Annotated in this window: 51 protein-coding genes (1 of these 51 running past the window's edge); 32 read left to right on the top strand and 19 right to left on the bottom strand. The window is 41.2% G+C overall.

The features are described from left to right. On the top strand, positions 1–3,886 hold the 3' portion of the coding sequence (locus ACQ93I_RS14335; protein WP_431699094.1) for a LamG-like jellyroll fold domain-containing protein. 4,055 nt of this gene lie to the left of the window's left edge; 3,886 of the gene's 7,941 nt are visible here — the last part of the coding sequence; its start codon lies off the left edge, out of view; it ends in the stop codon at positions 3,884–3,886. Positions 3,887–3,988: 102 nt separating this feature from the next. Here ACQ93I_RS14335 and rsmG read toward each other — a convergent pair whose 3' ends face one another. Continuing rightward, entirely contained in the window at positions 3,989–4,618 is a 630-nt protein-coding gene (rsmG, locus tag ACQ93I_RS14330) for a 16S rRNA (guanine(527)-N(7))-methyltransferase RsmG (protein WP_431699093.1), read from the bottom strand. Positions 4,619–4,727: 109 nt separating this feature from the next. On the opposite strand from rsmG, the gene ACQ93I_RS14325 reads away from it, so the two are divergent. The 4 genes from ACQ93I_RS14325 to ACQ93I_RS14310 all read left to right on the top strand — a co-directional run bounded on the left by ACQ93I_RS14325 (position 4,728) and on the right by ACQ93I_RS14310 (position 8,722). After that, positions 4,728–5,828 carry a fatty acid desaturase family protein gene (locus ACQ93I_RS14325; protein WP_423819539.1) on the top strand — a complete coding sequence of 367 codons (1,101 nt, stop codon included), beginning with the start codon at positions 4,728–4,730 and terminating at the stop codon, positions 5,826–5,828. Between the two features lie 35 nt (positions 5,829–5,863). Then, the gene (locus ACQ93I_RS14320; protein ID WP_266070709.1) at positions 5,864–7,054 is read left to right on the top strand and encodes a pyridoxal phosphate-dependent aminotransferase; all 1,191 of its coding nucleotides are present in this window, start codon (positions 5,864–5,866) and stop codon (positions 7,052–7,054) included. A gap of 761 nt (positions 7,055–7,815) precedes the next feature. Then, positions 7,816–8,160 (top strand): type II toxin-antitoxin system HigB family toxin, encoded by a 345-nt coding sequence (locus ACQ93I_RS14315; RefSeq protein ID WP_431699092.1) that lies wholly within the window; start codon positions 7,816–7,818, stop codon positions 8,158–8,160. A gap of 1 nt (position 8,161) precedes the next feature. Further along, positions 8,162–8,722: a helix-turn-helix domain-containing protein gene (locus ACQ93I_RS14310; protein ID WP_431699091.1), complete on the top strand. Its 561-nt coding sequence runs from the start codon at positions 8,162–8,164 to the stop codon at positions 8,720–8,722. Positions 8,723–9,646: 924 nt separating this feature from the next. Here ACQ93I_RS14310 and ACQ93I_RS14305 read toward each other — a convergent pair. Together ACQ93I_RS14305 and trkA are read right to left on the bottom strand one after the other, a co-directional pair. Continuing rightward, complete coding sequence (locus tag ACQ93I_RS14305) at positions 9,647–11,143, bottom strand: TrkH family potassium uptake protein (protein ID WP_431699089.1); 1,497 nt, start codon at positions 11,141–11,143, stop codon at positions 9,647–9,649. Continuing rightward, positions 11,143–12,492, bottom strand: coding sequence for a Trk system potassium transporter TrkA (trkA, locus tag ACQ93I_RS14300; RefSeq protein WP_431699088.1), 1,350 nt, complete (start codon positions 12,490–12,492; stop codon positions 11,143–11,145). Before trkA ends, ACQ93I_RS14305 begins: the two co-directional genes overlap by 1 nt. Before the next feature lie 133 nt (positions 12,493–12,625). Here trkA and ubiE point away from each other — a divergent pair, with 133 nt between their 5' ends. Then, a complete protein-coding gene (gene ubiE, locus ACQ93I_RS14295; protein ID WP_431699087.1) occupies positions 12,626–13,354 on the top strand; it encodes a bifunctional demethylmenaquinone methyltransferase/2-methoxy-6-polyprenyl-1,4-benzoquinol methylase UbiE in 729 nt (242 codons plus the stop codon). Positions 13,355–13,358: 4 nt separating this feature from the next. Beyond that, positions 13,359–14,066, top strand: a complete 708-nt coding sequence (locus tag ACQ93I_RS14290; RefSeq protein ID WP_431699086.1) for a porin family protein — start codon at positions 13,359–13,361, stop codon at positions 14,064–14,066. Here the strand turns inward: ACQ93I_RS14290 and ACQ93I_RS14285 are convergent. After that, entirely contained in the window at positions 14,053–14,793 is a 741-nt protein-coding gene (locus ACQ93I_RS14285) for an RNA methyltransferase (protein WP_431699085.1), read from the bottom strand. The genes ACQ93I_RS14290 and ACQ93I_RS14285 overlap by 14 nt on opposite strands. A 37-nt stretch (positions 14,794–14,830) precedes the next feature. Between ACQ93I_RS14285 and ACQ93I_RS14280 the strand changes: the two genes are divergently transcribed. The 9 genes from ACQ93I_RS14280 (at position 14,831) to ACQ93I_RS14240 (ending at position 25,089) form a co-directional block, all read left to right on the top strand. Next, positions 14,831–17,395, top strand: a complete 2,565-nt coding sequence (locus tag ACQ93I_RS14280; protein WP_431699084.1) for a BamA/TamA family outer membrane protein — start codon at positions 14,831–14,833, stop codon at positions 17,393–17,395. A gap of 43 nt (positions 17,396–17,438) precedes the next feature. After that, positions 17,439–18,506, top strand: a complete 1,068-nt coding sequence (gene fbaA / locus ACQ93I_RS14275; protein WP_431699083.1) for a class II fructose-bisphosphate aldolase — start codon at positions 17,439–17,441, stop codon at positions 18,504–18,506. A gap of 63 nt (positions 18,507–18,569) precedes the next feature. Continuing rightward, complete coding sequence (gene accD / locus ACQ93I_RS14270; protein ID WP_431699082.1) at positions 18,570–19,427, top strand: acetyl-CoA carboxylase, carboxyltransferase subunit beta; 858 nt, start codon at positions 18,570–18,572, stop codon at positions 19,425–19,427. Between the two features lie 126 nt (positions 19,428–19,553). After that, positions 19,554–19,823, top strand: coding sequence for a 30S ribosomal protein S15 (rpsO, locus tag ACQ93I_RS14265; protein WP_431699081.1), 270 nt, complete (start codon positions 19,554–19,556; stop codon positions 19,821–19,823). 304 nt (positions 19,824–20,127) lie between these two features. Beyond that, a complete protein-coding gene (locus ACQ93I_RS14260; protein WP_431699080.1) occupies positions 20,128–22,359 on the top strand; it encodes a polyribonucleotide nucleotidyltransferase in 2,232 nt (743 codons plus the stop codon). Between the two features lie 46 nt (positions 22,360–22,405). After that, positions 22,406–22,702, top strand: coding sequence for a PepSY domain-containing protein (locus ACQ93I_RS14255; RefSeq protein WP_431699079.1), 297 nt, complete (start codon positions 22,406–22,408; stop codon positions 22,700–22,702). After that, complete coding sequence (locus ACQ93I_RS14250) at positions 22,641–23,540, top strand: PepSY-associated TM helix domain-containing protein (protein ID WP_431699078.1); 900 nt, start codon at positions 22,641–22,643, stop codon at positions 23,538–23,540. Before ACQ93I_RS14255 ends, ACQ93I_RS14250 begins: the two co-directional genes overlap by 62 nt. A 78-nt stretch (positions 23,541–23,618) precedes the next feature. After that, entirely contained in the window at positions 23,619–24,482 is an 864-nt protein-coding gene (locus tag ACQ93I_RS14245) for a sigma-70 family RNA polymerase sigma factor (protein WP_029035204.1), read from the top strand. 208 nt (positions 24,483–24,690) lie between these two features. Then, entirely contained in the window at positions 24,691–25,089 is a 399-nt protein-coding gene (locus tag ACQ93I_RS14240; protein ID WP_431699077.1) for a BLUF domain-containing protein, read from the top strand. A 6-nt stretch (positions 25,090–25,095) separates the two neighbouring features. Here the strand turns inward: ACQ93I_RS14240 and ACQ93I_RS14235 are convergent, their stop codons facing one another. Next, on the bottom strand, positions 25,096–25,224 hold the full coding sequence (locus ACQ93I_RS14235; RefSeq protein WP_431699076.1) for a hypothetical protein: 129 nt from the start codon (positions 25,222–25,224) through the stop codon (positions 25,096–25,098). A gap of 121 nt (positions 25,225–25,345) precedes the next feature. Here ACQ93I_RS14235 and rpe point away from each other — a divergent pair, with 121 nt between their 5' ends. The 3 genes from rpe (at position 25,346) to ACQ93I_RS14220 (ending at position 27,678) form a co-directional block, all read left to right on the top strand. Then, positions 25,346–26,008 carry a ribulose-phosphate 3-epimerase gene (rpe, locus tag ACQ93I_RS14230; RefSeq protein ID WP_431699075.1) on the top strand — a complete coding sequence of 221 codons (663 nt, stop codon included), beginning with the start codon at positions 25,346–25,348 and terminating at the stop codon, positions 26,006–26,008. Between the two features lie 10 nt (positions 26,009–26,018). Further along, complete coding sequence (locus ACQ93I_RS14225; RefSeq protein WP_431699097.1) at positions 26,019–26,975, top strand: YpdA family putative bacillithiol disulfide reductase; 957 nt, start codon at positions 26,019–26,021, stop codon at positions 26,973–26,975. 178 nt (positions 26,976–27,153) lie between these two features. Next, complete coding sequence (locus ACQ93I_RS14220; protein ID WP_431699074.1) at positions 27,154–27,678, top strand: DUF488 family protein; 525 nt, start codon at positions 27,154–27,156, stop codon at positions 27,676–27,678. Between the two features lie 241 nt (positions 27,679–27,919). On the opposite strand, the gene ACQ93I_RS14215 is transcribed toward ACQ93I_RS14220, so the two are convergent. Both ACQ93I_RS14215 and ACQ93I_RS14210 read right to left on the bottom strand, forming a co-directional pair. After that, positions 27,920–30,046: a Tex family protein gene (locus ACQ93I_RS14215; RefSeq protein ID WP_431699073.1), complete on the bottom strand. Its 2,127-nt coding sequence runs from the start codon at positions 30,044–30,046 to the stop codon at positions 27,920–27,922. Between the two features lie 111 nt (positions 30,047–30,157). Next, the gene (locus ACQ93I_RS14210; RefSeq protein ID WP_266070691.1) at positions 30,158–30,520 is read right to left on the bottom strand and encodes a hypothetical protein; all 363 of its coding nucleotides are present in this window, start codon (positions 30,518–30,520) and stop codon (positions 30,158–30,160) included. Positions 30,521–30,749: 229 nt separating this feature from the next. Here ACQ93I_RS14210 and ACQ93I_RS14205 point away from each other — a divergent pair, with 229 nt between their 5' ends. Next, complete coding sequence (locus tag ACQ93I_RS14205; protein ID WP_431699072.1) at positions 30,750–32,303, top strand: protein adenylyltransferase SelO; 1,554 nt, start codon at positions 30,750–30,752, stop codon at positions 32,301–32,303. A gap of 637 nt (positions 32,304–32,940) precedes the next feature. Here ACQ93I_RS14205 and ACQ93I_RS14200 read toward each other — a convergent pair. Continuing rightward, complete coding sequence (locus ACQ93I_RS14200; protein ID WP_423819553.1) at positions 32,941–34,251, bottom strand: NAD(P)/FAD-dependent oxidoreductase; 1,311 nt, start codon at positions 34,249–34,251, stop codon at positions 32,941–32,943. 122 nt (positions 34,252–34,373) lie between these two features. Between ACQ93I_RS14200 and ACQ93I_RS14195 the strand changes: the two genes are divergently transcribed. Beyond that, positions 34,374–34,868, top strand: a complete 495-nt coding sequence (locus tag ACQ93I_RS14195) for an RNA polymerase sigma factor (RefSeq protein WP_266070688.1) — start codon at positions 34,374–34,376, stop codon at positions 34,866–34,868. 10 nt (positions 34,869–34,878) lie between these two features. Beyond that, entirely contained in the window at positions 34,879–35,517 is a 639-nt protein-coding gene (locus ACQ93I_RS14190; RefSeq protein ID WP_431699071.1) for a hypothetical protein, read from the top strand. A gap of 254 nt (positions 35,518–35,771) precedes the next feature. Here ACQ93I_RS14190 and ACQ93I_RS14185 read toward each other — a convergent pair whose 3' ends face one another. Further along, positions 35,772–36,575 carry a lysophospholipid acyltransferase family protein gene (locus ACQ93I_RS14185; RefSeq protein WP_431699070.1) on the bottom strand — a complete coding sequence of 268 codons (804 nt, stop codon included), beginning with the start codon at positions 36,573–36,575 and terminating at the stop codon, positions 35,772–35,774. Between the two features lie 47 nt (positions 36,576–36,622). Continuing rightward, positions 36,623–37,264, bottom strand: a complete 642-nt coding sequence (locus ACQ93I_RS14180; RefSeq protein ID WP_431699069.1) for an NUDIX hydrolase — start codon at positions 37,262–37,264, stop codon at positions 36,623–36,625. On the opposite strand from ACQ93I_RS14180, the gene ACQ93I_RS14175 reads away from it, so the two are divergent. Then, positions 37,263–38,009 (top strand): peptidylprolyl isomerase, encoded by a 747-nt coding sequence (locus tag ACQ93I_RS14175; RefSeq protein ID WP_431699068.1) that lies wholly within the window; start codon positions 37,263–37,265, stop codon positions 38,007–38,009. The genes ACQ93I_RS14180 and ACQ93I_RS14175 overlap by 2 nt on opposite strands. Here ACQ93I_RS14175 and ACQ93I_RS14170 read toward each other — a convergent pair whose 3' ends face one another. Next, a complete protein-coding gene (locus ACQ93I_RS14170; RefSeq protein ID WP_431699067.1) occupies positions 38,010–38,723 on the bottom strand; it encodes an RDD family protein in 714 nt (237 codons plus the stop codon). Between the two features lie 33 nt (positions 38,724–38,756). Between ACQ93I_RS14170 and ACQ93I_RS14165 the strand changes: the two genes are divergently transcribed. The 6 genes from ACQ93I_RS14165 to ACQ93I_RS14140 are packed head-to-tail and all read left to right on the top strand — an operon-like array spanning position 38,757 to position 44,838. After that, entirely contained in the window at positions 38,757–39,737 is a 981-nt protein-coding gene (locus ACQ93I_RS14165; RefSeq protein WP_431699066.1) for a stage II sporulation protein M, read from the top strand. After that, on the top strand, positions 39,712–40,575 hold the full coding sequence (locus ACQ93I_RS14160) for a hypothetical protein (RefSeq protein ID WP_431699065.1): 864 nt from the start codon (positions 39,712–39,714) through the stop codon (positions 40,573–40,575). Before ACQ93I_RS14165 ends, ACQ93I_RS14160 begins: the two co-directional genes overlap by 26 nt. A gap of 2 nt (positions 40,576–40,577) precedes the next feature. After that, complete coding sequence (locus ACQ93I_RS14155; RefSeq protein ID WP_431699063.1) at positions 40,578–41,324, top strand: DUF4129 domain-containing protein; 747 nt, start codon at positions 40,578–40,580, stop codon at positions 41,322–41,324. Beyond that, on the top strand, positions 41,308–42,507 hold the full coding sequence (locus ACQ93I_RS14150; RefSeq protein WP_431699062.1) for a DUF4350 domain-containing protein: 1,200 nt from the start codon (positions 41,308–41,310) through the stop codon (positions 42,505–42,507). Before ACQ93I_RS14155 ends, ACQ93I_RS14150 begins: the two co-directional genes overlap by 17 nt. Next, positions 42,508–43,506 (top strand): AAA family ATPase, encoded by a 999-nt coding sequence (locus ACQ93I_RS14145; RefSeq protein WP_431699061.1) that lies wholly within the window; start codon positions 42,508–42,510, stop codon positions 43,504–43,506. It begins immediately after the preceding gene. Then, on the top strand, positions 43,507–44,838 hold the full coding sequence (locus tag ACQ93I_RS14140; protein WP_431699060.1) for a DUF58 domain-containing protein: 1,332 nt from the start codon (positions 43,507–43,509) through the stop codon (positions 44,836–44,838). It abuts the gene before it with no gap. A gap of 1,938 nt (positions 44,839–46,776) precedes the next feature. Here the strand turns inward: ACQ93I_RS14140 and ACQ93I_RS14135 are convergent. Genes ACQ93I_RS14135 through ACQ93I_RS14100 form a run of 8 tightly spaced genes read right to left on the bottom strand, consistent with a single transcriptional unit; the run spans position 46,777 to position 53,779 of the window. After that, complete coding sequence (locus ACQ93I_RS14135) at positions 46,777–48,090, bottom strand: cryptochrome/photolyase family protein (protein WP_431699059.1); 1,314 nt, start codon at positions 48,088–48,090, stop codon at positions 46,777–46,779. Next, positions 48,060–48,842, bottom strand: coding sequence for a tryptophan-rich sensory protein (locus tag ACQ93I_RS14130; RefSeq protein ID WP_431699058.1), 783 nt, complete (start codon positions 48,840–48,842; stop codon positions 48,060–48,062). Before ACQ93I_RS14130 ends, ACQ93I_RS14135 begins: the two co-directional genes overlap by 31 nt. After that, entirely contained in the window at positions 48,839–49,561 is a 723-nt protein-coding gene (locus ACQ93I_RS14125) for a lycopene cyclase domain-containing protein (RefSeq protein ID WP_431699057.1), read from the bottom strand. The genes ACQ93I_RS14130 and ACQ93I_RS14125 overlap by 4 nt, the downstream gene beginning before the upstream one ends. Continuing rightward, positions 49,561–50,028 (bottom strand): sterol desaturase family protein, encoded by a 468-nt coding sequence (locus tag ACQ93I_RS14120; RefSeq protein WP_266070715.1) that lies wholly within the window; start codon positions 50,026–50,028, stop codon positions 49,561–49,563. The genes ACQ93I_RS14125 and ACQ93I_RS14120 overlap by 1 nt, the downstream gene beginning before the upstream one ends. Positions 50,029–50,070: 42 nt before the next feature. Further along, positions 50,071–50,550, bottom strand: coding sequence for a hypothetical protein (locus ACQ93I_RS14115; protein ID WP_431699056.1), 480 nt, complete (start codon positions 50,548–50,550; stop codon positions 50,071–50,073). 11 nt (positions 50,551–50,561) lie between these two features. Further along, a complete protein-coding gene (locus tag ACQ93I_RS14110) occupies positions 50,562–51,398 on the bottom strand; it encodes a phytoene/squalene synthase family protein (RefSeq protein ID WP_431699055.1) in 837 nt (278 codons plus the stop codon). After that, positions 51,382–52,878 (bottom strand): phytoene desaturase family protein, encoded by a 1,497-nt coding sequence (locus tag ACQ93I_RS14105; protein ID WP_431699054.1) that lies wholly within the window; start codon positions 52,876–52,878, stop codon positions 51,382–51,384. Before ACQ93I_RS14105 ends, ACQ93I_RS14110 begins: the two co-directional genes overlap by 17 nt. Before the next feature lie 4 nt (positions 52,879–52,882). Beyond that, the gene (locus ACQ93I_RS14100; RefSeq protein ID WP_431699053.1) at positions 52,883–53,779 is read right to left on the bottom strand and encodes a MerR family transcriptional regulator; all 897 of its coding nucleotides are present in this window, start codon (positions 53,777–53,779) and stop codon (positions 52,883–52,885) included. A gap of 197 nt (positions 53,780–53,976) precedes the next feature. Here ACQ93I_RS14100 and ACQ93I_RS14095 point away from each other — a divergent pair, with 197 nt between their 5' ends. The 3 genes from ACQ93I_RS14095 to ACQ93I_RS14085 all read left to right on the top strand — a co-directional run bounded on the left by ACQ93I_RS14095 (position 53,977) and on the right by ACQ93I_RS14085 (position 57,396). Then, positions 53,977–54,198, top strand: a complete 222-nt coding sequence (locus ACQ93I_RS14095; protein ID WP_431699052.1) for a DUF6095 family protein — start codon at positions 53,977–53,979, stop codon at positions 54,196–54,198. 73 nt (positions 54,199–54,271) lie between these two features. Further along, entirely contained in the window at positions 54,272–56,596 is a 2,325-nt protein-coding gene (locus ACQ93I_RS14090) for a TonB-dependent receptor (RefSeq protein ID WP_431699096.1), read from the top strand. Positions 56,597–56,598: 2 nt separating this feature from the next. After that, positions 56,599–57,396 carry a DUF4249 domain-containing protein gene (locus ACQ93I_RS14085; RefSeq protein WP_431699051.1) on the top strand — a complete coding sequence of 266 codons (798 nt, stop codon included), beginning with the start codon at positions 56,599–56,601 and terminating at the stop codon, positions 57,394–57,396. Positions 57,397–57,671 lie beyond the last annotated feature (275 nt).

Here is a 57,671-nt window from a genome sequence, read left to right as displayed (position 1 = left end):
TGTTGACGACTGCGGATCAAATGATTTTGAAATCAGTCCGTTTTACATCGGTGATGCCAACGGAAACAAAATTACCAGTGAAACCTGTGATGATGATATTTCAAAATTCATCTACTTTGATCTGCCTTCTGGCCCCACACGGTATTCGCTATATATGGAATACATCTTTTCTATAGAACATCCCAATGGGGAAGTAACCCGCCTGAACAGAGGCAGGTGTCTATACGATAAACAGGCAATACCTCAAAAAGTAAAAACCATTGAAGTTGATTGGAATTGCGGAGACATACTCGTTGTAGAAAATGTATACCTTACCTTTTCCAACAATAGCAAATGGACGTGCGGACAGGGCCCCAACCCCAAATGTTATTCCACCAACAGTCCCGAGACGGTACAGGCTCCGTTATTTGTCACCGTTACTGCAAATGAATTACTGTGCTACGGTTCCAAAAACGGCACTGTAACCGCAAAAGCTTCCGGAGGAAAAGCTCCTTATTATTTCAGTATTACCGGTTCAAATGGAACCTATCAAAGCTCTAATGTGTTCAATAGTCTCGAAGCAGGCACTTATACGGTTTGGGTGAAAGACAGTGAAGGCAAAAAATTTGGATCGGAGGCTGTAGAGATCATACAGCCGCTTGCTCCAATCTCCATTGACCTCACTTCTGTTAATCCTGCCTGCTATGGTGAAAAAGGGAAAGCTACAGCTTCACCGCAGGGAGGCACTCCCTTCATTGATGAAAACGGCAACAGTTACTACGAATATCTCTGGAATGATCCAACAGAACAAACCACAGCTACTGCGATAAATCTACTTGCAGGGAACTACACCGTGACTGTGATTGATGCCAATGGCTGCCAGGCTATCGTACCGGTCACTATTACCCAGCCTGAACAGCTGACTGTTGCTGAAACAGGCCCCGATCAAACGTTTGGATGCGGATTTTACGATACTGTTCTGGAGGCAAATACGCCCGTGACCGGCGTGGGAACCTGGACGGTAATTGATGCCCCAAATTCAAGCTGGACACTTGCCGACCCCAATAACCCAACCTCAGCTTTTAGCGCCCCGGCAGGTATTTACACGTTAAGATGGACAATTGCCCATGCCGATGGCACCTGCGGAACAAGTAGTGACATGACGGTTAATTTTAAAGGCGATTGCAGTACTCTAGATTTTGATGGAGTAGATGATTACGTCTATATTGGAGACAGAAATAACTTTTCTTCAGATTTTTCTACGGGAGTCTGGATTAGACCGAAGTCTGTTCAGGGATTAAAAACAATTATTTCAAAACGTAACACAGCGGCATTAACTTCCAGTGGTTATGACCTGGTAATCAATAATGGTGCACCCACCTTTAGATGGAATGGAAATTCGGTTTCTACTTCACACAAATTAAGCACCACCCGCTGGTACCATCTTGCAGTGGTTTTTAAAGGCAGTAGCGTGGAGTTATATGTAGACGGCATCAAGGTAGGAAACGCTACTGGCTCCAAACCAACAGCCAATTCGTTTCCATTTCTTATTGGTGCCATGTACAACGCAGGGAATCCCGAAGTACCGCAAAACTATTTTAAAGGCTGGATGGAAGAACTCAGAGTGTGGAACACCGCCCTCTCTGTAGAGCAAATAAGGTTTATGATGAACCAGCGCATTGAGCCCAATGGTAGTTTCGTAAAAGGAATAATTCTCCCCATGAATGTTCCTGAAACCTTATCCTGGTCATCCCTCGCAAGTTATTACAGGCTTATTGCTGAAGATGCTAAAGTGGCCCAGGGAATAGCAGTAGACAGGGCAAATAATGGTGTAGACGGGCATCTGCGGAATATTGAAAGTCTTCAGCAAAATACTGCACCCCTTCCTTATATTTCCGAAGCTGATGGCGCATGGAAAACCCGGGCAACATGGGATGTTCATATTGGAGATGACGGAGAGAATTTCTGGACCTGGCCCAATGATAAGGGGATCAATGGAGAAAACATCAACTGGAATATTGCCTATGTCACCCACAAGCAAAATTCCGGAAGCCAAAATATTACGCTGCTTGGATTTTTACTAAATGGAGGAGAGTTGGATATGCTGGGTGAAAATCCTGTACGCACCTCCAGCGGAATTCAACCTGGAACCGGAAACGGCCTCACCATAACCAACTACCTCGATCTTGGTGGTTTTATAGACCTGAATGGAGAATCACAGCTGGTCCAGACCCAGGGTAGTATTTTAGTTGGAAATGGCAGCATACAAAAAGACCAGCAGGGAACCGCCAGCAGTTACAATTACAATTACTGGACATCACCGGTGAGTATTAGTGGTCAAAACAGCGGTTACAAAATCGCTTCAGTACTAAAAGATGGTACAGATCCTGCCAATCCAAAAATTATTGACTTTAACTATCAGTTTCATTGGGCAGACAAGGCTATGGCCAGCCCTATTAAAATAAGTTCTTACTGGCTGCATAAATTCTTTGGAGATTCAAATGAATACAGCCAGTGGGAGAAGATCAATGAAAGTACAACGCTCTTAAAATCGGGAGAAGGATATTCCATGAAAGGATCTTCGGGGTACAGTGAAATTCTCGATCTTCAGAATTACGTGTTCACCGGAATGCCAAATAACGACACCATTTCGTTAAATATCACTACCGGAAAAAATTACCTTATTGGGAACCCTTACCCATCGGCTATTGATGCCAATGAGTTTATTCTCGATAATTTGGAGGATAGAAGAAACGGCACGAATGTTTTTAACGGTTCCCTTTATTTCTGGTCGCATTTTTCAGGCAACACGCACTACCTGCCCCTTTACATTGGCGGCTATGCAGTGTATAATCTTTCTGGCGGAATTAGAGCCATAGCAAATGACGAACGTATTAATGCTACAGGAGATGAAGGTGGTGAGAGGCCTCAACAGTACATTCCGGTTGCCCAGGCCTTTTTTGTAAGTACCGCCCTCGATGAATCTATCACTTCTCAATATGGCGTTAGCATTGATGGAGGAGAAATTTTGTTCAGGAATAGTCAGCGTTTCTTTGTTTCTGAAATTGACCCCACAAAATCGGTATTTCATTCCCAGGAGAAAAAAGGCTTAAATGAGCCTAAATCTTCTACTGCGGAAGGCAGAAAAAGGATCTGGATCAAATTCCGTTCCCCTGAAGGTTACCACCGTCAGCTTCTGGTTACTGCTGATGAAAATACGACTTCAGGATTTGACCTTGGTTATGACGCTCCCCTTATAGAAAACAACAGGGAAGATATGTACTGGTTGTTCAATGAATTAGAGGCCATCATTCAGGGGGTGCCCGATTTTGGAGAAAGCAGGGTGTTGCCATTTGGCATTAAAACTTCCAAAGGAGGCCAAATTACCATTGCAATTGATGAGCTTGAGAACATAGGCGAAAATGCTCCAATTTTTGTAAAAGACAATGATACCGACACCTATCATAATCTGCAGGAATCAGATTTTACTGCTGAAGTCGCAGCGGGAAACATCCATGACCGATACGCCATAGTCTTTAAAGACAATCAACCTTCCGAAGAAGATCCGGGAGACCCTGATGAAGGAGGTGATGACGACGGCAGCAATGGAGGTGACGACAGCATCATCATTGAGAAACCTCAACAACCTCAACCTTCCTCAACGGGATTAGAGGTCCTTTATTTGGGAGAATCAAAGCAGCTCGTCATTAAAAATTACGATTTATTACCTGTCAAAAATGTCATTTTATACAACACTGTGGGGCAGGCAATCTATTCGTACAGCAAAAGTGAAATTGAACAGGGAAGCATAATAAAATTACCGGTAGAGGTTCCGGTTAAAGGAATGTACGTCGTGCGGGTGTACCTGGAAGATTCGAGTGTGGCTCTCAAGTTCCTTGTAGATTAAATAAATTTGCCGAAATGAAAAAAGAGGTCTCAAAAATGGCATTTTTGACCAGCCCCCAATAAGTATACAACTTTTGGGGGCTAGTCCATTTTTTGAGGTTTCTTATTTTTTATACTTCAGGGGTAGATGCACCACCTTTTTGGTCTCAAAAAAATCTTCTTCGAAGAAATCTGGCAGCTCATAGATCACGGCTTTGGGATAATCGGCCAGTTCTTCAGAAAGGTCTCCGCCTTTTAGGTAGAGAATTCCATTTTTAAGTTCGTGTTTGCTCTGTTTCGCAATCTTACCGGTGGTCCAGTGTACAAAAGTAGGCATGGCAGCAACCGCCCTGCTTACAATAAAGTCGTAATGCCCCGGCACTTCTTCTACCCTGGCGTTGGTAGTGTGAACATTTTTTAGGCCCAGGCCTTCAACCACTTCATTGACCACTTTGATCTTTTTACCAATACTGTCTACAAGGTGAAAATTTGTTTCGGGATGCAGAATGGCAAGGGGAATACCAGGAAAACCGCCTCCTGTGCCCACATCAAGGATTGATGTGCCGGGAAGAAATTCCTGAACTTTGGCAATCCCCAGAGAATGCAGCACGTGCCGAAGGTAAAGTTCATCAATGTCCTTACGGGAGACTACATTTATCTTAAGATTCCAATCCTGGTACAGTTCCTGCAGTTTAGAAAACTTATTCTTCTGATCTTTTGAGAAATTGGAAAAATATTTTTCGAGAAGCTCCAAACTTTTTTATTTTTCAGCAAAAGTAATAATTTAAAGCATTAATTGTGAAGTGCTATACTCGTAGAGAATTATAATCTTTTACCTTTGTCATTTACATACAAAATTTTTAATGAATACACCTACAGTACGTTTTTCCCGGACAGATTCAGCAAAGTTCTTCCGAACCCTTAATAGCAGGGTGAATGCCTATTTCAAAGAAAACAACCTTTCAAAAAGTGGAAACTGGAAGCTTCATCTCAAAGCCGTGGTCATGTTTTCCCTTTTCTTAACTCCATACTTTCTCATTCTTACCCTTGACATTTCTCAATGGTGGATGTTATTACTTACTATAGTGATGGGAGTAGGTATGGCCGGTGTGGGCATGAACATTATGCACGATGGTAATCACGGCTCCTACTCTTCCAAAAAATGGGTAAATAATCTTATGGGGGGTACTATCTACGTTTTGGCAGGAAACGTTTACAACTGGCAGGTACAGCACAATGTTCTGCATCATACTTATACAAATATTCACGGCCACGATGAAGATCTGGATGCCGGCAGGATCATACGCTTTAGCAAACACGCCAAATGGCACAGCTTTCATAGGTTTCAGCAGTATTACTCCATATTTTTATATGGGTTACTTACCTTTAACTGGGCACTCACCACAGATTTTAAGCAAACCAAAAGGTATCTTGCCCGTAAACTTTCTTACGGAAAAATGCCAAATCCGGTAAAGCAATGGAGCATCATAGCCATCACTAAACTTATTTACGTGGCAATCTGGATCGTCATCCCAATGCTTATCCTGTCTATCGCCTGGTGGAAGATCCTTATTGGGTTTTTCATAATGCATTACACTGCAGGCCTTATTTTAAGTGTGGTATTCCAACTGGCTCACGTAGTAGAAAAAACTGACATGCCTTTACCCGATGATACCGGCTCTATGAAAAACACCTGGGCCATTCATCAATTATTTACCACGGTAAATTTCTCTACCAAAAATAAGTTAGTCAACTGGTTTACCGGCGGATTGAATCACCAGGTAGAGCATCACATTTTTCCGAATATTAGTCATATTCATTATAACAAACTATCAAAAATAGTGAAGGAAACAGCTAAAGAGTGCCAGCTGCCTTATAATGAATATAAGACCACCCGGGCAGCCATTACCGCACATTTTCGCCATTTACGCGAAATGGGAATGAAGCCCACAGTATCATCTTAACTATTAATCTACCATAACTATCAACCCTTTTTAACATGTACCAACTATCTGATCGCATTAACAACATGTCTACCTCTCAAACCCTGGCAATGGCTGCCAAGACCAGAGAGCTTAAGGCAGAAGGAAAAGACGTTATAGGCCTTAGCCTGGGAGAACCCGATTTTAATACTCCCGACTTTATTAAAGATGCCGCCATACAGGCCATCAATGAAAATTACAACGCCTACACGCCGGTAGACGGTTACGTGGAGCTAAAAGATGCTATTATCAACAAGTTCAAGAGAGATAATGGCCTCACTTATGATCGTTCCCAAATTGTTGTTTCAACAGGAGCAAAACAATCCCTGGCCAACGTTGCGATGGTAATGCTCAACCCGGGAGACGAGGTGATCCTTCCCTGCCCTTACTGGGTGAGCTATGCCGAAATTGTGAAGCTGGCCGAAGGCGTTCCCGTAGAAGTACCTACTTCAGTTGAATCAGATTTTAAGATGACACCACAGCAACTTGAAGCTGCCATTACGCCAAAAACTAAAATGTTGTGGTACAGCTCCCCTTCAAATCCAAGTGGGATGGTTTACAGCAAAGAAGAACTTCGTGCTTTGGCCGATGTGCTGGTAAAACATCCGCAAATCATTGTGGTGAGCGATGAAATTTATGAGCACATTAATTTTGTGGGAGGGCACGCCTCTATGGCAGAGTTCGAAGATATGTATGACCGTGTGGTCACTGTAAACGGAGTTTCAAAAGCTTTTGCCATGACCGGATGGAGAATTGGCTACATAGGAGCCCCTGCCGAGATTGCGAGAGCCTGTAACAAAATGCAGGGCCAAATCACCAGTGGCGCCAACTGTATCGCACAACGTGCGGTGATCACTGCATTAGAAGCTCCTGTAAGCAAGATCCAGTACATGATCGACAGGTTTAAAAGCCGCAGAAAGTTGATCATTGATTTAATGTCGGGCATTGAAGGTTTTGCCATTACAGAGCCAGAGGGTGCTTTTTATGTTTTCCCCGATATTTCCTATTTCTTCGGAAAGACCATCAATGGCTACGAAATTAAAGATGCAACCGATTTTTCTATGTTCATTTTGGAAAGAGCTTTGGTAGCTACAGTAACCGGAGATGCTTTTGGAAGCCCAAACTGCATCAGGTTCTCTTATGCCGCAAGTGAAGCCGAAATAGAAGAAGCCATGAATCGCATCAAAAATGCTATTTCTGAAAAATAATTTCTTCTGAAATCTATAAAAAATCCCTGCTGAAAAAGTAGGGATTTTTTGTTTATGCCTGAAGCATTTGAAGACAAGACCTCTCAAAAATGCCATTTTTGAAGAACATTTTATATTTCTGAAGTCGAATTGGATCATTCTCGTCACGGATTATAAATCCGCGACATCTAAATACTGATACTTCTATTTCCCGCAGATTCTACAGATTTCCGCAGATAGAAAAGAAGAAATTTCAAAATGGAATTTTCTAATTCTCAATTCTAAATCCCAATACTTAACCGCTCCTCTTTGTGGAATGCCCTCCGGAAAAACACTCCCAAAAATGCCATTTTTGAAGAACATTTTCAGTCATGGAAATTTGAATTGAATTCTTCTTGTCACGAATTACAAATCCGCGACATCTGAATACTGATACTTCTATTTCCCGCAGATTCTACAGATTTCCGCAGATAGAAAAGAAGAAATTTTAAAATGGAATTTTCTAATTCTCATTTCTAAAATCCCAATACTTAACCGCTCCTCTTTGTGGAATGACTTCCGGGAAAATACTTTCCAAAAATGCCATTTTTGAAGAACATTTTCAGTCATAGAAATTCGAATTGAATTCTTCTCGTCACGGATTGCAAATCCGCGACATCAATACAAATAATTTGCTGTCCGAAAATAAATGAGAAGCGTATAGGCCTTAAAAACAAGTTTGAAGGAACATTTCAAAATAAAGTTCTAATTATTTTAGAACTTTCGTTATTTTTGTCATACTAATGAGACTAATCAACAAGAAAAAATTAGAGAAGTTCAAAAGAAAGAATAGGGGTAATCAAATTCTTTTGACAGGAATTATTGATTTAATAGATTCTATTGAATCTAATAATTGGAATAATGAGCTAGAACTAACAGAAGCAAGAATTGACGCTGATTGTGTTCACAATGACGGGTTTTATTTTTTTGATATTACTCGTGCTGATAGAACAATGATATTAGTTGAATTTGATGAGAATGAAGCAACTGTAGTCTGGGTAGGAAATCACGATGATTACATTTTAACCTTCAAGAACAATAAAAACACTATTAAAACCTGGTTAAGATCAAACGATTGGATTGAATAATATGGAAACACAATTTGACATAAAAGAACTCCTTCAAAATGGAGCAATTAGAAATGAATTAGAGCTTGAAAGAGCCTTAATAGCTGATAGGAAACTACGAATCTTATCTAAAAAAGATTCTACTTTTAAGGAACTGAGATCCAATTTAAGAGATCTAATTGAAGAATATGAATCAAAGAACTGGTCTGGAAATTCAAAAATTTCTGACAAGAAAATTTTAGAAAGTGATGTCGCTGAATTAGTTGCTGAGAAAGAAAGATTATTCATTCAAAAAAGAAAAAATTTAATTCGAACAAAATTAAAAAATATAGGAATTACTCAACAAGATTTTGGTGTTTTACTAGGACATAATAATAAATCATATATTTCTGAATTAGTAAATGGTATTAGTCCATTTTCCTTGAGAGATTTGATTGTAATTAATAGATTATTGAAAATTGATTTAACTGATCTTGTTCCAACCTTTCTTCCTCAAGATGAAAGAGCAAAAATCAAATCTTCAATTAAGAAAATAGATAATCCTAATTTGAAATTAAGTAAAGAGGATTTGGAATTAGTTTGAATGCTATAGGCAATTATAAATAATACTAATTGTGGAAGACCGTTCAAAAAATGAAATTTGAATGGATTATTCTCGTCACGGATTGCAAATCCGCGACATCTAAATGCTGATACTTCTATTTCCCGCAGATTCTACAGATTTCCGCCGATAGAAAAGAAGAAACTTGAATAATGAAAATCACTAACTTCTCAATTCTAGAATCTCTATACTAAATCACTCCGTATTGCGGAATGCCTTCCGGAAAAATACTTCCCAAAAATGCCATTTTTGAAGAACATTTTCAGTCATAGAAATTCGAATTGAATTCTTCTCGTCACGGATTACAAATCCGCGACATCTAAATGCTGGCACTTCTATTTCCCGCAGATTCTACAGATTTCCGCAGATAAAAAAGAAGAAATTTCAAAAATGAAATTTTCTAATTCTCAATTCTAAAATCCCAATACTTAACCGCTCCTCTTTGTGGAATGCCTTCCGGGAAAATACTTTCCAGAAATGCCATTTTTGAAGAACATTTTCAGTCATGGAAATTTGAATTGAATTCTTCTCGTCACGGATTGCAAATCCGCGACATCCAAATACTGATACTTCTATTTCCCGCAGATTCTACAGATTTCCGCAGATAGAAAAGAAGAAATTTGAAAATAGAATTTTCTAATTCTCAATTCTAAAATCCCAATACTTAACCGCTCCTCTTTGTGGAATGCCTTCCGGGAAAACACTTTCCAGAAATGCCATTTTTGAAGAACATTTTCAGTCATAGAAATTTGAATTGAATTCTTCTCGTCACGGATTACAAATCCGCGCCATCAATACAAATAATTTGCTGTCCGAAGGTTTCCGAAGAATAAGAGAAGAAAAATTATCTAGCAAAAATCACTCAATTCTCAATTCTCAATACTAATTACTGCATACTGATTAATCCTATCGGTTTCTCCAGAAGAATGGTGTTAAAAGTATGAGGACGGTAAATAGCTCAAGCCTTCCTATAAGCATAAGAAATGAACACCACCATTTTCCCTGAGGGGGCAAAGAATCAAAATTGTTTACCGGCCCAAGGTCTCCAAAAGCCGGACCGATATTGCCCAGAGCAGAAGCTGCTCCTCCAATTGCAGTTTCAAAGCCCAGCCCCATTGAAGCGAGCCCCAATGCACCAATTATGAAAGAAAGCATGTAAAGGATAAAAAAGCCCAGAATATTAAAGACAATCTTTTTACTTATACTCTTACCGTTATAATGTACCGGGAGTACAGCATTTGGGTGCAGCGTTCTTTTAAATTCAATGAGGCCGTTTCTAATCATAATCACATGTCGCATAACTTTCACCCCACCTGCTGTAGAGCCTGCTGAGCCCCCAAGGAAGAATAATCCGAAGAAAAAGACCGTCAAAAAAGTAGTCCATAAAGTATAATCTGCCGTGACAAAACCTGTAGTGGTAACAATAGCAAGAACCTGAAACAGGGAATGCCTCAAGGCACTTTCAAATTCTCCCAAAATCATAGGATGATCTATAGATGAAAGAGAAGGATCGGCTTTAAAAAAAACGATTAGAGCAGCAATCAACGTAAAACCAATAATAAAATAGGAATACCATTTAAACTCTTCATCGCGAAAGACCTTTCTGAAATTCCCTTTGAACCCAAAGTAACTTATCACGAAATTTGTTCCTGCCAGAAACATGAATAAAGAGATAATGTACTGCACCAGAGGATTGTCATTCCAGAATGCGACACTTGCGTTTTTTGTGGAAAAGCCACCGGTAGAGAGTGTACTTAGGGAGTGATTAACGGCATCAAAAAGGCCCATCCCGGCAACGTATAATAATACGGTTTCAGCAAAAGTTAATCCTACGTAAATAAACCAGAGTCTTTTGGCGGTGTCGGTAATTCGTGGCTTTAGTTTATCGGCACTGGGGCCCGGGGCCTCTGCGGCAAATAGCTGCATACCACCAATTCCCAACAGTGGAAGGATTGCAATGGCCAGGACTATAATTCCCATTCCCCCAATCCAGTGGGTAAGGCTTCGCCAGAAGAGCAACCCTTTGGGAACAGATTCTATATCATTTAAAATTGAAGCCCCTGTGGTGGTGTAGCCAGACATGGTTTCAAAAAAGGCATTTGTAAAGGAAGGTATTCCACCGCTTAACACATACGGCAGGGTACCACTTAGTGCCATAAATATCCATCCGAAGGTTACAATGAGATAGCCATCTCTTTTTTTGACCTCTTTCACATGGCCCTTTGTAAAAACCATTGCCAAACCTCCAATTCCCATAGTAATTAGTGCTGCCTGCAGGATTCCCCAGGTTACTCCATCCTGATAGTAAAAACTAACTCCGGCAGCAGTAAGCATGAACCCCCCGTTGCAGACCATGAGCACCCCCATGATATGACTAATTATAGGCTTATTAAGTCTCGGCATTAGAGGAACAATTTTTCTACTTTGTGAATGGCATGTGGCAAACAACAAATTACAATCCGGTCACCGGGAAGAATTCTGAAATTACCCAAAGCAATCACTCCTATTCCATCTCTAATAACTCCACCAATAATTGCTGATCGCGGAAAGTCAAGATCTATAATTTTTTTATTGGAAACCTTAGAAGTAGGTTTAACTATGAACTCCAGCAGCTCAGCATCCATATTACTAAGGCGTGTCATAGCAACGACCTCTCCTTTTCTTATGTACCTGAATATATTACTTGCGGCCAGTAGTTTTTTATTGATAAGCGTATCTATCCCTATGGAGTGGCTTAACTGAAAATAATCCATATTCTCAACCAGTGCAATGGTTCGCTTTACATTCTTGGATTTAGCAACGAGGCAGGTCATAATATTGGTTTCAGAATTTCCTGTTACCGCAATAAAGGCGTCCATATCCTGAATGCTTTCTTCCTCGAGCAACTCCACATTACGACCATCACCATGAATGATCAGGGCTCTTGGCAGTTCATCGGCAAGATCAAATGCTGTATCCTTATCGCTCTCTATGAGCTTCACATTCATTTTCTTTTTGCACAAATCCATCGAGGCTTTACGGCCTATCTTGCTCCCTCCCAGAATCATAACATTTTTCATGTTCTGGCGTTTCTTTCCTGTAAGCTTATAAAGGTCACTTACTCCCCCACGTGTAGTTACAAAGTAAACCTGATCGCCCTCTTTAAAAGTGGTAGTTCCTCTGGGAATAGTTGTCTCTACAGTATCCTTCCGCCGTAGTGCAATTGGCATAAAATGAATCCCCGGAAAGATCTTGGCAGTTTCTTTAACCGATTTCCCTAAAAAAGCAGCCGATTCAGAAAGTGTTAATCCCACCATAGTGAGGGCTCCATCTTCAAATTCGTAACTATCATTAAACGCCGACTGATTCAGGAGAAGTTCAATTTCACGGGCGGCTAATGCTTCAGGAGAAATGAGTTCATCAATTCCAAACTGGGTAAAACCTATCTCGTCTTTTCCGTCCAAAAATTCGGTATTGGCAATTCTGGCAATGGTGCGTTTTGCACCTAATTGCTTGGCCAGTACACAAACTGTAATATTTGTTGTTTCACTACTGGTAACACCAATTAACAGATCTACGTCTTTTACTTGCGCATCTTTAAGCACCGAAATGGAAGTAGCATCTCCTCTTAGGGTGCGAATATCCAGATGGGCATCGGCATAGATAAGATTCTCACGACTCACATCAATAAGAGTGATATCCTGCGATTCATATGACAATAGCTTGGCTAAATGGAATCCTACCTCACCGGCACCGGCAATGATTATTTTCATAAGGAACAAGTAAGTTCAAGAGGCACAAAGTTAATGTATTTCAATCGAGCAAAACAAAATACCACATAAGTATTTGGTTTACAGGCTCAGCATTTGATAGATAAACATGTATCTTTGGCGAAAATTTTTTGGCATGAGTAAGAAGGTTACCCCATACAAAGATTCCAGTTTAAACAAGAAGAAACAGGTAGAGCAAATGTTTGATACCATTTCTACCAACTATGATGGTTTAAACAGAGTTATCTCTTTTGGAATTGATGTAAAATGGCGTAAAAAAGTTATTAATATAATTTCTGAAACCAATCCTGAATCTGTTCTTGACATCGCAACCGGAACAGGAGACCTTGCCATAAGTCTGGCAAAAACAGGTGCAAAAGAAATTGTGGGTCTTGATCTTTCTGAAGGAATGCTATCTGTAGGAAGAAAAAAGATCGAAGAAGAAAAACTTACAGGGCGAATCAAGATGATTCAGGGAGACTCTGAAGCTTTACCTTTTGACGATAATAGTTTTGATGCTATTTCAGTTGCTTTTGGGGTTCGCAATTTCGAAAATTTAGAAAAGGGCTTATCAGAAATTCTGCGGGTTCTAAAACCGGGCGGAATTTTTGTCATTTTAGAGACTTCTGTTCCTACTAAATTTCCGTTTAAACAAGGTTACCAATTCTACTCTAAGAATCTTCTTCCATTAATTGGCAAGTTGTTTTCAAAAGATAAACTTGCCTATAGTTACCTTAGTGAAAGTGCCGCCGCTTTCCCTTATGGGGAAAACTTAAACAATATTTTGCGTGAAATTGGGTTTATAGAGGTACAACACAAGCCTCAAACAATGGGAGTGGCGACTATTTATTCGGCATCAAAATAAGATCATGAAGAAGTTTTTAATTGCAGCAATTGTATTATTGGCGGCTTTACCAGCACGTGCTCAGCTTTTTGGCGGGGAAGATGTGATCAATAATCCAAATTTTGATATGCAGCGATTTTCCTGGGGATATTTTCTTGGATTCAACACTTACGACTTTGATTTTGACTATAAAAATTATAAAGCCAGTCCGGCTACTGGAAAAGATTTCTCTATAGACAGAACCATAGGTTTTAACGTGGGACTGATTGGCAATATGCGTCTTACCGATCACCTGGATCTACGCCTGGAACCGGGAGTTTCTTTTAATAGAATTAATTTTCAAGCCACAAAAGCAGATAGTCAAACTTTCAGGGAAATCAATTCTACTTTTGTACACATCCCGCTACTACTGAAATTTTCTACTACCCGAATAAATAATTTTAAACCTTTTGTAGTAGGTGGAGTATCTACATCTCTAAACCTCTCCAGTAACGAGAATAATCCCGAAGACAACAGCGATGGGCAGTTTAGAATGACCACTAATAATTTTTATTACGAAATAGGTTTTGGGGTAGATCTTTATCTCTACTACTTCAAATTCACCCCATCAATAAGAGGCGTCTTTGCCATTAATGATGAACTTGTGAGAGACAATGATCCCAACAGCTTTTATACAGGTAATATTGAAAAAATGTCTTCTCGCGCTGTCTTTATAAATTTTACTTTCCAGTAAGTTTACTTCGACTAAATTCGCTTAAAAAGATTGCAGCAGCAGTCGCCACATTAAGGCTTTCTGTCCTGGCTTTTCCAAATTGGGGAATATTCAGTTTTTGAGTAATGAGTTGCTCTACTTCAGGCGAAATGCCGTTACCCTCGTTACCCAAAACCACTACTCCTTCTGGAGAAACTGGCTCACTGTAAACATTCTCACCTTCCAAAAATGTGCCGTAGACAGGTCTCTTTTTGGGAATACCTCCAAGGTAGTTTGTTAGATCGAGGTAGTGGATATTTACTCTTGCTATAGACCCCATAGTAGCCTGCACCACCTTTGGGTTATAACAATCTACCGTACCCATTGAACAAATAAGATCTTCTACGCCAAACCAGTCGCACAACCTAATAATTGTTCCCAAATTACCGGGATCCTGCACATCATCCAGCACCACCTGTAAACCTTCAGGCTTAGGCCGTACCACTTCAGGAATATGAAAAATGGCCAAAGCTGTTTGCGGACTTTGCTGATTGCTTACTTTTTTGAGATCGCCTTCAGCAATGAGATAAGTTTTTTCTTCCGCAGCTTCAAAGATATCTTCAACAGTAAATAAAGAATGAAGTTTTAAAGGGGAAGAAAGCAGTTCAAAAATGCCCTTTTTGCCCTCTATGACAAATAACCCGTGCCTCGTCCTGTACTTTTTTTGAGACAGGCTTTTTATAAGTTTAATTTGGCTTTTGCTAAACATACCAAAGTTGTATTTTTGAGCACATTAAATAGGCTACTTGAAACATTTACGGGCAAAAATATCATTAATTCTTTTAATTGCTTTATTTCTTTCTTCCTGTAACGCTGTAAAAAGGGTTGAAGACGATCAAAGACTTCTAAAAGAGAATACCATTTATGTGGATGGTGAGGAGGTCTCTCAAAGAAATATATACAACCAGCTTTACCAGGAGCCAAACAAGTCTTTCCTGGGGCTACCGCTACAGCTGTACCTCTACAATCTCGCCAATCCAAATCCCGATACTACTTATATCAACTGGCTTCAGAAAAAACCGAAGCGAGCCGAAAGACTGGCAGATATTCTTTCTGAAAAGCAGGTAGTACGACTGGGAAACATTTATGTAAATATTAATGAGTGGTTAAAGGAAACCGGTGAACCTCCTGCAATTGTAAATGAAGAAAAAAGCCAACGATCTGCAGAACGGCTTAAGGCGTGGTACTGGAACAATGGCTGGTTTAATGCAGAGACTGGTTACGAGATCATTCCCACCAAGAAAAAGAGGTCGAAAGTAAATTATTATGTTACACTAAAACAACCCTATTATATAGATTCTGTCACTACAAAAATAGCTTCGGTGGTGGCCGATTCCATTTATGAAGCCCACAAGAAGAACTCCCTTATAGTGCCCGGAATTCAATACAAAACTCAGGATTACGGAGCCGAGAGAGAACGACTGACTCAATTATACCGGAATAATGGGCTGTATCATTTCGAACAGGAATATATAAGTTTTGAGGCCGACACTATAAATACTGAACACAAAGTAAACTCGGCTATCATTATCCAGAACCGGGAAGCAACGGTTGATGGTGCCGAAACAAGAATTCCTTACAAGGTACACAAGATAAGCAAGGTGAACATCTTCCCCGATTATCGTTATGAGAACCGCACCGAACCTATAACAGATACTGCCTCAAATGAAGGCTACAGCCTTTACAGTTTTGACAAGCTACAGTTTAAACCGGGGGCTCTTACCAATGCTATTTTCATTACCCCGGGCACCATATATTCTGATGCCGACAGGACTCTCACTTATAACCGACTCAACCAGCTAAGGATCTTTAAATACCCAAACATCCAGTATATGGAGGATCCTACTGATACCACAGGCACGGCACTCATTGCCAATGTATTTCTCACTCCGCGTCAAAAGTATTCCCTGGGTTTTGATTTTGATCTTTCCCAAAGCAACATTCAAAAATTTGGAATTGGTTTTGGTGGTTCACTTTTAATCCGGAATGTCTTTAAAGGAGCCGAAATTTTGGAGATCTCTGGTCGGGGAAGCATAGGATCTTCAAAAGACGCTGCAAATGATTCTGATCGATTCTTTGACATCACCGAGATTGGTATGGATGTAGATCTTACTTTGCCGCGCATTTTATTTCCTTTTTCAACCGAAAAATTTATTCCGAAGTACATGTATCCATTTACCACCCTGGGTGCAGGTGCCAGTACGCAAACCAATATTGGTCTTGACAAGCAAAGCTTTACTGCTGTTATGAACTATAGATGGCTGCCCAATGATAAGCTTACCCACCTCCTTGACCTGGTAAATGTGCAGTATGTACGCAACCTTAATGTAAACAACTACTTCAACGTATACCGTAACTCATATATTGAAATAAACGAAATAGCGACTTCAGAAAACGTCAATGCTCCCCAAGAATTTTACATCACAAATGAACAGGGAGAGCGTTTTCTCGAGATCCCTGAAGGTGCCGATGGTTTCTTACGCGCAGCACGCCTGGGAGAGGTTCAAGGGCTAACAGGGAGCCAGTCTGAAATCCTTAGCGATCTAAGAGAGCGAAAGAACAGGCTTACCGAAGACAACCTTATTTATGCAACCAATTTCTCTTATATCCTCAACAAAAAAGAGAATATTTATGATGAAGATTTTTCCCGGCTACGTATAAAATTAGAAGCGGCAGGACATTTCCTCTCGGCTGTCTCCAGGCTCACAGGGATCAAAAAAGACGAAACCGGCAGGTACAGCATTTTTGGAGTGAATTTCTCCCAATATGTTAAGACTGAAATTGACTACATAAAACACTGGGATCTGGGCCGTGACAACGTAATTGCCATCAGGACGTTTGGAGGTATCGCCATTCCCTATGGAAATTCGAATAGCATTCCGTTCATAAGATCGTTTTTTGCAGGAGGACCTAACGACAACCGCGCCTGGCAACCTTATTCCCTTGGCCCCGGAAGTAGTGGTGGCCGAAATGAATTCAATGAAGCCAACATGAAGATTGCTTTAAGTGCAGAATATAGATTTAATCTTTTTGGTGACCTTAACGCAGCCGTTTTTGCAGATGCGGGAAATATCTGGAATGTTTTTGATGTTGTAGAAGAAGAGGCTTCAACATTTACGGGCCTTCCCGACCTTAAAGAACTTGCCCTGGGAACAGGTCTTGGCTTACGCTATGACTTCAATTTTTTTGTCTTGAGGTTTGATGTAGGTTTTAAAACTTACAACCCTGCCCTTGAACCAGAAAACAGGTGGTTTAGCGGGTACAAACTTTCAAAAGCAGTATTTAATGTAGGGATCAATTATCCTTTTTAACCCGACTATTTTTCTTATTTTTGTTAACCAAATAATAATAATTATGAGTTATAATATCAAACCCGGCGTTGCTACTGGCCAGGAGGTACAGGAAATTTTTAAATACGCAAAAGAGAAAAATTTCGCACTTCCCGCTGTCAATGTCATAGGCTCAAGTACTATTAACGCGGTACTTGAAACAGCAGCCGAATTAAATTCCCCCGTCATCATACAGTTCTCCAATGGAGGAGCACAATTTAATGCCGGTAAGGGCCTTTCTAATAAAGATGAGAAAGCCGCTATCGCAGGAGCTGTTGCCGGCGCAAAGCACGTTCATGAACTGGCAGAGGCTTACGGAGCAACAGTTATCCTTCACACAGATCACTGTGCGAAAAAACTTACAGGATGGGTAGATGGAATGCTCGATGCGAGTGAAAAGCACTTCGAGCAGTTCGGAAAACCTTTATTCAGCTCTCACATGCTCGATCTTTCTGAAGAATCTCTTGAAGAGAACATCGAAACTTCTAAGAAGTATCTTGAGAGAATGAGCAAAATGGGAATGACACTCGAAATTGAACTTGGAGTTACCGGTGGTGAAGAAGACGGAGTTGACAATACCAACATAGATTCTTCGAAGCTTTACACTCAGCCAGATGAAGTTGCTTACGCTTATGAAGAATTGAGCAAAGTGAGCAATCAATTTACCATTGCTGCAGCTTTTGGTAACGTTCACGGGGTTTATAAGCCCGGGAATGTAAAATTGACTCCGGTGATCCTTAAAAACTCACAGGATTTTATTTCTGAAAAATACGGTGTTGAAAAAAACACCATAGATTTCGTTTTCCACGGCGGAAGCGGTTCTACAGTTGAAGAAATAAGAGAAGCTATTGGCTACGGAGTTATCAAAATGAACATTGATACAGATCTTCAATATGCTTACTTAGAAGGAATTCGCGATTATATGGGCAAAAATGTTGATTATCTTAAAGCCCAGATAGGTAATCCTGAAGGTGCAGATTCTCCAAATAAAAAATACTACGATCCAAGAAAATGGATTAGAGAAGGAGAAGTAACTTTCAAGAACCGTCTAAAAAAGGCTTTTGAAGACCTTAATAATATTAATACCCTGTAATAAAACTAATTAAAGGTATGGCCTGAATATTTTCAGGCCATACCTTTTTTAATCTCATTCACCATGGCTTGGTTTAGAAGAACACAAAAGGGAATACAAACTGCCACCGAAGATAAAAAGGATGTGCCGAAAGGTTTGTGGTATAAATCCCCTACCGGAAAGATTGTAGATGCAGAGCAGCTGGAGAAAAATTTTTATGTGAGCCCCGAAGATGGTTATCACGTGAGAATTGGAAGTAATGAATACTTCAAGATCCTTTTTGACGATAATAAGTTCACCGAACTTGACAAGAATCTATCGTCACGTGACCCGCTGGAATTCGAGGATACTAAAAAATATACCGATCGCCTGGAGGATGCCCAAAAAAAGACCGGTTTAAAAGATGCCGTTCGCACAGCAGTAGGAAAATCAAAAGGTAAAGACCTGGTAATAGCCTGTATGGATTTTGCTTTTATAGGCGGTTCCATGGGTTCTGTAGTTGGAGAGAAAATTTCGCGAGCTGCAGATTATGCTTTAGAACACAAGCTCCCACTTATGGTCATCTCAAAATCTGGAGGAGCCAGGATGATGGAGGCAGCTTATTCTTTAATGCAGCTGGCAAAAACCTCAGCCAAACTTGCCCAACTGGCCGATGCCAGAATCCCTTATATTTCCCTCTGTACAGATCCTACAACAGGTGGTACCACGGCATCTTTCGCAATGTTGGGAGATATAAATATTGCCGAACCCGGTGCCCTTATAGGTTTTGCCGGCCCTCGTGTAGTAAAAGATACTACCGGTAAAGATCTGCCAGATGATTTTCAAACTTCAGAGTTTCTTATGGAACATGGATTTTTAGATTTCATCACTAAAAGATCTGAACTTAAGAATAAGGTCAACCAATATATCGATCTTATTCAAAATCAACCCATACGGGCTTAAAAATGACATTTTAGGCTGGCAATCAGAAAAGTAATATTTTACCCTGTTAATATTTTATAATATATTATATTTGCGGCCTGGCAGAAAACCTGTCAATACATAAAAATCATTAAAATTAATATTGGAATGTATTTAACTAAAGCAGCAAAAGAAGAACTTTTTGCAAAACACGGCAAAGGAAAGAACGACACAGGTTCTGCCGAAGGACAAATTGCCCTGTTCACTCATCGTATTGAACATTTAAGTCAACACTTAAAGAACAATCGTCAGGATTTTAATACAGAGCGATCACTGGTAAAACTAGTAGGTAAGAGAAGAAGCCTACTTGATTATTTAATGAAGAAAGATATCTTGAGGTATCGTGCGATCGTTAAAGAATTAGGATTAAGAAAATAACTAAAAGGGGCTCTCGCGGCCCCTTTTTTTATACCATTTCTTCTTTACACACAGCTTTTTTAAAAATTTATTATTGGTTTTTCTTTTCCTTTGAAAAATCTCCGTAATTTTTAAGCTGAAAAAATTCAGTAATAAAAGCTCATTTTTGACACCTCTGGTTTTTTCCTGGAAGGTGAGAAAACAAAAGGCAGTTTTTCATTGGTCTTCACAACCCACAACAACAACACAACCTGTCCCGTTCAGAATTAACGGGAGACCATTGTTTAACAACCTGCAAATGAGCAGGAGTAGAATTAAAAAATTTATGATTCCAAAGACATTTAAAGAGGTTATCGACCTTGGAGATGGCAGGACTATTTCCATCGAAACCGGAAAATTGGCAAAACAGGCCCACGGCTCTGTTGTTGTTCAAATGGGAGACGCTATGCTACTTTGTACCGTAGTTTCTAACTACAACAAAAGCACAGCAGATTTCTTTCCGCTAACAGTAGATTACAGAGAAAAATTTGCAGCCGCAGGTAGATACCCCGGCGGATTCTTCAAAAGAGAAGCACGACCAAGCGACGGAGAAGTTCTTGTAATGAGAATAGTTGACCGCGTTTTGCGTCCCCTTTTCCCTTCAGATTATCGATATGAGACCCAGGTGATGATTCAGCTGATGTCTCATGATGAAGAAGTAATGCCCGATGCACTTGCAGGATTGGCAGCTTCAGCAGCAATTCAGCTTTCAGATATTCCATTTGAAACTGCAATTTCTGAAGCCCGTGTGGGAAGAATCAACGGCGAGTTCGTGATCAACCCAAGCCGTAGCCAACTGGCAGAATCTGACATTGATATGATCATTGGTGCCTCTGCCGATTCTGTAATGATGGTAGAAGGTGAAATGAAAGAGATTAGCGAAGAAGAAATGGCCGAGGCTATTAAATTCGCTCATGAAGCTATCAAAGGTCAAATTGAAGCTCAGCACCGTCTTGCCGATGCTTTTGGAAGAAAAGAGACCAGAGAATATGCTGTTGCAGAATCTGATGAAGATCTGTACAACAAAGTTCGCGAAGCTGCTTATCAAAAGATCTATGATATCGCTAAAGGTGCTCATAGTAAACATGACCGTAGCGATGCATTTTCTGCAGTAAAAGACGAAGTTCTTGCAATGTTCTCTGAAGAAGAACTTGAAGAGAAAAAAGATCTTATAAAAAGCTACTTCAACAAAGTAGAAAAAGAAGCAGTTAGAGAATTGACTCTTGCTGAAGGTTTACGTCTTGACGGAAGAAAGACAGATGAAATTCGCCCAATATGGTGTGAGATCGATTATCTTCCTTCTGTACACGGTTCTGCCCTGTTCACCAGAGGTGAGACTCAGGCGCTTGCTACAGTGACCCTTGGAACTTCCAGAGAAGCAAATATGATAGATATGCCAACCCACCAGGGTGAGGAAACTTTCTATCTGCACTACAACTTCCCTCCTTTTAGTACAGGTGAGGCCTACCCAATTCGTGGTACATCACGAAGAGAAATTGGTCACGGTAACCTTGCACAGAGAGCACTTAAAGGAATGATCCCCCAAGACTGCCCATATACTGTAAGAGTTGTTTCTGAAGTATTGGAATCTAACGGATCGTCTTCTATGGCAACCGTTTGTGCCGGAACAATGGCAATGATGGATGCAGGTATTCAATTGAAGAAACCAGTATCTGGTATTGCTATGGGACTTATTTCTGATGGAGATCGTTTCGCAGTACTTTCTGATATTCTTGGAGATGAAGATCACTTAGGAGACATGGACTTTAAAGTTACCGGAACAGCCGACGGAATTACCGCCTGCCAGATGGACATTAAAGTAAAAGGTCTTGCTTATGAGATCCTTGTAAAGGCTCTTAAACAAGCCAGAGCAGGAAGACTTCATATTCTTGATAAACTTACTGAAACTATTGCTGAACCAAAAGCAACCGTAAAAGCTCACGCTCCAAAAATGGAGAAAGTGGAAATACCGGGAGAATTCATTGGTGCTGTAATTGGGCCTGGAGGAAAAGTTATTCAGGAAATGCAGAAGGAAACCGGAACTACCATTGTAATCGAAGAAGTCGATGAAATGGGAGTGATCGAGATCCTTGGTGTGAACCAGGAAATGATCGACGAAGTCAAAAAACGTATCAAAGCAATCACTTTTAAACCCGAAGTTGGTAAAGTATACGAAGTGAAAGTGGTTAAGATGCTTGATTTTGGTGCTGTAGTTGAATACAAGGAAGCCAAAGGAAATGAAGTACTTCTTCACGTTTCTGAACTTGCCTGGGAACGAACAGAAAATGTGAGCGACGTGGTCAACATGGGCGACGAGTTTGAAGTAAAATATCTGGGAATGGATCCTAAAACAAGGAAACCTAAAGTTTCCAGAAAGGCTATCCTACCTAAACCAGAAGGATATTCTCCAAGACCTCCACGAGACAACAATCGTGATAGTGGTAGACGCGACAACCGTGATAATCGCGGCCGTGATGACCGTTCAAGAGGAAACAGAGATCGTAACGACAGGAATTAATTCCTGCCAAACCGAATAATTTTAGAGGCCGCCTAAAAAGCCCCGTTTGTGTCAACCTGAATTCCAGAAGACCTTACAGCAGCTTTTTAGTCGGCCTTTTCTCTATTTTATGAATAACAGGAAAGTATTAAAATATCATTCTTATGCCGGACTCGTTGCCGGATTTGTTTTAGTTTTAATGAGATTATCTGGGGCCATTCTGGTTTTTCAGCATGACATAGACGATTACCGCTGGCAGGAATATATTGAAGTAGATAACTTTTCGGGTTTACATATTGACCGTGGCATTTTCGACAATTCAGAAAAATTATCCCGGCTGGGACACCCGACTCATTCATTTTGAAGAACAGGAAGCACTCATCTTCAATTTGAGGAATTCTAACGAAAGACTTTTTGTCTTTGTACACCCATCCAGTGGAGAAATTATTAAAGAGCTCAACGAACTCACCACCTTTACCCGTTGGTTGCTAAAGTTTCACTATTCTCTGCAGGCAGGTCCTGTAGGCCGCACAATTGTGTTTGTTGTTGGCATTCTGTTCCTATTTTCACTCATCAGCGGAATTTATCTCTACCGGAAAAGCATCTTTAAAACACTATTTTTCAAAACCCCGGTACTCACAAAGAACAAACGCACTTTTTATTCTTCCCTGCACCGCATTGTAGGCACCTGGGCTTTACTACTGAATTTTATTTTGGTGATCACCGGCATTTTACTTTCGTGGAGCGTTGTTGTGGCCGGTTTTAAAACTTCAGCCGCACCAAATTCTCCTGCTGTTACAGTACAGGTGGGAAGTTTACTAAAAGAAATGCAGCAGGAACTTCCCGATTTCCAACCCACTTACATCAGGCTTCCGCTTCGCCCTGATGCCAGCCTCGTCATTTATGGTTTTTTTGATGATGACCCTTTCTTTTATTCTGAATTCTTCAACTATGTTAGTGTCGACTATCTTTCTGGAGAAATTAAAGGAGTCACAAAAATCCAGGAAGCCAACCTGGGAACAAAAATTTTAAGTACCGTACTCCCGTTGCACTTTGGGCAATATGGCGGCATTTGGATTAAGCTTCTGTACTGCCTTATCGGCCTTAGCGGCCCCTTTTTATCTATTACAGGCTTCCTGATCTGGCGACAGGGAAAACAGGTCAAAAGACGTCGAAGGAAAAAAAATTTTTATTATCTTTAAATCTTGTAACATTTCCAACCCATCTTACGTATAACTAATACAAGAGTTATTCATAATTAAAATCCAAGGAGACGTTAGATGAGACAACTTAAAATTACGAAGCAGGTAACAAACCGTGAAACTGCTTCGCTGGATAAGTATTTGCAAGAAATTGGTAAAGTTGACCTGATCACCGCAGATGAAGAGGTGGAGTTGGCACAACGAATTAAAGCGGGTGATGACCGTGCTTTGGAGAAACTAACAAAAGCGAACCTTCGTTTTGTGGTATCTGTAGCGAAACAATATCAAAACCAGGGATTAACCCTTCCCGACCTTATAAACGAAGGAAATTTAGGATTAATAAAAGCTGCCAAACGATTTGATGAAACCCGGGGTTTCAAATTCATATCCTATGCCGTTTGGTGGATTAGACAGTCTATTCTGCAGGCTCTTGCAGAGCAGTCTCGTATTGTGCGTTTACCGCTCAACAAAATTGGTTCAATAAACAAGATCAACAAAACTTTTGCTTTCCTTGAGCAGTCACATGAGCGTCCGCCAAGTGCCGAAGAGATCGCGAAAGAACTTGATATGACTATTAATGATGTTAAGGAATCAATGAAGAATTCCGGGCGTCACGTATCTATGGATGCTCCTTTGGTAGAGGGAGAAGATTCTAACCTTTATGATGTACTTCGTTCAGGAGAATCTCCAAACCCCGATAGAGAACTCCTTCATGAGTCTTTGCGTACAGAAATTGAAAGAGCTCTTGAAACCCTTACTCCCAGAGAAGCCGATGTAATTCGTCTTTATTTTGGACTCGGAGACCAGCATCCAATGACTCTTGAAGAAATTGGCGAGACTTTTGATCTAACAAGAGAAAGAGTAAGACAAATTAAAGAAAAAGCTATCAGAAGGTTGAAACACACCTCCAGAAGCAAGATATTAAAGACATACCTGGGTTAATTCCCGGTAAAGAAGCAACAGTTGATTACTGTTCGTTTTTTGATTGATTGATGAAGAACCCGGAGCTGATTACTCCGGGTTCACCTTTTTATAAAAGTGTCAAAAATGGCATTTTTGAAAGGAAATTTTCAAGCAAGAAGTTAAGCATCAACTACTTGTTTGGTTATCTTCTCATTTTTATTATTTTTGGCAGCCCAAAAATATACTCATGAATTATGCAATAAGCTACGTAAGTACCGTAGCTTCAGGAATTTCCGAAAATGAAATTGAGAACCTCCTTAAATTAACCAGCTCCAATAATAATCAGGTTAAGATCACCGGTATCTTATTATACTCTAATGGCAACTTCTTTCAGGTTTTAGAAGGGGAAAAAACAATGGTGACAGACCTTTTTGAGAAGATACAACAAGATAAAAGGCATTATAACCTCATTCCTATTTTCAAAAAAGAAATTGAAGGTCAAAAATTTGATACTTATGAGAACTTGTTTTTAAGCCTGGATGCCGCCTACAACAGGGAAGAGTTAGATTATTACAAATCTCATATAGAAAAACTCGACCCCTCAATCCGAAATTCAGTAAACTATGTGCTGGAGAATTTTTCCTAGGAAATTCTAATGTTCCCAGCTAAAGTTGATCACTCCCGTAGCTATAAGAATAACAATAATGACCAGAAGGATCACGGCTATAAAACAGCCCATTTTACCATAACTCCTTTTTCCACTTCTTTCTTCTACTTCCATAAATGCTTTTTTAGGTTGTTAGTCACTTAAAGATACAAAAATCCTGATACAGCAATTCCCCTTCCCTCAGCTAAGCCTTTTAGTATAATTCTTGTTACTTTTGCAGCACAACAACACCCACATGAAAGACAGACTTATAGCTCCCTCTCTTCTGGCAGCCGATTTTGGAAACCTGCAGCGCGACATAGAAATGGTCAACAAGAGTGAAGCCGACTGGTTTCACATCGATATTATGGACGGAGTATTTGTTCCGAATATCTCTTATGGCATGCCCGTACTGGAAGCCATAAACAAACACGCAAAAAAGGTTATTGACGTGCACCTTATGATCGTTGATCCAGACAGGTACATCAAGGAATTCGCTGCACTGGGAGCCAATAATCTTTCGGTGCATTACGAAGCCTGTACCCACCTGCATAGAAATTTACAGGCTATTAAAGCTGAAGGTATGAAAGCAGGTGTAGCGCTCAACCCACACACCCCGGTACATCTATTGGAAGACGTCATTGGAGACATTGACCTGGTTTGTATGATGAGTGTGAATCCCGGTTTTGGCGGACAAAGTTTTATTGAGAACACCTATAAAAAGGTGAAACAACTAAAAGAAATCATTGAACGTAACGGTGCTTCTACGCTCATTGAGATCGACGGTGGCGTCACAGATAAAAATGCAGCCCAACTCATTGAAGCTGGCGCAGATGTTTTAGTCGCAGGTAGTTTTGTTTTTAAAGCCGAAGATCCTACACAAACCATTAAAGAGCTAAAAGATCTTGTCAATAAATAAAGAAGAAAACATGTTTGATGTGATCATCGTTGGTGGAGGGCCTATTGGGATAGCCTGTGCCCTGGAGGCAAAAAAGAATGGTCTCTCCTACCTCATTTTAGAGAAGGGAACCCTGGTGAATTCACTCTACAATTACCCTTCTAACATGACCTTCTTTTCAACTTCTGAAAAGCTTGAACTGGATGAAATCCCTTTTATCAGTACCAATCCAAAGCCCCACAAGCAGGAAGCTCTCGAGTACTACCGAAGAATTGTTACTTCAAATCATCTTAAAATTAACCTTTTTGAGAGGGTAGAAAAAATAGAAACTGAAGACAACCTGCATAAGATCACAACTTCTAAGGCAAGCTACCGCTCCAAAAATGTCATTATTGCGACAGGTTTTTACGACATCCCAAACTACCTGAATATTCCCGGGGAAGATCTCCCAAAAGTAGCGCATTATTACGGCGACCCTCACTTTTACGCCACTCAAAAGACAATCGTGGTAGGCGCCAGTAATTCGGCTGTCGATGCCGCACTCGAGATCTACCGTAAAGGTGGAGATGTAACTATGGTGGTTAGAGGCCCTGCCATTGGGGAACGTGTAAAATACTGGGTCAAACCCGATATTGACAACAGGATTGATGAAGGCAGCATAAAAGCTGTTTTTAATGCTGAAATAAAAGAGATCAAAGAAACTGAAGTAATTATCATTTCCAAAGATGAGGAACAGGTACTGGAAAATGACTGGGTACTCCTGCTCACCGGTTACCGTCCTAATTTCGAATTTTTGAAGAATATTGGGATCGATCTCTCACAGGACGGTAAAAAAATTCCGCAGTATGATCCAGAATCCATGGAGTCTAATGTAAAAGGCATCTACCTCGCCGGAGTTATTTGTGGCGGCACCGAAACTCATAAGTGGTTTATAGAAAATTCGAGGGTTCACGCGAAAATGATTGTGCAGAATATAGTTAAGAGTTAGGAGTTTCTAGTTTTGAGGCTTAGCTGGATCTTGTCTTCTCGACAGATTGAGCTTTTAGAAAAGCGAATGTCGAGTGATCTCATGTTCAGAGAAACAACAAATCTCCATCCGCGAAATCCGCAGGAAATTTAAATTTCTTAAATTCGTACTTCTACCTTCGTAACTCTAACTTCCACCTATGTCTAAAGACCGCCGCATCTGGACAATTGGTCATTCCACTCATTCGCTTGATGAATTTCTGGATTGGATAAAAGCGCATAAAATTGAAGTCCTGGTGGATATTCGTCGCCATCCTGGCTCAAGGAAATATCCACACTTCAACCAGGAAGCTTTAGCCGACTCTCTTCCCAAAAGTGACATTTTTTATCATCATTTTGAACATCTTGGTGGCAGGCGAAAAACCAAACCCGATTCTGTTAATCAGGTATGGCGGCATCCGTCCTTCCGTGGATATGCAGATTATATGGAAACTTCTGAATTTAAAACAACCATTGAAGACCTAAAAGCTATTGCTACTAAAAATAGAACTGTCATAATGTGTTCTGAAGCAGTTTGGTGGAGCTGCCACCGGTCCATGATTTCAGATTTTCTAAAAGCTGAAGGCTGGGAGGTCCTCCACATCATGTCCCCATCCACAACTACCGAACATCCGTACACCAAACCCGCAAAGATCGAGGATGGAAAGCTGTTTTATAAGGAATGAATTTCTTCAAAAAGTCGTCCGTTAATATTCAGCTTTTGCCTGTCACGGGCTGCGGGTTGCGGGTTGCGGGTAAAAAAAATATTGCTGGTTGCAGGTGATTGCATTCACTTCCTCACTAAGCTTCGAGGGATAAAAAATATTGTTTTGAAGTTAAATTCTGGTTACACGTGGTCACCAATCCCTAATCACCACTCCTAACTTCGTACTTCTAAAATCTAACTTCGATGAGTTCTAACTTCAATTAGTCGATCATCGACAGCTGGATACGTTTTCTCGCCTCATCTACCTCCATCACGGTTACCTGTACGTGTTGATGCAACTTTACAACCGAGTTTACGTCACTTACAAATTCATTCTTCAGCTTGGAGATATGCACGAGTCCGCTTTCCTTGATCCCGATATCTACAAAACATCCGAAGTTAGTGATATTGTTGACAATCCCCGGTAGCTTTAATCCGGGTTTGAGGTCGCTAATGCTCTTCACGTTAGGATCAAATTCAAACACTTTTGCCGACTTCCGCGGATCTACTCCCGGTTTCTCCAGCTCGCGCAGAATGTCTAGAATAGTGGGCAAACCTACGGTGTCAAAAATGTAATTTTCAGGAGTAATTTCTGAAATGAGTTTTTTATTCCCAATCAGTTCTACAATCTGAACTTTAAGATCTGCAGCCATTTTCTCTACTATGGAGTAACTTTCAGGATGCACGGCCGAATTATCGAGAGGATTTTTAGAGCCCGGCACCTTCAGGAATCCAGCGGCCTGTTCAAAAGCCCTTGCTCCAAGACGTGGTACTTTCAGCAGATCTTTTCGGGAAGAAAACTCGCCTTTTTCCCTCCGGTAATTAATGATGTTCTCGGCCAAAGACGCGCCAATTCCCGAAACATAACTCAGCAGCGGTGCGCTCGCACTATTCAGGTTCACACCTATAGCGTTTACACAACTCTCCACTACGCGATCAAGTTCATTCTTTAGTTTTGTTTGGTCAACATCGTGCTGGTACTGCCCCACCCCAATAGATTTGGCATCGATCTTTACCAGCTCGGCCAAAGGATCGGCCAAACGGCGACCAATGGAGACGGCGCCACGAACCGTTACGTCATAATTCGGAAATTCGGCCCTCGCTATTTTTGAAGCCGAATATACCGAAGCGCCGGCCTCGTTCACCACAAATACCTGCACATCCCTGTCAAAAAGTATTTTTTTAATGAAAAATTCGGTTTCCCGGGAAGCCGTGCCGTTCCCAATCGCTATAGCCTCAATGTTATAAGCATTGACCAGGGATTTTACCTTTTTTGAAGCCAAAGCGGTTTCTCTTTGCGGCGCATGCGGAAAAATTGTTTCGTTGTGTTGCAAATCGCCCTTCTCATCAAGGCACACCAGCTTACAACCCGATTTAAAACCGGGATCTAGCGCCAGGATCCGTTTGCTGCCCAAAGGTGGCGCCAGCAGCAACTGCCTTAGATTATCGGCAAAGACCTTTATGGCTTCCGTATCTGCTTTCTCTTTTGCAGCCGATAAAGCTTCATTTGAAAGTGCCGGAAAAAGCAACCTCTTCAGGGCATCATCAATGGCTTCTTCTATATGTTTAGTAGAAGAGTTTCGCTGGGATTTCAGAATAAATCCTGATACAATCCTGTAAGACTCCTCATGCTCCACCTCAACTTTCACCCTTACAAAACCTTCCTTTTCCGCCCTAAGAATGGCCAATAGCCGGTGAGAAGGAATATAATTCAGCTTTTCTTCCCACTCAAAATAATTCTGAAACTTTTGCGCATCTTCCTCTTCAGCTTTCTTTTTGATCACTTTGGAAGAAATAATGGCTTTCTGCTGAAAAAGCTTCCGAAGCCGGTTCCGCACTCCCTGGTGTTCATTGATCCATTCAGCAATAATATCTTTAGCGCCCTGCAAAGCGGCTGCAACATCCCCAACATCTTTAGTGACAAATTTCCTGGCTGAAGTTGTTATGTCTCCCGAATTTTGGGCCATCAGGATCTTAGCCAAAGGTTCAAGTCCCAGCTCCCGTGCAGTATCGGCCTTTGTTTTGCGCTTTTTCTTATAAGGCAGGTAAAGATCTTCCAGCTCCACCAAATTTCCTGAAGCTATGATCTTCGACTCCAGCTGCGGAGTGAGAAGTTCCTGCTCGGCGATAGATTTTAAAACCGCTTTTTTCCTTTTTTCCATTTCCTCATATTCCACTTTAAATTGCAGGATCTCTGCAACCTGCACCTCATCTAAATTACCCGTCATTTCTTTTCGGTAACGGGAAATAAAAGGAATAGTAGCATCTTCTTGTAAAAGTTGAAGCGTGTTTTCAACGCTTTTCTTCGGAAGACCTGTACGGGTTAAAACAAAACTGACTGGATTCATTGCGGCTAAATGTAGTGGAAAATGGCAAAGATAAAAGCCTTGTGGGTCTTTCCATAAAAAAAGCCTTCCGAAAATTAATTTCGGAAGGCTTTTTTTAGACCCTTTAGGCTGTTATACCAGCACTACATCTTCAACTTTTGAAGAGGAGCCGTATCCGGCCAAAATTCTTCCGTAGAATTTAAGGTCGGCATCACTATTTTTAAAGCTCTTTCGAAGACTTGCCACAGCTTTTGCAAGCGGGATCTTGTGAACTTTGATTTCAGGATAAGGTGAATTTTCTTCTTCATTTTCCACACCTACTTCTATGCTGTTCGTTTTTTTGTCATAGCAAACAAAAGCAGCCTGGTAGTTGTGTTTAATAAGTTCTTCAAGAGAAGCAGGAAGTTTATCGCATTCCCTGCACTCTTCAATCTGGTGCGGCAATAGGTTGAGCACCTGATTCTGAATTTCGTTTTTACTTTGATATGAGATCATTTTCCTTCAATTTTTTTCTAAAAATAATCCAGATCAGGCTGTCCAAAATACTTTTTAATTTAGGTTTAACTTAATTTCTTGTCATTGCCTAAGCTGCTGTTAATTTTCTAAAGAAAATTCTTACTCTTGAATTTCAGCGTTCTATATTTTGTAAGTGAATAATTCTCTGCGGAAGCATCTTCTGTCAAACCCTGCTTAAAAGTTTTGTATTTTGGAAAAAAATTGCATCATGACCGCTATAGCAGAAAAAGAATTCCGGAATGATTTCACGCAGCAGTTTGAAGGAGATGAAAGTGGTGACCGCACTCCCCGCCAAACCCCCGGAAAATTATACAGCAAGACAATACCAACCCCGGTTGCTGCGCCTAAATTATTGGCCTGGTCAAAGAATCTGGCCGAAGAATTGGGAATAGCGGATCCTTCTACGGAAGATGTGCAAATACTGGCCGGCAATAAAATTACTGCCTCCATGAACCCTTATGCAGCCCGTTATGCAGGGCATCAATTTGGAAACTGGGCAGGGCAACTGGGCGATGGCCGTGCGATTACATTGGGAGAATGGGGTTCCAAAAATGGCATTTTTGAGCTGCAATTAAAAGGTGCAGGGCCCACTGCTTATTCGAGACATGCCGATGGGCGGGCGGTGTTGCGATCTTCGGTAAGAGAGTATTTGATGAGTGAAGCTATGCACCACCTGGGAGTTCCCACTACCCGGGCACTGGCTTTAGTGGAGACCGGAGACAAAGTACTGCGCGATATGTTCTATAACGGAAATCCCGAATACGAACCCGGTGCTATTGTATCCCGCGTAGCCCCCTCCTTCTTACGCTTCGGAAACTTTGAATTACTGGCTGCCCAGGGTGATAAGGAAAAAATGAAACAGCTGATAGACTGGACCATTGATCGATATTTTCCGCATCTTACGGAAGAAGATCGCATCCTCACCTGGTTCCAGGAAGTGGTAGACAAAACGGCATTTTTGATGACCGAGTGGCAGCGGGTGGGATTTGTACACGGGGTGATGAATACTGATAATATGTCTATACTGGGGCTAACCATTGATTACGGGCCGTTCTCTTTTCTTGACCACTATGATCACAACTTTACACCCAACACCACCGACCTTCCGGGCCGCCGTTACGCCTTTGGGAACCAGCCTTCAATTGGTTACTGGAACCTTGGCAGGCTCGCCAATGCCATTTCTTTACTTTTTGATGACACCGAAGGTCTTGAAAATGCGCTCGACTCCTACGAAAAGATCTTTTGGGATTACTATTATGAAATGATGGCAAAAAAGTTAGGCTTTCAAACCCCCGGAAAAGAGGAAAAGAAAATCATCGCGAGATTTGAAGCAGTACTTTCCAGTATTCAGCCAGATATGACCCTCTTCTATCGGCTTTTAGCTGAAATACCTTCTGAAACCGTACCTGAGACCCTGCTGAAACACTTTGCACCTTCATTGTACAGTGACCTCCAGCCCAAAGAACAGGAGGAGTTGGTTGCTTTATTGACAGACTACTCAAAAATGGCAAAAAATGACGGGCTTTCGGAAGAAGCCAGGAAAAACCTGATGAACCAAACCAATCCCCGCATCATCCTTAGAAATTACCTATTGCATGAAGCCATAGAGGAACTGGAACGGGGAGAGAATAAATTATTTGTAAGGCTACAGGAAGCGATGAAGCAGCCTTACGCAACAGACGGCTTTGAAGATCTTGTAAAAAAACGACCAGAATGGGCAGAGACTAAAGCCGGCTGCTCCATGCTCTCATGCAGCTCATAGCCTCAAAATTTTAACTAATTTGTTAATATACTAAAATCACATTTGTAGGTTTTATTCTCAAATTCAGATATTTAACAGGACAAAAGTTGGTTAAAGCACAAAAAAATCCTAATTTTATAGGAAATCTTTAAGACGATTTTATAGTATTAACCTAATAAATGATTCACCATGAGTGCTCAAAGAAGAAAATCTGAAGATAAAGAGAAAGCGATAACATTCGAGGTTTGGTCTGATCATTGCGCTGTGGCTGCGTTTTTTATATTCCTCGTGCTGCTGATATTCATCTCCTAAAATCAGCCCTTCACATTTATAAATTTTAATTAGAATCAGCTCCCTTAGGTGCAATTTTGTTCCGGATGGCTCCTGATGAATACTTCTATATGCCATTCCCCTCGAAAAGTTTAATCAACTTCACTTTTTGATGTACAAATAAGAGACTTCAAAAATGCCATTTTTGACAGGTATCCTGCCATTTTCACCATCTTTCAGGATCTTCAATTAATTCCGGCAAAAGTAAATTTCGGCTGTAATTCCAATCATCCATCATAAAGTACTTCATATAGTTTAATAAATATTTCAGCTTTAAAATTCCGCAGAGAATTTGCACAGAAGATCTTTCAGGATAAAAACTGAAATACTAGACCTTTTTTTGATCTACTTCCAGGTTTTCCTTGTTGCTTTTAAACGGCCTTATGATCAATCTTGCCGCTTTATCAAAGTTCACGTAATTGTAGACCCAGTTAAAGAAAGTAATGAGTCGGTTTCTAAAGCCGACAAGAAAATACAAGTGGATAAACATCCAGATAAACCAGGCAAAGAAGCCGCCAAATTTCAATTTTCCAAGATCTACTACGGCTTTGTTTCTTCCCACAGTGGCCATGGTACCTTTGTCATTATAAACAAAGGGTTCCATTTTTTCCCCTTTTAGGATGCGTTTAAGGTTCTTTGCCAGGTGTTTCCCCTGCTGTATTGCGGGCTGGGCTACCATAGGATGCCCTTTGGGATAATCTTCATTGCTCATCAAAGCAATGTCTCCAATGGCGAAGACATTCTCATAACCTTTCACCTGGTTAAAGACGTTAACCTCATAACGATCGGCCCTATCTACCAGTGCCGATGCGTTCAAACCTTCTACCGGTGCGCCCGAAACGCCTGCCGCCCATATAAAAGTGGAAGTGTTAAACGTGAGGTCTTCTTTATTTGTAGTCACTTTTTGACCATCGTACTCCTGTACCATCACATTGAGGTGGATCTCTACCCCGAGATCTTTAAGGAATTTTTCGGCTTTTTTGGAAGCTTCGGGACTCATTGGCGGCAAAACCCTGTCCAGCCCCTCAATAAGATGGATTTTCATTTCGGAAGGATCGAGATCCCGGAAATCTCTGGGCACAATGTGGTTGCGCACTTCGGCAATAGCGCCGCAAAGCTCCACTCCCGTGGGGCCGGCACCGGCAATCACAAAGTTGAGCAAAGCCTTCCGTTTTACGGGATCTGGTGTGATTACTGCCTGCTCAAGATTTTCGAGGATTAAACTGCGAATATTAAGTGCCTGCGGAATAGTCTTCATCCACATGGCATTTTTCTGAATACTCTCATTTCCGAAGAAATTAGTGCGGGAACCTGTGGCCAGTACAAGATAATCGTAAGCCAGCTCGCCAATGGAGGTTACAATTTTATTTTCTTCAGGAACAATACGCTGAACTTCGGTGAGCCTGAAATAACCATCTGTACTGTGGCGGGTGATCTTACGCAAAGGATAAGCTATAGAATCGGGTTCGAGGCCCGAGGTGGAAACCTGGTACAACAAAGGCTGAAAGGTGTGATAGTTGTGACGGTCCAGCAAAACCACCTGCAATTTCTCCTTTAAAAGGTGCTTTGCAATTGAAATTCCTGCAAAACCACCACCTACAATGACCACACGAGGGTATTCAGAAATGGGAATATTCATCTTATATAAGCCTTTCTTTCAAAGTTAGAGCTTTCCGCAGAATAAAAAGAAGATTAATAAATTTTAAGGGAATTGTAACAAGATCGCTACTTTCACTACTAATTAAGAACCTAAACAATCTTGTGAAGAAAGAACTGGAACATGAATTTGTAAGTCATCTTGAAAAGCACCAAAACATAGTGCACAAGATTTGCCGCATGTATACCAATGACCAGGAATCTCACAATGATCTTTTTCAGGAAATTACCATTCAACTTTGGAACGCCTACCCAAAATTTAGAGGTGATTCAAAATTTAGCACCTGGATGTACAGGGTAGCTCTTAACACGGCTATCACCCTCTATAGAAAATCGAAAAAACAACTGCGCACCCAGAATTATGACGAGGTAAGTTTTAAAATAAAGGCAGATGTTTATGATGATGAGGTTGAAAAACAACTACAATTAATGTATAAAGCGGTAAAAGAACTAAATGATATCGACAAGGCTTTGGTCTTTTTATACCTGGAAGACCAGTCTTACCGGGAGATTTCTGAAATGCTGGGGATATCTGAAGTCAATGCACGCGTGAAGATGAACAGGATCAAAAAGACCCTAAGAAATATTTTAAATCCGTAGTACCTACCACATGGATGAACTAGAATTTTTAAAACAAAACTGGAAAAAGCAGGAAGAGAATCTTCCAAAGCTTTCTTATAATGAGATCTACAAAATGATCTGGAAGAAATCCTCTTCCATCGTTAAATGGATCTTTGTAATTAGCGTTGTAGAGTTGCTTCTTTCCTCTTTGTTCACTGTTTTTATGGCCGATGCCGATTACTGGGAGCAAATGGAGCAACTACACATTAAGAAGATCCAGATTGGAATGTATGTGATTAGCTACCTCATCACCTTCTATTTCATCTATTGCTTCTACCGCAATTACAGGAGAATTTCTTCTACAGACGATGCTGCAACACTCATGAAGAATATTCTTAGAACCCGAAAAACTGTAAAGTCCTATATTGCATACATCCTTATTTCAACCGGGTTATATTCGGTAATTATTACCTACTATACCATCCAGAACCACCAGCTGGTACAGGAGGTGACCGATTCTTCCAAATATACTTTTGATGTTGTAGACTGGATTAAATTTGCCGTAGCCGGTTGCATTATACTTGCTGTATTCCTCCTCGCTCTATGGCTGTTTTACAGGTTGATCTACGGAATACTTTTAGGCAGGCTCAAGAGAAATTACAAAGAGCTGAAAAGGCTGGAAATGTAAATATGGTGTTTCCTTAACTTACTTCGGAAATATCTGAAAAGGGATGGAATAATTTTAGAACCTGAACTACTCCTGAAGGAACCCCTCGCGGAATTGCAAATCCGCGCCATCGGAATTACTCAAATCTGAACACTAATCACTGATCACTCTTTTAAAAAACCTCGTCACGGATTACAAATCCGCGCCATCGGAATCATTCAAGAATCACTGTTACTAAAATACTGCTCACTGACTACTGAATACTGATCACTCCTTTAATACTCCCACTGCCGGGTTTTGTTCAGGGCCTCCATCACTTCCAGTTCTTCCTGCGGGATTACTTTTAGGAAAGACGGATGTTGTTCAATAGCATATTCCAGTTTTTCTACAATTTCCTCTATGGTTTCGTTATCATAATCAATCACCAGCGGTTCCTTGATCTGAAAACTCTGTAAAATGCCTTTTTTACGGACCCTTAATCCCTTTTTGTCAAATGAACGCCTGAAGCCATCAATAACAATAGGGATAACAATCGGTTTGTACTGCTTTATGATATGGGCTGTACCCTTTCTAATCGGTTTAAAAGGCTTGGTGGTTCCCTGCGGAAAGGTGATTACCCATCCATCTTCCAAAGCCATTCCTATATTTTTGTGATCGTTGGGATTTACTTCCCGCTGTACTTCTTTTCCTTTTTCGCGCCAGGTCCTTTCTACCGAAACTGCCCCGGCATAAGCCATTATTCGGGTGAGGAGGCCTGAATTCATAGTCTCCTTAGCCGCGACATAATAGATATTGAGCTTGGGTTGCCATAAGTAGCCTACGTTCTTGATAGAATCTACCCTTCCGCTTAATGCAGCATTAAATACGTGAAACATTGCCGTGACATCGGCAAAATAAGTTTGATGGTTTGAAACAAAGAGTACGTTATTATCGGGCAGGTTTTTGATTATTTCAGATCCTTCGATCCTGAGTTCATTGAAACCTCTGTATCGCCTATGTGAGAGCACTCCGAAGATGCGGATGAGCCATTTTTTCAAGTAAAGATAGTGCCCAAAAGGATTCTTTTTCAACATCCCCATTTATTCCCTGAGATTTTTACGAAACAACAAAGATACTTAATTAAAACTTACAGCAGCTGCCTGAGGATCTCTTTCATTTCACTCAACATCATTGCGGTAGCTCCCCAAACTACATGTCCGTTAAGAAGAAATGCAGGCACCTCTATATTTGTGGCGTATGAAGTAGAAAGGGTCTCTTTAATTAAACAGGATTCGCTCATAAACTCCTCAAGCTTGATCTCCAGTACAGCTTCTACTTCATCCTCCTGTGGTATTAGCATCGGAGTCTTCTTCATCACTCCCATAAATGGATGTACCCAAAAATTACTTGGCGGAATATAAAGTCTGGTCATCTCCCTTACTATTTCAACCTCGTGTTGTGGAATTCCTACTTCTTCTTCTGTTTCCCGAAGGGCTGTGTGCGCAAGGTCCCGGTCCTCAATTTCCACCCTGCCTCCCGGAAATCCTACCTGGTTGGAATGTACTCCTTTATAAGTTTTTCTAAGGATCAAAACGAATTTAGTTTCTCCCTGTGGCCCCGGATAAAAAACCGATAATACCGCAGCCTGCTTCGGCTTTTGCTTATCAATATTTAGATTTTCCAGTTCTTTCATCCGCAGCATTGGCGCCAATTTGAAGTGCGCGTCATCGCCCGGAAGATTAATTTTCCTTAAATTCGGACTTAGATTAAGAAAATCCTGAAAATTCATGAGATCTAATTTTTTGCTGATATTAATTTTGACCACTGCCGTTTTTGCAAGTTGTGAAGATAAACAATCTTCCACAAAAAATGAGGTGGAAACCATGTTAGAGGAACCCGTACAACCCGATTCTGCCCGTGTAGATAACACCAAGGTTGATGAAGTTGTGGAAGCTGAAGTAGAAAAGAAAGAAAAAAGAAAAGGGCCACTACTCGTGCAGGAAGAATTGATCCCTTTCCTGATGGAGTACGGGAAAAAACACGATGAGAACAGGGTGAGGATTAAAACCCGCTTTGGAAATATTGATGTCGAATTGTTCCGGGATACTCCTCTTCATCGCGCAAACTTTCTGTATATGGTAAACCAGGATTACTATGACGGCACTTTTTTCCATCGTGTTGACGAAGGATTTGTCATTCAGGGAGGAAATTCAGACAATCCCGATACCAACATTAAGCGCCACCGAATTGGAGACTTCTTAATACCCAGCGAATTCGACGCCGGGCATAGCCATGTGCGAGGCGCTCTTGCAGCCGCAAAATATGCCGAGCAAAATGTGAGTAAGGCATCTTCCCCTTATGAATTTTACATAGTTCAGGATCCTGATGGCTCTCCTCACCTCAACAATGATCATACAGTATTTGGACGTGTGATCTCGGGTATGGACGTGGTTGACGAGATCAACAAGGTGCCTACAGACGACAGTGAATGGCCACTGCGCAACATCCACATTGAAATGGAAATCCTGGATTAGTTACTGCCTTGTGTAATAACTGTAATCCTTGAGCACAGTCTTAAGGAACTGTACCGGTTTTTCTTCGGGAGTAACCCCAAGTAAATCTGATACCCTGTTAGAAAGTTTTGCAATAACTCTATAATTGGAACTGGCAAGGGATGACCTGTAAATCTCTTTGATCTCCTGCACGTCACTGTCTGAAAGTACAGTGACCTGCGGGTAAACCGGCCGGTAATCATCAGGAACATTTACCAGCAGGGTCTTATCCAGCCCTGTTCGCACCCTTTCGGAAATAACAGTTGTACCTGCGGCAAGATCTCCAAGGCGCTGTCCTTTTCCGTTTAACAAGATAGTAACCACTGCCACGCTCCCACTGGTGATGGTAATATCTACAATCCTCAATAACCAGCGCACCATGTAATTGGAAAACGCAGGTTTTGAACCATCCAGTTTCACTACCCTTAACTGTAAAGCTGCCTTACCCGGAGATTGACCATTCCACAAACTCTCCCATAGCAAAAAATACAGCAGCAGGGGTAGCAGCACCACACTCATAAAAAGCCATTCCTGCCCCTGATTGCCATCCAGCCCTCCCATAAGCATGGTTACAATAATGACGTAAGCCAGCATCATAAGGCCATCAATAAGATATGCAAGAATACGCTCTCCTACCCCCGCAACATTTTGTGTAATACTTATATTTTGAGCTGTTTCAATTTGAAAGTTATCCATTTAATATGTTTCTTTGAGACAAAATAGCAAAGAATGCGCGAGGCCGCTTTTGTGAAGCAAAATAAGGATAAATGGCAAAGATTTGAAAGGGCCCTGCAAAATAATGCTCTTTTGCCTCCCGGCGAACTCTCCTCGCTCTACCTTGAGGTGACAGATCATCTTAGCTACGCCCAGACTTTTTATCCAGGAAGCAATACGCTGCACTATCTCAACGGCCTGGCATCAAGGGCTCATCAAAAGATCTACCGGAATAAGAAAGAACCTAAAAACCGGTTTGTAACTTTCTTTACTGAAGAATTTCCCCGTGAGTTCTACCAATACCAAAAGCAGTTGCTACTGGCTTTCCTGGTGTTTGTTCTTTTTGTCGCAGCAGGGAGTTTCTCTGCAGCAAGTGACGGCGCATTTGTACGTTCTATTCTGGGAGACCCATACGTCAATATGACCCTTGATAATATCGCTAATGACGACCCTATGGCCGTCTACAAAAAAATGGGGGAAATGGAAATGTTCCTGGGGATCACCATCAACAATGTAAGAGTGGCTTTGATGGCTTTTGTTTTCGGGATTTTCGCAGGTTTGGGAACCCTGTTCATCATCATGCAGAATGCCATTATGCTGGGCTCCTTCCAGTATTTTTTCTATGAAAAAGGCCTGCTCTGGGAATCGGTAAGAACTATCTGGATTCACGGGACCATAGAGATCTCTGTGATCATTGTTGCTGCCTGCGCTGGTCTGGTTGTAGGGAAAGGAATTCTTTTTCCCGGCACCTACTCCCGGCTTACTTCGTTTATTAACGGAATAAAAGCCGGACTCAAGATCGTGATTAGCACCGTTCCCTTCTTTATCCTCGCCGGATTTCTTGAAGGTTTCGTGACCCGACATACCGAAATGCCCGACTGGCTGGCGATATTAATTATTTCCGGCTCCCTTGCCCTTATCCTGTTTTACTACGTTTTTTATCCAATCATATTACACCGAAAACCACCTGATGAACCAACCAATTCAATTCCGTAAACAGCGCGAGCTGGGAGATATTATTACTGATACCTTCAAATTTATACGCCAGAATTTTAAGCCCCTTTTCAAAGCTATCTTTAAAATTACAGGACCTGTTTTTGTGATTCTCATCCTGGCGATAGGTTATTATTCTTACCTGGGAATGGACCTGTTCTCCAATCCATTTTTGAATGATAGTTCAGAGATGAATATTGAAATGTTCATCATTGCAATATTTGTTCTTTTCTCCTCAATGGTGGCATTTTACATACTACTTTATAATACGGTACTTCATTTCATAAAAAGTTACATTGAAAATTTGGGAGTCGTAGATCATTCTGAAGTTGTTAAAGGTGTAAAGAATGACTTCGGAAAGATGTTAGGCCTTATTCTACTGGTAGCAATTATCACCCTTTTCGCCTTCTTTTTATGTGTGCTCCCGGCAATTTATGTTTGGGTGCCACTATCCCTTGCGCCGGCAATGCTCATTTTCGCCCGCACCTCAGTTATAGATTCCATTAGTTATTCATTCAGCCTTATTAAAGACAACTGGTGGAATACATTTGCCACACTTTTCGTGATCACCCTGCTTATTTACATCATAAGCCTTATTTTTCAGTTTCCGCTTATGGTCTATATGTTCATCAAAGCCATGACCATGTCGCAGGAAGGCAGTATTGCAAATCCTGGAGATCTTGTGGACTGGGTGTATGTGTTGTTTAATGTACTTTCTTCAGTTTTTCAATACCTGCTTGCGGTTATTGGGGTGGTTGCTTCAGCTTTTATTTATTACCATCTTGATGAGAAGAAGAACGCCACTGGTACTTACGAACGCATCTCAAACCTGGGGTCTTAAAAATGGCAAAATTCTTCCTCATTTTTTTCTTCGGAATCAGTCTTTCGGTATTTGCCGGTGAGGTTGTAATGCCGATGCAAACTGCGGAAGAAGAGCTGGTGCCTTTAGATTTTTCCGAAGAAACCATTGATAAATTTCAACAAGACCCAGATTATGATTATTCTGAAGTAACGGCCGAAGATAACTGGTGGACAAAATTCAAGCGTTATTTAAGCCTGCAATGGCAACGGTTCCTGGATTGGATCTTTGGAGATTATGAAGCTCCGTTCCTGCTCGCTTTTTTCCTGAAGATCCTGCCTTACCTTTTGCTTGGCTTACTGCTTGCTCTTGTGCTCTACCTCTTTACAAAATTAGCTCCCGGAAATAACATTTTTGGAACCCCATCTGGCGGAGAAGTCCATTTTAGTGAAGAAGAGAAGATCATTAAAACCAGGGACATCAGGAAATTAATAGATAAAGCCATAGCAGCCGAAAATTACCGGCTCGCCATACGCTATCATTTCCTTTACATCCTTCAGCAGTTATCCCGAAAGGAATTAGTGAGCTACGATGCGGCAAAAACCGATGAAGAATATGTACTGGAAATCCAGGATCCACAACTTCAGAATAGATTTAGAAGATTGAACCGGATCTACGATTTTGTGTGGTATGGAGATTTTACCACCACGGCTACAGATTATCAAAAGATAAGAAAGGAATTTGTTACAACCGAAGAAATAATACAACCGCAGCATGAGCAAAGCATATAAGATCTCTCTCGCCCTGCTCGTTTTGCTGTTGGTGTTTCTCACCTGGCTGGAAGCGAATGAACCACAAGAAGTAAATTGGAGCCCCAGTTATGCTGCTTTAGATAAGATCCCACTGGGCACAAAGGTGCTTTTTGAAAACCTCAAACAGCAGGATATTGACCTGCAGGAAGTCAATATTCCACCCTATAAATTCCTGAACGACTCGACCATCACCGGAACCTACTTTTTCCTGAACAACAGCCTGGGATTCGACGATCCGGAATTAAAGAGAATACTTGCCTGGGTTGCCAGGGGAAATACCGCATTTTTCATCGCCGAAAATTTCAGCCAGAATCTTCTTGACACTTTAAACCTGAAGATGGAAACCCTGGTACCCAAAAAGGGCATTTCGTCAAAACCTTTTTTGAATCTTAAAGATCCGGCTCTTGAAAGCAATCGGCCTTTTCTCTTTGATAAAGAGACATATCAGGATGTTTTTATCATACCCGATTCCTTACCTAAAGATGTGCTGGGAGTAACGCAGCTTCAGCAAGATTCAGCTAAAATAACTGCTCCAAAAATCAACTTTTTGAGAGATACTGTGGGGAAAGGAATGGTTTATTTACATTCCACACCAAAAGCCTTCAGCAATTATTTCCTGCTGCAGGACAACAACGCCGAATATATTGAAAGAGTCCTGGCTTATCTTCCCACCCAACAACCTGTATTTTGGGACCACTACTACAAGACCGGCAAATCTTTTTACACCTCACCCCTGTTTGTGATCCTTAACAGTAAACCATTGCGCTGGGCCTACTATTTTGTAATTATTGGCAGCCTGCTGTTTATCATTTTTGAAGGGAAGCGAAAACAGCGAAGTATCCCTGTCATTAAACCGCTGCAAAATCAAACGCTCGACTTTACACGCACCATCGCCGGATTGTACCTGGACCGCGCTGACTATAAAAGTATAGCATCAAAAAAGATTGCCTTATTTTTGGAGTACGTGCGCTCTCAATATCGCGTTGCTACTAACGAAATAAACCAGGGTTTCTACGATCGCGTAGCGGCAATGAGCGAAAATAGCACCAAAGAAGTAGAAAGATTATGGCAACTTATGGAGAGACTTGAGAAAAAAAACTCGGTATCAAAAGAAGAATTGCTGGAGTTAAACAAGGCCATTTCGGCTTTTAAAAAGAAGTAAATGGAAAACGAAGAAATAAAGAACGACGAGATCACTTTTGAAAACCGTATTCCGCTTGAGGAATTAAAGTCGGCCGTAGAAAGCTTAAAAAAACAGTTATCAGGAATCATCATTGGTCAGGAAAGGTTTATTGAACTTCTTATCGTGGCCCTGCTTGCCGATGGTCATGTGCTTATAGAAGGTGTTCCCGGTGTAGCCAAAACCATCACCGCAAAGTTGTTTGCCAAAACCCTCAAAACCGGATTCAGCAGAATACAATTCACGCCCGATCTTATGCCGAGTGACGTGCTGGGAACTTCAGTGCTTAATTCCAGGACTTCGGACTTTGAATTTAAACCCGGCCCGGTGTTTTCAAACATTGTTCTCATAGATGAAATTAATCGCGCTCCGGCAAAGACCCAGGCGGCACTTTTTGAGGTCATGGAAGAGCGACAAATCACCATAGACGGTAAACAGCACAGTATGCCACCGCCATTCATGGTGATTGCAACTCAAAACCCCATTGAACAGGAAGGAACTTACGCCCTTCCAGAAGCGCAACTGGACAGGTTCCTCTTTAAGATCAATGTAGGTTATCCTTCAATGGAGGAAGAGATTAAGATCTTGCAGTCACACCACGAGCGGCAGGGAGTTTTACCCCAGGAAAAAATTGAAGCCGTTCTCGACCCCGAAAAGCTCCAGGTGCTGCGTACGCAAATCCAGAGTATAAGAATAGAAAAGAAGTTACTTGGTTACATCGCTGAAATCATTAGTAAGACTCGAAATCACCCGCATCTGTACCTTGGGGCTTCACCACGGGCTTCCATTGCAGTTATGAATGCGTCTAAGGCAGTAGCGGCTGTAGATGGAAGGGATTTCGTCATCCCCGAAGATATTAAGAAGGTACTGGAGCCGGTGCTTGGTCACCGAATCATTTTATCTCCCGAACGTGAAATGGAAGGCAGTACCACAGCCGGTGTTATTGATATGATCACTCATTCTGTAGAAATCCCGAGATAATTGGTACATTTTTTCAAGTCACTATATCTCCATCAACGATTTTTTGTGATCGTTTTCACCCTGGCGGCAGGTTTCCTGTTTTCCTATTGGGTTCCGTGGCTTTATCCGGTTTTATGGATACTGACCATCATGTTCCTGCTCATTGCCATGGCCGATATTGTTGTCTTGTTCAAAAGCTCCGGAATCACTGCTGAAAGGATCCTTCCAGATAAATTCTCCAACAGTGATGAGAATGAAGTGGAGGTTTTGCTTCGGAATTTGTACAGTGTTAAAACACAGGTTGAAGTTATTGACGAGATCCCCGTACAGTTCCAAAAAAGGGATTTTTCATACCTCACCGAATTACCTTCAGGGATATCAACCTCTTTCAACTATTCCCTGCGACCGGTGGAGCGGGGAGAATATTTCTTCGGAAGTTTAAATGTCTTTGCCTCCACTCCGCTGAAGCTGGTCAAACGCCGGAAGAAGTTTGGAAAAGAACAAATGGTGAAAGTCTATCCTTCTTTTATTCAGATGAAAAAGTATGACTTCCTGGCTGTAGACCGTAAGATCTCACAACCAGGACTCAAGAAAATAAGGAAGATTGGGCATACCATGGAGTTCGAGCAGATCAAAGACTATGTGGCGGGAGACGATGTGCGCAGCATAAACTGGAAAGCCACTGCCAAACAGGGAGGGCTTATGGTGAACCAGTACCAGGATGAACGGTCACAGCCTGTTTATTCTGTGATAGATACAGGCCGCACCATGAAAATGCCTTTTAATCATCTCAAGTTGCTCGATTATGCAATTAACAGCGCCCTCGCATTTTCAAATATTGCCCTAAAGAAAAAAGACAAAGCTGGTTTGATCACATTTTCCAGCAAAATGGAAAAGATTCTCCCTGCAAGTTCCAAAAAAGCCCATTTGAACCTGCTGTTGGAATCCCTCTACAACGTTAACACACGGTACCGGGATTCAGATTTTGGTCTTTTGTACACCCATTTAAACCGAAGACTGGCACAGAGAAGTCTACTCCTGCTGTACACAAACTTTGAACATCTAAGCGCCCTGCACCGGCAAATGCCCTACCTGCTGGCTTTATCAAAAAAGCACCTGCTTGTTGTCATCTTTTTCGAAAATACCGAACTGGAAAATTTCATCTCTTCCAATGCCGAAAAAGTACCGGATATTTTCAATCAAACCATTGCTGAACAGTTTAGCTACGACAAACGATTGATGGCAAAGGAGCTTCAAAAACACGGAATTCAGACTATTCTCACGCGTCCCGAAGATCTAACGGTGAAAACCATCAACAAATATCTGGAGATCAAGAAGAGGGGAATTCTTTAGGTTTTTCGGGAGGTAAGAGTTGAGATTTTTGGTTTTATATAGAAAAGGAATATCTTCATCATATGTAATCCGGTCGCCAATCATATCCTGTACCTACGGCACAGAGAGTTCCCATGGCGTTTCTTTACCTACAGTTCGTCCCTACGGGACGTAGAATTATCAAAATATTTTTCCGCTATCCACATTGTACCCCATGAGACCAAATTATCATCAAATTTTTTGTCCCGTTAGGGACAGCATATCGGTAGAATTAATAAAAAAAACAAACAGTGCCTTTAGGTACGGGATATAAGATTCGGAAAAAAATTGCAACATCAAAAGCATTATTGGCTGGCCTCCAATCATATCCTGTACCTACGGCACAGAGAGTTTCCATGTGGCTTTTTTTACCCACAGCTCGTCCCTACGGGACGTGAAATTTACTGATGTAATTTTAGCTATGAACATTCTGTCGCACTGTGAACAAATTATCATTAATTATTTTTGTCCCGTTGGGGACAGCATACCGGTAGAATTAAAATAAAAAACAAACAGTGCCTTTAGGTACGGGATATAAGATTCGTAAAAAATTGTAACACCGGAAGCAATATTGGCTGGCCTCCAATCATATCCTGTACCTACGGCACAGAGAGTTTCCATCTCGTTTCTTTACCCACAGTTCGTCCCTACGGGACGTAGAATTATCAAAATATTTTTCCGCTATCCACATTGTGCCCCATGAGACCAAATTATCATCAAAATTTTTTTGTCCCGTTGGGGACAGCATATCGGTAGAATTAAGGTAAAAAAACAATCCGTGCCTTTAGGTACGGGATATAAGATTCGCAAAAAAAATCGTAACACCGGAAGCAATATTGGCTGGCCTCCAATCATATCCTGTACCTACCGCACAGAGAGTTTCCATGTCGTTTCTTTACCCGCAGTTCGTCCCTACGGGACGTAGAATTATCAAAATATTTTTCCGCTATCCACATTGTGCCCCATGAGACCAAATTATCATCAAATTATTTGTCCCGTTAGGGACATCATACCGATAGAATTAAAATAAAAAACAAACAGTGCCTTTAGGTACGGGATATAAGAATCGTAAAAAATTGTAACACCGGAAGCAATATTGGCTGGCCTCCAATCATATCCTGTACCTACGGCACAGAGAGTTTTCATGTGGCTTTTTTTACCCACAGCTCGTCCCTACGGGACGTGAAATTTACTGATGTAATTTTAGTTATGAACATTCTGTTGCACTGTGAACAAATTATCATCAAATTTTTTGTCCCGTTACGGACATTATATCGGTAGAATTAATATAAAAAACAAACAGTGCCTTTAGGTACGGGATATAAGAATCGTAAAAAATTGTAACACCGGAAGCAATATTGGCTGGCCTCCAATCATATCCTGTACCTACCGCACAGAGAGTTTCCATGTCGTTTCTTTACCCATAGTTCGTCCCTACGGGACGTAGAATTATCAAAATATTTTTCCGCTATCCACATTGTGCCCCATGAGACCAAATTATCATTAAAATTTTTTGTCCCGTTGGGGACAGCATATCGGTAGAATTAAGGTAAAAAACAATCCGTGCCTTTAGGTACGGTATATAAGAATCATAAAAAATTGTAACACCGGAAGCAATATTTGCAGGCCTCCAATCATATCCTGTACCTACGGCACAGAGAGTTTCAATGTTGTTTCTTTACCCACAGCTCGTCCCTACGGGACGCAAAACTTATTGATGTAATTTTTAGCTATGAACATTCTGTCGCACTATGGCCAAAGTATCATCATTTTTTTGTCCCGTTAGGGACAGCATATCGGTAGAATTTAAATAAAAACAATCCGTGCCTTTAGGTACGGGATAGTTTTCATGTGGCTTTTTTCACCTACAGATTGTCCCTCCGGGACGTAAAATAAACATTTGGGACACCACTGTCTTATCTAATTCAGAGCCTTCTTATAGGTTTCCAGCGCTCTTGCCCTGGCGAATTTGTGATCAACAATCGGCTCAAGGTAACCGGCTCTAAAATCTTTGATCCAGGTTTTCACGTATTCGAGTTTAGGATCAAATTTCTTCAGTTGCGATTCAGGATTAAATATTCGGAAATAAGGAGCAGCATCACAACCTGTACCCGCAGCCCATTGCCAGTTCCCATTATTAGAAGCCAGTTCGTAATCCAGGAGTTTTTCAGCAAAATAAGCCTCCCCCCAGCGCCAGTCTATCAACAAGTGCTTGCACAGGAAACCTGCAACCACCATACGGACCCGATTATGCATCCACCCGGTTTCATTTAATTGACGCATTCCGGCATCTACAAGAGGATAGCCTGTTTCTCCCCTGCACCACAATTCAAATTCCGTTTCATTGTTTCGCCATTGAATGCGGTCGTACTTTCTTCGGAAGTTATGATGCTCTACATGAGGAAAATGATAAAGGATCGTCATGAAAAATTCCCGCCATATAAGTTCGTTAAGCCAGGTTTCATTTTGCTGTAGCGCCTGTTTGACAAGGTGACGAACACTTACAGTTCCAAACCTTAAATGAACTCCAGCCTTGCTGGTACCATCAATGTAAGGCAGGTCTCGATTCTTGTGGTATTGTTTTATTAATTCTTCAGAAAGGTCTGCTTCGGCAACTTCAGGATTTGTAGTCTCAAATCCGATTTCAGCTAAAGAAACGATTGGTTTATTTGGCCTTTTTAGCAGGTTAGACAAAAAATCTTCCGAAGGAAAATTTGGAACAGCATTTTGGTACAGCTGTTCTTTCCATTTTTTTGAATAGGGTGTAAAAACGGTGTAAGGAGTGCCATCGGGTTTCAGAACTTCATCCTTCTCAAATATCACCTGATCTTTATAGCTATGGAATTCCACCCCATGAGCTAATAGAAATTCCGAAACCTCTTTATCTCTTGTGCGGGCATAGGGTTCGTAGTCATGGTTGATGAATACTTTCTGAACAGGGTACTCAAAAATGAGCTTTTCAAATGCCATTTTTGGCAGGTCATACAGTACAAGTAAGGAAGCCCCGAATTGAGATAATTCAGAATTTATCTTCTCCAGTTGGCGATAAATAAAATTAACCCGCCGGTCTTTTTTGTTAGAAAGCGTATTGAGAATGGCAGGATCAAAAATAAAAACCACCTGCACAGGGCGGCCACTGTTGAGAGCGTTGTAGAGTGCAGTATTGTCAAAGAGCCGCAAATCTCGTCGCAGCCAGCAAATCGCTATGCCTTCTTCTCCTTCATTTTTTGCCATGGTGAGTATTTTCTATTCTTATATCCGTGGATATTACTACTGATAAAAAGTACGACAGCGGCAGCAATTGCGGTATAAAAAATAAGATTTTCATCTCCTTTATTGGCAATTCCCACAGCGACCAGCCCCCAAACTCCCACGAGGGCGAATTCTCTCATATTACGCGTCCAGGTGATCACAAGGTTAATAACTGTAGCAACAGCTATCATGATCAAGGTCCATAATACTTCAGAAATTCCGAAGCCATCCCAGCCAATGTCGGTAAGATATGCAGCAGTATTTGCTATTAATGCTACGGTGATCCATCCTGAGTAGAGCGAAAAAGGCCACCATACAAACGCGATTTCAGATACCGGCTTGTCGTCTAGCTCCATCCTGGTCTTAAAAACAATGACCAAGAGAGAAATAAGCAGTAGCGACATTACCAGTACTGAAAGTGCCGTGAGATGGTTTAGCCACGCAAATATCCAACTAATGTTAAGTAGGCAGGTGATCACAAACCACCAGCCGATCCTGGCTGCTATTTGCCTGCCGCGCGAAGAGACGATTTGATAGGTCACAAAGCCTGCAAGCCCTAAATAGATCAAGCCCCAGATGGAAAAAGCATATCCTGCCGGTGTGAACAGGTTCTCATATTCGGCAGAAACAGATCCCATGGTTTCACCGTTGATTGCCCCAGTGTTAGACAGGTAGTTTAGGACTACCATGAGGAGAAATGCGATAATATTTGCTATCTGAATGGTCTTTTTCATAATACTGTGGTTTTTAAATTTGAGGCTGCAACGGCTTTTTTTCGGTTTAGGAGATACCTATAGATAAGAAGGTTCATCAGGATCAATTCTGCACCATAAAAAGCATCTTCTACAGGAATGGTTCCTACGCGAAAATTCATAAATTCTTCAGCATTGTACCACACAACCGGTTCTTCGATCCAGCTTCCGGTAAGCACCCCATTGACGAGAAAAAAAGGGATTAACAGCACTCCATAGATCATATAGAACCTTGTTAACCATGAAATTTTCAGAACAAACTGTGCGTATAAAAGCAGCAAAGCGAAACTGATAAAGGTAGTTGCCGTGTATACTCTTTGAAAGTAAATAATTCCAAAAATGAATAAAAATGCCACCAGGCAAAGCGTGATGATTTTTTGCATTTTTGGGCCTCCCAATTTGTCGAGGAAGAGATCCAAGCAGTGAAATGTAAAGACGCAGGCATAAGGGATGCAGAAAAAGAAAAGTACCTCTTCTACAGGTAGGTTTCCTACTTTAACACCTGTAAGGTAACGTTCATTAAAGCCCCAAACGCCCATTTGGGTGAATAACATGTCCCACAGCACGAAGGCTAGTCCTGTAAGAAAAACCGCCGGAAAGAAGGCGCCCCAGGTCTTATGAAACTTCAGTTTAGGATGAAAGGAAAACAGGAACGGAACAATTATCGTAAAAAAGTTAACCAGCAGATAAGTGTATTGCATCAGGCAGTTTTTCTTTGTTCCCTAAAATATTTCATTGGCACCCACAGCATTCCGAAGCATTCCCCATCCTCTTTACCTATGTGTTTATGATGCATTTTATGGGCCCGGCGAATGGCTTTAAAATAGGGATTGTCTGCCTTGCGCAACACTTTAAATCGCTGATGAATAAAGATGTCATGAACAAAAAAGTACGCCATCCCGTAAAGTGTAATTCCCAGGCCTATCCAAAAAAGGAAATTATAACCGGCTTCCATACCCAGGTAAAGGCATACAATGCCGGGAACCGCAAAAATGAGGAAAAAGAAATCGTTGTGTTCAAAAAAACCTTTTGACTCTTTTTTGTGGTGGTCTTTGTGTAAAGTCCATAGCAGCCCGTGCATGATATATTTATGGGTAAACCACGCAACACCTTCCATAGCAAGAAAAGAGGCAAGGACTATAAGAAAATTTATTGCAATTGTTTCCATCATATTTTTTTTAGTAGTTCCAATTTACTGAATTTCAACCGGCTAATCCAATTTTTCTTTTTCTGAAGTTGTAAGACCTTTTGAAGTTTTGAGGTACTTCAGGATCATGTTTTGAAGTACAGGATCTTTAATATTTCCCACCCCATTGAGCAACAAGCGCTTGTCTTCATCAAGGTTATCTCTATACCCCAAAAAACCCGGGGCTTCGGCCTGTACGGCAAACCTCAGAAAGCGCAGTTCAAGATTATTTTTATCGGCTGAAATTGCGGTGCCCAGAATGTCTTTCCCTTTATTAAAGTGCGACATCTTTTTAAATGGATTTCCTACATGCTTGGCCATCATCATATGTCCCGCTGCTTTATACCCCATCATCACAGGATGTGTAAAAGTATTTGCTTCTGAAATTTTCAAAAGACGCGCAGCTGCCTCCTCATTTTCTACAGCACGGTCATACAACATTCTTGCTTCTGAAAGATTCATATCCTGAGCGAACATTCCGCCAGTCATCAGCAAAAAAATCATGATAATATTTTTCAAACCATTCTCATTTTGCATTCCAATAAACTATTGATCATCAAGCCCACTTTCCTGCCATTATTTATTCTAATCCTGCCTGATAGTACACGCTTTGCCGGTAATCTCTTGATCTTCTTAAATAAAGACTGATAATACACATATGCCAGGTAAACGCCACCTTTTGATGAAGCAGGAAGCATCTTTATTCCCTGCAGGGCAATGCTAAAATCTTCTTCAATCTCCTGTTCGATTTGCTTTTTAGCCTCCCCCGAAAAGTTTTCCATATCAACCCCGGGAAAATAAGTTCTTCCCAAAACATGGTAGTCATCTTTCAGGTCTCTGAGAAAGTTTACTTTTTGAAAGGCAGCACCAAGTTTCATTGCATAGGGCTTAAGCTCTGCAAACATTTTTTTATCTCCGCCGGTAAAAACGTGCAGGCACATAAGGCCTACCACTTCGGCAGAACCTAAAATGTACTGCTGATATTTTTCATCGGTATAATCCACTTTTTGAAGGTCCATTTCCATGCTCTGCAAAAATGTATCGATAAGCTGAGTATCTATGTCGTACTCATGTACCACTTCCTGAAAAGAATTCAGGATAGGATTTGCAGAGATCTTTAACTCGAGAGCTTCATAAGTATCTTCACGAAATTTTCTAAGCAGGTATTCCTGGTCATATCCTTCAAAACTGTCAACAATCTCATCGGCAACCCTTACAAATCCGTAGATAGAATAAATTGGATCACGCAGCCGGTCATGCAAAAAATAGATTCCCAGCGAAAAGCTGGTACTATAGGAGCGTGTAGTGAGGCGGCTCACCTGTACCGACAGATCATCAAACAGTGACTTCAAACTTCTTCTTTTTTAATTCCTTAATAACTTGTTCTGCCGCGATCTTACCCGAGATGAGCGATGGAGGCACTCCCGGCCCGGGAACGGTAAGTTGCCCGGTATAGAAAAGATTTCCGAGTTTCTTGTTCCTTATTTTTGGCTTGAGTATGGCCGTTTGTTGCAGCGTATTGGCCAGCCCGTAGGCATTACCTTTGTAGGAGTTGTAATCTTCAATAAAATTGGAGACACAATAGCTCTCTTTATGATCTATCTTTCCGGAAATTTTTCGTCCTATTTGTTTTTCCAGCCTCTTGATCATGATTTGAAAGAACTTTTCCCTGGTTGGCTCTTCATCCTTTAATCCCGGCGCCAAAGGCATAAGCAGGAAAAGGTTTTCGTGGCCTTCGGGAGCTACAGTATCATCGGTTCTTGAAGGGCAACAAACATAGAATAAAGGCTTTTTAGGCCAGTTTGGCTCTTTGTAGATTTCTACAGAATGATCAAAAAGATCTTCATCAAAAAAGAGGGTATGATGCTCCAGCTCAGGAATTCTTTCGGAAACTCCCAGGTAATAAATAAGACAGGACGGCGCAAAGGTTTTATTCTCCCAGTACTTTTCGCTGTAATTCTGATGTTCCTTCTGAAGTAATTTTTCCTCAACATGGTGATAATCGGCAGCTGCCACAACAGCATCAAACTCAATTTCTTCGCCGTGTACTTTTAGGCTTTTCACGCTTTTATCAGTTGCTATGATCTGCTCTACGGGCGCATCAAGATAAATTTGCACTCCCTGGGCTTTAGCAACTTTAACCATGGCCGCAATCACGCTTCCAAACCCGCCCTGCGGATACCAGGTTCCCAGCTTGAGTCCGGCATAATTCATAAGGCTGTAAAGGGCCGGCGTATCCTGAGGCATGGCGCCCAGAAATAACACAGGAAATTCCATAAGGGCTATCAGCTTGGGATCTTTGAAATATTTGCGCACGTGCTTGCTAAAGGAAGAAAAAACCTGCAGTCGCATAGCACCTTTTATAAGATCAAGGTCTACAAACTCGGTTAGGGAAATACCCGGCATATACACCAGTCTCTCCATACCCTGCTCATATTTATACTGGGCCTCTTCCATGAATTTATCGAGTTTGGCGGCACTTCCTACTTCAATACTCTCGAAAAGCTCCCGTAACTGATCGTAATTTTCGGGTATGCTCAATTTTTCATTCTGCGGAAATACAACCTCAAAAGAAGGGTCCAAAAGGTCGAGCTTATAGAGTTCCTGCACTTTGTACCCAAAGTCGCCGAAGAATTTTTCAAATACATCGGGCATCCAGTACCAGCTTGGCCCCATGTCAAAAGTATAACCTCCTGAAGTTTGTAATTGCCTGGCTCTACCACCAGCGGTGCTGTTCTTTTCAAACAGGTGCACCTCGTGGCCGGCTGCGCCCAAATATGCAGCTGCACTCAACCCCGAAAAACCTGCTCCTATTACTGCTATTTTTGACATATTTTTAGGCTACTTTAGTTCGTTTTAGTTCACGTTGAAGGTCTTCTACTTGAGAGATCTTTACCAGATTCTCATTTGTTGAAACTCCTTCGGAACTTGTTTCCCTCCCTGCAACAAACACTTTTCGGTTCCCTGCAATCTTCCGAAGCTCATTCAGGTAAGATTCTATATTCTCGGGCAAATCACAACGTACCATGAAGATCAACAGGTTCTCAATATGAAGGTCTTTGATACAATTATCGACAGAAGCAAGAGGCACATTTGCCCCTAGATAAATTACATTTCTCCCACTGCTCCTCAACAAAAAATTCGAAAACAGAAGTCCTAATTCGTGATATTCATCTTCGGGTAAAAACAACAACCAGTTTTCTCCCGTTTCCGAAGTGGGCGGCATAGAGTCTATAGCCGTAAACATCTTTTGCCTCAAAAGATTAGAGATAAAATGCTCCTGGGAAGGAGGAATATTATCTACAGACCACATGAGTCCAATTCGATCTAACAACGGAAGTATTATTTCAATATACATTTTTTCAAGGCCAAATTTCAACAGGCAATGAGAAAATACTTTCTCAAAATTGGCTTCGTCATAGCTCATCCCTGCAGCAATAAGCTGATTGATAAAATACTGGTAATCACTCTCTACACCAGCTTCCTTTTCATATTCCAGTCTCATTTTATGAAGCTCTTCATCGCTAAGGCTACATAATTTGGATATCTTTTTACCCGTAGGCAGTAATCCAACAATATTGAGCAGTCGTCGCAATTGCGCTCCGTCATAATAGCGCGTATTACCCTGAGACCGGTGCGGATTAAGCGCATTATATCGCTTTTCCCAAATGCGAATGGTATGAGCTTTTATTCCTGAAAACTGGGAAAGCTGACTTATGGAAAACTGATCCATTGTTTAAATATTTAAATCCAAAATTAAACATAAAATGCTTTGATATATGTTAATTCTGGATTAATATTACCAAAAAATATTTATACACCCGGCAGCAACAAAAGCTTGCATCGATCTAAATATATGAAAATAAGAGACTTGAAAGGATCAGAGTAATTAAAAGAAATTTTGTAAAGGAATAATTATCTTTGAGAAATATGAAACATACCAATAAAAGCCTGTTACTAAAAGGGCTTAATTTTCTCGCCGGAGCGTTACCCCTTTCCTTTATAGGTCCAGTGGTGCTTTTTAGTTCGTTTAAAAATACCGAAAGCCCCTGGTTCATTCCTGTTCTTATTTTCGCATTGATCGCTATGGCAGCGGCTATTTTCCTCATGTTTAAAGGAATAAGTACTGTTATGAAATCGCTGTTCGATTAGGTGTCAAAAATGACAATTTTAAAACTCCTTATTTTTGAAAAAATTAATTTTCTTCTCTTTTTTCCTCTCCTGCATGTCGTTATGGGCGCAGGAAACCCTTGTTATTAATGGAGTTATAAAAGACGTCCAGAACAACGAGACCCTTGCGGGAGTCAATATTCTTTTCCCTCAACTACAAACAGGAACCGTGACCAATGACTATGGATTTTACTCCATAAAAATTCCTGAAGGCACTCACAGGATGGAAGTTTCTTATCTCGGTTATCAGTCTGTCTCTCAGATGGTGGACGTAAATAAGGATATGAACCTGAACTTTCAGCTAAACACAGCTGCCCAGGATCTCGAGGAAGTAGTGATCACCGATGACAGTGAGCGGCTCAATATAAGAAAGCCCGAAATGAGCGTAAATAAGCTGGAAATCGCCACTATTCAGAAACAACCTGTAGTTTTTGGGGAGGTAGATATCGTTAAATCCCTGCTTTTACTTCCCGGAGTTTCAAATGCCGGTGAGGGTTCTTCAGGTTTCAACGTACGCGGCGGTGCAGCCGATCAAAATCTTATTTTACTCGATGAAGCCACTATCTATAACTCCAGTCACCTGTTTGGATTATTTTCGGTATTTAATCCCGATGCCATAAAGAACCTGAAGCTGTATAAAGGAGGTATACCCGCCAATTACGGCGGAAGAGTATCTTCTGTCCTCGATATTTATCAAAAAGATGGAAATAGTCGGGAATTTGAGGCTAATGGCGGAATTGGACTGATTTCCAGTCGATTGCTTGCGCAAGGACCAATTGAGAAGGAAAAAAGTTCTTTTTTAATTGGAGGCCGAAGTTCATACGCTCACCTATTTTTAAAACTAACTGATAATGAAAATTCTGCGTATTTCTATGATCTCAATACCAAGCTGACTTTCAGGCTCGATCAAAAAAACACTATTTTATTCTCGGGTTACTTTGGGAGGGATGTGTTTAATTTAAGTGACAGTTTTAAAAACATTTATGGGAATTCAGTTTTCAACCTTAGATGGAATCGCGTTTTAAAAGATAATATCTTCAGCAATCTTTCACTCATATACAGCGATTATTACTACGGTCTCACCTTAGATTTTGTGGGATTCAACTGGAACAGCGGGATCAAAAACATCAATTTCAAATATGATCTCGACCATTATCTAAACAGGAACCTGAGCCTGGACTACGGCATTCATTCTACCTGGTATGAGTTCAATCCGGGAGAAATAGAGCCCAATTCGGCTTCTTCAGGAATTATTCCGAGAGAACTTATCAAGAAATACGCTTTAGAATCGGCTGTATATTTATCGGTTGAACATACAATTTCCGAAAAACTTTCCGCAGAATATGGCATTAGGTACAGCAACTTTTTGAGAATGGGACAGGAGGAGCTCAACCTTTATGATGAAAGTCCGGTAAGATACAACGAACGGTTTGGGATATATCAGGAAGCCGATCCTGTAGGCGTAAAAACTTCAGAAAAAAGTGAGGTGGAGCGTTCTTTTGGAAATTTTGAACCCAGGCTTGCCCTGGCCTACTCTTTTGCTGAAGATCAAAGCGTCAAACTCAGTTATAACAGGATGACCCAGTACGTGCACCTTATAACCAACACCAGTTCTCCTACACCGCTGGATGTATGGACGCCAAGTGGTAAATATATCGAACCCCAATCTCTGGACCAGGTAGCAGCAGGGTATTACAGAAATTTTTCAAATGATGAATATTCGCTTGAAATTGAAGGTTATTTTAAAACCCTGCGAGACCGGCTTGATTATATAGACGGTGCAAATCTTATTGCAAATGATGCTATTGAACAGGTAATTTTACCGGGAGAAGCCCGGGCTTATGGCGCAGAGTTACTGCTGAAAAAAAATAAAGGGAAATTCACCGGATGGCTTGCCTATACCTTATCAAAATCTGAACAACGCACCCCCGGAAGAACACCTACAGAACCCGGAATCAATAATTCGGAGTGGTACGCCACCGCTTACGATAAGACGCATGATGTTTCCTTGACTGCTACTTATGAGGTGAGTCAAAAATGGGATTTTAGCGCCAACTTTATTTACCAAACAGGTCTTCCCACAACTTACCCTACCGGGCAGTATGTTTTCGAAAACATGACGATCCCTGTCTATGCGGGCCGAAATAGTAACAGACTTCCTGATTATCACAGGCTCGACATATCAGCTACCTATACGCCTAAAAAGAGATTTGAAAAAGGTTATAGTTCTTCCTGGAATTTTGGGCTCTACAACGTCTACGCCCGTAAAAATGCGGTTTCGATTAACTTTAGGGAGAACGATGACACCTCGGTCAATGAAGCTGTAAAACTTTCGCTTTTCGGCATAGTGCCCTCTGTCACCTACAACTTTAAATTTTGACGATGAAAAAAATTGGTTTTTTACTGCTGCTTATGATGTTTATCTCATGTGAAGAGGTGATAGATGTTGATTTGGAAGAAACTGAACCACGGCTCGTCATAGAAGCTTCTCTGGTGTGGAATAATGAAGAGGAAACGAATTTACAGAGCATTAAACTTACTACAACAGCCCCTTATTTTGATGACGAAGTACCACCGGCAACCGGGGCAAGCGTAAAGATCACTTCCGAGACAGGCGAGGAATACATTTTTGAAGAGGTAACCGAAGGCATTTATCAGAATGACAAAATAATACCTGTAGAGAATAGCACCTATCAGCTCGAGGTGATCTATGAAGATGAAGTGTATATTGCCACAGAAGAGTATTACACCACTCCCAATCTGCTTTTCGTTGAACAGGAACTGGGTGGGTTTTCAGGAGATGAATATGAGTTTAAAGTATTTTATGAAGACCCTGTAGATGCAGAAAATTTCTATTTCTTTCGTTACCTGAATGAGCAGTATTCACTTCAAATCTATAATGATGAATTCACAAATGGCAACCAGACTTTTGCATTTTTCACCGACGAAGATGCAGAAGAAGGCGATCTAGTGCTGTTCGAAATACAGGGGATCTCCGGCGGATTTTACGATTATATGTTCATACTGCGTTCTCAAGCTGGCACTTCTAACGGGGGACCTTTTCAAACCCAGCCCAGCATTGTGAGAGGAAATATTGTAAATCGGACCAACCCTGAAAATTTTCCCTTCGGATATTTCAGGCTTTCTGAAGTTGACGTTCTCACTTATGAAGTGAAATAGCACTACAACCCTCCAGGGCTTTCCCTTACATTACCTGAAGTAATTTTGAGGAAAGAAGACCCTCCCAGTCCTTCGCACTTCCCCGCCATGAAAGGGAGGGGATGCTGAAAATCGTTTTCTACAGAAGCTTCTCGCTTAAATGTTCCCCTCCTCAGCTGAGGAGGGATGGATTCGCCGGGAGGCGGAGACGGGGTGGTGCATAGGGACTGGGATGCTTGTTGGGTAAACGGCACGGATTGCAAATCCGCGCCAGCGACATTCCTGAAACGAGACCC

Origin of the sequence: Salinimicrobium sp. WS361 (genome assembly GCF_050750585.1) — a bacterium.
Taxonomy (GTDB): Bacteria; Bacteroidota; Bacteroidia; order Flavobacteriales; family Flavobacteriaceae; genus Salinimicrobium.
The sequence above is the reverse complement of the archived record's forward strand: the minus strand, read 5'-3'. Positions and strand labels throughout refer to the sequence as shown.

Excerpts from the sequence above, each read along its gene's own strand:
- ACQ93I_RS14325 (WP_423819539.1), top strand. The coding sequence starts at position 4,728 with ATGAATACACCTACAGTACGTTTTTCCCGGACAGATTCAGCAAAGTTC.
- ACQ93I_RS14320 (WP_266070709.1), top strand. The coding sequence starts at position 5,864 with ATGTACCAACTATCTGATCGCATTAACAACATGTCTACCTCTCAAACC.
- ACQ93I_RS14315 (WP_431699092.1), top strand. The coding sequence starts at position 7,816 with ATGAGACTAATCAACAAGAAAAAATTAGAGAAGTTCAAAAGAAAGAAT.
- ACQ93I_RS14310 (WP_431699091.1), top strand. The coding sequence starts at position 8,162 with ATGGAAACACAATTTGACATAAAAGAACTCCTTCAAAATGGAGCAATT.
- ACQ93I_RS14305 (WP_431699089.1), bottom strand. The coding sequence starts at position 11,143 with ATGCCGAGACTTAATAAGCCTATAATTAGTCATATCATGGGGGTGCTC.
- trkA (WP_431699088.1), bottom strand. The coding sequence starts at position 12,492 with ATGAAAATAATCATTGCCGGTGCCGGTGAGGTAGGATTCCATTTAGCC.
- ubiE (WP_431699087.1), top strand. The coding sequence starts at position 12,626 with ATGAGTAAGAAGGTTACCCCATACAAAGATTCCAGTTTAAACAAGAAG.
- ACQ93I_RS14290 (WP_431699086.1), top strand. The coding sequence starts at position 13,359 with ATGAAGAAGTTTTTAATTGCAGCAATTGTATTATTGGCGGCTTTACCA.
- ACQ93I_RS14285 (WP_431699085.1), bottom strand. The coding sequence starts at position 14,793 with ATGTTTAGCAAAAGCCAAATTAAACTTATAAAAAGCCTGTCTCAAAAA.
- fbaA (WP_431699083.1), top strand. The coding sequence starts at position 17,439 with ATGAGTTATAATATCAAACCCGGCGTTGCTACTGGCCAGGAGGTACAG.
- accD (WP_431699082.1), top strand. The coding sequence starts at position 18,570 with ATGGCTTGGTTTAGAAGAACACAAAAGGGAATACAAACTGCCACCGAA.
- rpsO (WP_431699081.1), top strand. The coding sequence starts at position 19,554 with ATGTATTTAACTAAAGCAGCAAAAGAAGAACTTTTTGCAAAACACGGC.
- ACQ93I_RS14260 (WP_431699080.1), top strand. The coding sequence starts at position 20,128 with ATGATTCCAAAGACATTTAAAGAGGTTATCGACCTTGGAGATGGCAGG.
- ACQ93I_RS14245 (WP_029035204.1), top strand. The coding sequence starts at position 23,619 with ATGAGACAACTTAAAATTACGAAGCAGGTAACAAACCGTGAAACTGCT.
- ACQ93I_RS14240 (WP_431699077.1), top strand. The coding sequence starts at position 24,691 with ATGAATTATGCAATAAGCTACGTAAGTACCGTAGCTTCAGGAATTTCC.
- ACQ93I_RS14235 (WP_431699076.1), bottom strand. The coding sequence starts at position 25,224 with ATGGAAGTAGAAGAAAGAAGTGGAAAAAGGAGTTATGGTAAAATGGGC.
- rpe (WP_431699075.1), top strand. The coding sequence starts at position 25,346 with ATGAAAGACAGACTTATAGCTCCCTCTCTTCTGGCAGCCGATTTTGGA.
- ACQ93I_RS14225 (WP_431699097.1), top strand. The coding sequence starts at position 26,019 with ATGTTTGATGTGATCATCGTTGGTGGAGGGCCTATTGGGATAGCCTGT.
- ACQ93I_RS14220 (WP_431699074.1), top strand. The coding sequence starts at position 27,154 with ATGTCTAAAGACCGCCGCATCTGGACAATTGGTCATTCCACTCATTCG.
- ACQ93I_RS14215 (WP_431699073.1), bottom strand. The coding sequence starts at position 30,046 with ATGAATCCAGTCAGTTTTGTTTTAACCCGTACAGGTCTTCCGAAGAAA.
- ACQ93I_RS14210 (WP_266070691.1), bottom strand. The coding sequence starts at position 30,520 with ATGATCTCATATCAAAGTAAAAACGAAATTCAGAATCAGGTGCTCAAC.
- ACQ93I_RS14205 (WP_431699072.1), top strand. The coding sequence starts at position 30,750 with ATGACCGCTATAGCAGAAAAAGAATTCCGGAATGATTTCACGCAGCAG.
- ACQ93I_RS14200 (WP_423819553.1), bottom strand. The coding sequence starts at position 34,251 with ATGAATATTCCCATTTCTGAATACCCTCGTGTGGTCATTGTAGGTGGT.
- ACQ93I_RS14190 (WP_431699071.1), top strand. The coding sequence starts at position 34,879 with ATGGATGAACTAGAATTTTTAAAACAAAACTGGAAAAAGCAGGAAGAG.
- ACQ93I_RS14185 (WP_431699070.1), bottom strand. The coding sequence starts at position 36,575 with ATGGGGATGTTGAAAAAGAATCCTTTTGGGCACTATCTTTACTTGAAA.
- ACQ93I_RS14175 (WP_431699068.1), top strand. The coding sequence starts at position 37,263 with ATGAGATCTAATTTTTTGCTGATATTAATTTTGACCACTGCCGTTTTT.
- ACQ93I_RS14180 (WP_431699069.1), bottom strand. The coding sequence starts at position 37,264 with ATGAATTTTCAGGATTTTCTTAATCTAAGTCCGAATTTAAGGAAAATT.
- ACQ93I_RS14170 (WP_431699067.1), bottom strand. The coding sequence starts at position 38,723 with ATGGATAACTTTCAAATTGAAACAGCTCAAAATATAAGTATTACACAA.
- ACQ93I_RS14165 (WP_431699066.1), top strand. The coding sequence starts at position 38,757 with ATGCGCGAGGCCGCTTTTGTGAAGCAAAATAAGGATAAATGGCAAAGA.
- ACQ93I_RS14160 (WP_431699065.1), top strand. The coding sequence starts at position 39,712 with ATGAACCAACCAATTCAATTCCGTAAACAGCGCGAGCTGGGAGATATT.
- ACQ93I_RS14155 (WP_431699063.1), top strand. The coding sequence starts at position 40,578 with ATGGCAAAATTCTTCCTCATTTTTTTCTTCGGAATCAGTCTTTCGGTA.
- ACQ93I_RS14150 (WP_431699062.1), top strand. The coding sequence starts at position 41,308 with ATGAGCAAAGCATATAAGATCTCTCTCGCCCTGCTCGTTTTGCTGTTG.
- ACQ93I_RS14145 (WP_431699061.1), top strand. The coding sequence starts at position 42,508 with ATGGAAAACGAAGAAATAAAGAACGACGAGATCACTTTTGAAAACCGT.
- ACQ93I_RS14135 (WP_431699059.1), bottom strand. The coding sequence starts at position 48,090 with ATGGCAAAAAATGAAGGAGAAGAAGGCATAGCGATTTGCTGGCTGCGA.
- ACQ93I_RS14130 (WP_431699058.1), bottom strand. The coding sequence starts at position 48,842 with ATGAAAAAGACCATTCAGATAGCAAATATTATCGCATTTCTCCTCATG.
- ACQ93I_RS14125 (WP_431699057.1), bottom strand. The coding sequence starts at position 49,561 with ATGCAATACACTTATCTGCTGGTTAACTTTTTTACGATAATTGTTCCG.
- ACQ93I_RS14120 (WP_266070715.1), bottom strand. The coding sequence starts at position 50,028 with ATGGAAACAATTGCAATAAATTTTCTTATAGTCCTTGCCTCTTTTCTT.
- ACQ93I_RS14115 (WP_431699056.1), bottom strand. The coding sequence starts at position 50,550 with ATGATTTTTTTGCTGATGACTGGCGGAATGTTCGCTCAGGATATGAAT.
- ACQ93I_RS14105 (WP_431699054.1), bottom strand. The coding sequence starts at position 52,878 with ATGTCAAAAATAGCAGTAATAGGAGCAGGTTTTTCGGGGTTGAGTGCA.
- ACQ93I_RS14100 (WP_431699053.1), bottom strand. The coding sequence starts at position 53,779 with ATGGATCAGTTTTCCATAAGTCAGCTTTCCCAGTTTTCAGGAATAAAA.
- ACQ93I_RS14095 (WP_431699052.1), top strand. The coding sequence starts at position 53,977 with ATGAAACATACCAATAAAAGCCTGTTACTAAAAGGGCTTAATTTTCTC.
- ACQ93I_RS14090 (WP_431699096.1), top strand. The coding sequence starts at position 54,272 with ATGTCGTTATGGGCGCAGGAAACCCTTGTTATTAATGGAGTTATAAAA.
- ACQ93I_RS14085 (WP_431699051.1), top strand. The coding sequence starts at position 56,599 with ATGAAAAAAATTGGTTTTTTACTGCTGCTTATGATGTTTATCTCATGT.